The organism is Mycoplasma aquilae ATCC BAA-1896 (genome assembly GCF_048074525.1).
In the GTDB taxonomy this organism is placed as follows: Bacteria; Bacillota_I; Bacilli_A; order Mycoplasmatales; family Metamycoplasmataceae; genus Mycoplasmopsis; species Mycoplasmopsis aquilae.
This window is the reverse complement of sequence record NZ_CP182208.1, coordinates 1-57,671: the sequence shown is the minus strand read 5'-3', so window position 1 is coordinate 57,671 and position 57,671 is coordinate 1. Positions and strand designations below refer to the sequence as shown.

46 protein-coding genes, 1 tRNA gene, 2 rRNA genes and 1 pseudogene (1 of these 50 running past the window's edge) are annotated in these 57,671 nt (G+C 28.5%); 18 read left to right on the top strand and 32 right to left on the bottom strand.

What is annotated here, in order from left to right; all coding sequences use genetic code 4:
• The 4 genes from ACM0IS_RS00250 to ffh all read right to left on the bottom strand — a co-directional run.
• Positions 1-1,488, bottom strand: the beginning of a protein-coding gene (locus tag ACM0IS_RS00250) for a hypothetical protein (RefSeq protein WP_416756272.1). It extends 3,330 nt beyond the left edge of the window; the window shows 1,488 of its 4,818 coding nt (coding positions 1-1,488); its start codon is at positions 1,486-1,488; its stop codon lies off the left edge, out of view.
• Positions 1,489-1,600: 112 nt separating this feature from the next.
• Positions 1,601-1,676 (bottom strand) — tRNA-Thr (locus ACM0IS_RS00245).
• A gap of 47 nt (positions 1,677-1,723) precedes the next feature.
• A complete protein-coding gene (locus ACM0IS_RS00240) occupies positions 1,724-2,596 on the bottom strand; it encodes an exonuclease domain-containing protein (RefSeq protein ID WP_416756270.1) in 873 nt (290 codons plus the stop codon).
• Positions 2,583-3,944 (bottom strand): signal recognition particle protein, encoded by a 1,362-nt coding sequence (gene ffh / locus ACM0IS_RS00235; protein WP_416756269.1) that lies wholly within the window; start codon positions 3,942-3,944, stop codon positions 2,583-2,585. The genes ACM0IS_RS00240 and ffh overlap by 14 nt, the downstream gene beginning before the upstream one ends.
• Positions 3,945-4,009: 65 nt before the next feature.
• Here ffh and ACM0IS_RS00230 point away from each other — a divergent pair, with 65 nt between their 5' ends.
• Both ACM0IS_RS00230 and ACM0IS_RS00225 read left to right on the top strand, forming a co-directional pair.
• On the top strand, positions 4,010-4,948 hold the full coding sequence (locus tag ACM0IS_RS00230) for an RluA family pseudouridine synthase (protein ID WP_416756268.1): 939 nt from the start codon (positions 4,010-4,012) through the stop codon (positions 4,946-4,948).
• Positions 4,941-5,963 (top strand): hypothetical protein, encoded by a 1,023-nt coding sequence (locus ACM0IS_RS00225; protein WP_416756267.1) that lies wholly within the window; start codon positions 4,941-4,943, stop codon positions 5,961-5,963. The genes ACM0IS_RS00230 and ACM0IS_RS00225 overlap by 8 nt, the downstream gene beginning before the upstream one ends.
• Positions 5,964-6,055: 92 nt before the next feature.
• Here the strand turns inward: ACM0IS_RS00225 and ACM0IS_RS00220 are convergent, their stop codons facing one another.
• The 3 genes from ACM0IS_RS00220 to ACM0IS_RS00210 all read right to left on the bottom strand — a co-directional run bounded on the left by ACM0IS_RS00220 (position 6,056) and on the right by ACM0IS_RS00210 (position 7,700).
• The gene (locus ACM0IS_RS00220; protein ID WP_416756265.1) at positions 6,056-6,427 is read right to left on the bottom strand and encodes a transposase; all 372 of its coding nucleotides are present in this window, start codon (positions 6,425-6,427) and stop codon (positions 6,056-6,058) included.
• Between the two features lie 416 nt (positions 6,428-6,843).
• Entirely contained in the window at positions 6,844-7,173 is a 330-nt protein-coding gene (locus ACM0IS_RS00215; protein WP_416756263.1) for a transposase, read from the bottom strand.
• Positions 7,174-7,193: 20 nt separating this feature from the next.
• Positions 7,194-7,700, bottom strand: a complete 507-nt coding sequence (locus ACM0IS_RS00210; RefSeq protein ID WP_416756262.1) for a hypothetical protein — start codon at positions 7,698-7,700, stop codon at positions 7,194-7,196.
• 215 nt (positions 7,701-7,915) lie between these two features.
• On the opposite strand from ACM0IS_RS00210, the gene ACM0IS_RS00205 reads away from it, so the two are divergent.
• Complete coding sequence (locus ACM0IS_RS00205) at positions 7,916-8,659, top strand: M48 family metallopeptidase (protein ID WP_416756261.1); 744 nt, start codon at positions 7,916-7,918, stop codon at positions 8,657-8,659.
• 694 nt (positions 8,660-9,353) lie between these two features.
• Here ACM0IS_RS00205 and ACM0IS_RS00200 read toward each other — a convergent pair.
• The 4 genes from ACM0IS_RS00200 to ACM0IS_RS00185 form a co-directional block, all read right to left on the bottom strand.
• Positions 9,354-9,857, bottom strand: a complete 504-nt coding sequence (locus tag ACM0IS_RS00200) for a hypothetical protein (protein WP_416756259.1) — start codon at positions 9,855-9,857, stop codon at positions 9,354-9,356.
• A 1,644-nt stretch (positions 9,858-11,501) separates the two neighbouring features.
• Complete coding sequence (locus ACM0IS_RS00195) at positions 11,502-12,236, bottom strand: hypothetical protein (protein ID WP_416756258.1); 735 nt, start codon at positions 12,234-12,236, stop codon at positions 11,502-11,504.
• Positions 12,236-13,060, bottom strand: coding sequence for a hypothetical protein (locus ACM0IS_RS00190; protein ID WP_416756257.1), 825 nt, complete (start codon positions 13,058-13,060; stop codon positions 12,236-12,238). The genes ACM0IS_RS00195 and ACM0IS_RS00190 overlap by 1 nt, the downstream gene beginning before the upstream one ends.
• An 8-nt stretch (positions 13,061-13,068) precedes the next feature.
• Positions 13,069-13,971: a hypothetical protein gene (locus tag ACM0IS_RS00185; protein ID WP_416756256.1), complete on the bottom strand. Its 903-nt coding sequence runs from the start codon at positions 13,969-13,971 to the stop codon at positions 13,069-13,071.
• 876 nt (positions 13,972-14,847) lie between these two features.
• Between ACM0IS_RS00185 and ACM0IS_RS00180 the strand changes: the two genes are divergently transcribed.
• From ACM0IS_RS00180 to ACM0IS_RS00170, 3 genes are all read left to right on the top strand, one after another.
• Positions 14,848-15,567: a hypothetical protein gene (locus ACM0IS_RS00180; RefSeq protein WP_416756102.1), complete on the top strand. Its 720-nt coding sequence runs from the start codon at positions 14,848-14,850 to the stop codon at positions 15,565-15,567.
• Positions 15,462-16,052 (top strand): IS30 family transposase, encoded by a 591-nt coding sequence (locus tag ACM0IS_RS00175; RefSeq protein ID WP_416755906.1) that lies wholly within the window; start codon positions 15,462-15,464, stop codon positions 16,050-16,052. The genes ACM0IS_RS00180 and ACM0IS_RS00175 overlap by 106 nt, the downstream gene beginning before the upstream one ends.
• 183 nt (positions 16,053-16,235) lie before the next feature.
• Positions 16,236-17,246 (top strand): hypothetical protein, encoded by a 1,011-nt coding sequence (locus ACM0IS_RS00170; RefSeq protein ID WP_416756254.1) that lies wholly within the window; start codon positions 16,236-16,238, stop codon positions 17,244-17,246.
• A gap of 521 nt (positions 17,247-17,767) precedes the next feature.
• Here ACM0IS_RS00170 and ACM0IS_RS00165 read toward each other — a convergent pair.
• Positions 17,768-20,149, bottom strand: coding sequence for a phosphoketolase (locus tag ACM0IS_RS00165; protein WP_416756252.1), 2,382 nt, complete (start codon positions 20,147-20,149; stop codon positions 17,768-17,770).
• Positions 20,150-20,503: 354 nt separating this feature from the next.
• Between ACM0IS_RS00165 and ACM0IS_RS00160 the strand changes: the two genes are divergently transcribed.
• The 3 genes and pseudogenes from ACM0IS_RS00160 to ACM0IS_RS00150 all read left to right on the top strand — a co-directional run bounded on the left by ACM0IS_RS00160 (position 20,504) and on the right by ACM0IS_RS00150 (position 23,688).
• On the top strand, positions 20,504-21,331 hold the full coding sequence (locus tag ACM0IS_RS00160) for an HAD hydrolase family protein (RefSeq protein ID WP_416756251.1): 828 nt from the start codon (positions 20,504-20,506) through the stop codon (positions 21,329-21,331).
• A 132-nt stretch (positions 21,332-21,463) separates the two neighbouring features.
• Positions 21,464-21,883 (top strand): Dps family protein, encoded by a 420-nt coding sequence (locus ACM0IS_RS00155; protein ID WP_416756250.1) that lies wholly within the window; start codon positions 21,464-21,466, stop codon positions 21,881-21,883.
• Positions 21,884-22,091: 208 nt separating this feature from the next.
• Positions 22,092-23,688: pseudogene (locus tag ACM0IS_RS00150) on the top strand (IS1634 family transposase).
• Positions 23,689-24,279: 591 nt separating this feature from the next.
• Here the strand turns inward: ACM0IS_RS00150 and ACM0IS_RS00145 are convergent.
• From ACM0IS_RS00145 to ACM0IS_RS00135, 3 genes are all read right to left on the bottom strand, one after another.
• The gene (locus ACM0IS_RS00145; protein ID WP_416756248.1) at positions 24,280-24,954 is read right to left on the bottom strand and encodes a DUF402 domain-containing protein; all 675 of its coding nucleotides are present in this window, start codon (positions 24,952-24,954) and stop codon (positions 24,280-24,282) included.
• A 38-nt stretch (positions 24,955-24,992) separates the two neighbouring features.
• Positions 24,993-27,206, bottom strand: coding sequence for an MYPU_1760 family metalloprotease (locus tag ACM0IS_RS00140; protein ID WP_416756247.1), 2,214 nt, complete (start codon positions 27,204-27,206; stop codon positions 24,993-24,995).
• Positions 27,207-27,335: 129 nt separating this feature from the next.
• Positions 27,336-28,571 (bottom strand): restriction endonuclease subunit S, encoded by a 1,236-nt coding sequence (locus ACM0IS_RS00135; RefSeq protein WP_416756245.1) that lies wholly within the window; start codon positions 28,569-28,571, stop codon positions 27,336-27,338.
• Between the two features lie 2,884 nt (positions 28,572-31,455).
• On the opposite strand from ACM0IS_RS00135, the gene ACM0IS_RS00130 reads away from it, so the two are divergent.
• Complete coding sequence (locus ACM0IS_RS00130) at positions 31,456-31,671, top strand: MAG6790 family protein (protein WP_416754574.1); 216 nt, start codon at positions 31,456-31,458, stop codon at positions 31,669-31,671.
• A gap of 39 nt (positions 31,672-31,710) precedes the next feature.
• On the opposite strand, the gene ACM0IS_RS00125 is transcribed toward ACM0IS_RS00130, so the two are convergent.
• Positions 31,711-33,429 (bottom strand): lipoprotein 17-related variable surface protein, encoded by a 1,719-nt coding sequence (locus tag ACM0IS_RS00125; RefSeq protein WP_416756244.1) that lies wholly within the window; start codon positions 33,427-33,429, stop codon positions 31,711-31,713.
• Positions 33,430-33,512: 83 nt separating this feature from the next.
• Positions 33,513-35,420 carry a M13 family metallopeptidase gene (locus ACM0IS_RS00120; RefSeq protein ID WP_416756242.1) on the bottom strand — a complete coding sequence of 636 codons (1,908 nt, stop codon included), beginning with the start codon at positions 35,418-35,420 and terminating at the stop codon, positions 33,513-33,515.
• A 283-nt stretch (positions 35,421-35,703) separates the two neighbouring features.
• On the opposite strand from ACM0IS_RS00120, the gene eno reads away from it, so the two are divergent.
• Positions 35,704-37,065, top strand: a complete 1,362-nt coding sequence (eno, locus tag ACM0IS_RS00115; protein WP_416754567.1) for a phosphopyruvate hydratase — start codon at positions 35,704-35,706, stop codon at positions 37,063-37,065.
• Between the two features lie 141 nt (positions 37,066-37,206).
• Here the strand turns inward: eno and plsY are convergent, their stop codons facing one another.
• On the bottom strand, positions 37,207-38,058 hold the full coding sequence (gene plsY / locus ACM0IS_RS00110) for a glycerol-3-phosphate 1-O-acyltransferase PlsY (protein ID WP_416756240.1): 852 nt from the start codon (positions 38,056-38,058) through the stop codon (positions 37,207-37,209).
• Positions 38,059-38,121: 63 nt separating this feature from the next.
• Here plsY and def point away from each other — a divergent pair, with 63 nt between their 5' ends.
• Genes def through ACM0IS_RS00090 form a run of 4 tightly spaced genes read left to right on the top strand, consistent with a single transcriptional unit; the run spans position 38,122 to position 41,465 of the window.
• Complete coding sequence (gene def / locus ACM0IS_RS00105; RefSeq protein WP_416756238.1) at positions 38,122-38,679, top strand: peptide deformylase; 558 nt, start codon at positions 38,122-38,124, stop codon at positions 38,677-38,679.
• Positions 38,679-39,998 (top strand): hypothetical protein, encoded by a 1,320-nt coding sequence (locus ACM0IS_RS00100; RefSeq protein ID WP_416756237.1) that lies wholly within the window; start codon positions 38,679-38,681, stop codon positions 39,996-39,998. The genes def and ACM0IS_RS00100 overlap by 1 nt, the downstream gene beginning before the upstream one ends.
• A 13-nt stretch (positions 39,999-40,011) precedes the next feature.
• On the top strand, positions 40,012-40,905 hold the full coding sequence (locus tag ACM0IS_RS00095) for an MSC_0882 family membrane protein (protein ID WP_416756236.1): 894 nt from the start codon (positions 40,012-40,014) through the stop codon (positions 40,903-40,905).
• Entirely contained in the window at positions 40,905-41,465 is a 561-nt protein-coding gene (locus tag ACM0IS_RS00090) for a DJ-1/PfpI family protein (protein WP_416755425.1), read from the top strand. Before ACM0IS_RS00095 ends, ACM0IS_RS00090 begins: the two co-directional genes overlap by 1 nt.
• Before the next feature lie 93 nt (positions 41,466-41,558).
• Here the strand turns inward: ACM0IS_RS00090 and ACM0IS_RS00085 are convergent, their stop codons facing one another.
• The 5 genes from ACM0IS_RS00085 to ACM0IS_RS00065 all read right to left on the bottom strand — a co-directional run bounded on the left by ACM0IS_RS00085 (position 41,559) and on the right by ACM0IS_RS00065 (position 47,240).
• A complete protein-coding gene (locus ACM0IS_RS00085; RefSeq protein WP_416756234.1) occupies positions 41,559-42,365 on the bottom strand; it encodes a PQ-loop domain-containing transporter in 807 nt (268 codons plus the stop codon).
• A gap of 102 nt (positions 42,366-42,467) precedes the next feature.
• Positions 42,468-43,307, bottom strand: coding sequence for an HAD family hydrolase (locus tag ACM0IS_RS00080; RefSeq protein ID WP_416756233.1), 840 nt, complete (start codon positions 43,305-43,307; stop codon positions 42,468-42,470).
• A gap of 104 nt (positions 43,308-43,411) precedes the next feature.
• Entirely contained in the window at positions 43,412-43,744 is a 333-nt protein-coding gene (hinT, locus tag ACM0IS_RS00075) for a histidine triad protein HinT (RefSeq protein WP_416756231.1), read from the bottom strand.
• Positions 43,744-45,018 (bottom strand): HinT-interacting membrane complex lipoprotein P60, encoded by a 1,275-nt coding sequence (locus tag ACM0IS_RS00070; RefSeq protein ID WP_416756229.1) that lies wholly within the window; start codon positions 45,016-45,018, stop codon positions 43,744-43,746. Before ACM0IS_RS00070 ends, hinT begins: the two co-directional genes overlap by 1 nt.
• Positions 45,018-47,240 carry a HinT-interacting membrane complex protein P80 gene (locus tag ACM0IS_RS00065; protein ID WP_416756227.1) on the bottom strand — a complete coding sequence of 741 codons (2,223 nt, stop codon included), beginning with the start codon at positions 47,238-47,240 and terminating at the stop codon, positions 45,018-45,020. Before ACM0IS_RS00065 ends, ACM0IS_RS00070 begins: the two co-directional genes overlap by 1 nt.
• A gap of 72 nt (positions 47,241-47,312) precedes the next feature.
• Between ACM0IS_RS00065 and ACM0IS_RS00060 the strand changes: the two genes are divergently transcribed.
• Positions 47,313-47,864 (top strand): hypothetical protein, encoded by a 552-nt coding sequence (locus ACM0IS_RS00060; RefSeq protein WP_416756226.1) that lies wholly within the window; start codon positions 47,313-47,315, stop codon positions 47,862-47,864.
• 60 nt (positions 47,865-47,924) lie between these two features.
• Here ACM0IS_RS00060 and rrf (ACM0IS_RS00055) read toward each other — a convergent pair.
• The 6 genes from rrf (ACM0IS_RS00055) to rpmH form a co-directional block, all read right to left on the bottom strand.
• Positions 47,925-48,030 (bottom strand): 5S ribosomal RNA (gene rrf / locus ACM0IS_RS00055).
• A 103-nt stretch (positions 48,031-48,133) separates the two neighbouring features.
• Positions 48,134-48,239: ribosomal RNA gene (rrf, locus tag ACM0IS_RS00050) — 5S ribosomal RNA — on the bottom strand.
• Positions 48,240-48,359: 120 nt separating this feature from the next.
• The gene (locus ACM0IS_RS00045; protein WP_416756225.1) at positions 48,360-48,500 is read right to left on the bottom strand and encodes a hypothetical protein; all 141 of its coding nucleotides are present in this window, start codon (positions 48,498-48,500) and stop codon (positions 48,360-48,362) included.
• 537 nt (positions 48,501-49,037) lie between these two features.
• The gene (gene yidC, locus ACM0IS_RS00040) at positions 49,038-51,113 is read right to left on the bottom strand and encodes a membrane protein insertase YidC (protein ID WP_416756224.1); all 2,076 of its coding nucleotides are present in this window, start codon (positions 51,111-51,113) and stop codon (positions 49,038-49,040) included.
• Complete coding sequence (rnpA, locus tag ACM0IS_RS00035) at positions 51,094-51,438, bottom strand: ribonuclease P protein component (protein WP_416756223.1); 345 nt, start codon at positions 51,436-51,438, stop codon at positions 51,094-51,096. Before rnpA ends, yidC begins: the two co-directional genes overlap by 20 nt.
• Positions 51,439-51,446: 8 nt before the next feature.
• Positions 51,447-51,593, bottom strand: a complete 147-nt coding sequence (rpmH, locus tag ACM0IS_RS00030) for a 50S ribosomal protein L34 (protein WP_416738532.1) — start codon at positions 51,591-51,593, stop codon at positions 51,447-51,449.
• A gap of 522 nt (positions 51,594-52,115) precedes the next feature.
• Between rpmH and serS the strand changes: the two genes are divergently transcribed.
• Entirely contained in the window at positions 52,116-53,381 is a 1,266-nt protein-coding gene (serS, locus tag ACM0IS_RS00025) for a serine--tRNA ligase (protein ID WP_416756222.1), read from the top strand.
• A gap of 144 nt (positions 53,382-53,525) precedes the next feature.
• Complete coding sequence (locus ACM0IS_RS00020) at positions 53,526-54,695, top strand: HAD family acid phosphatase (protein WP_416756220.1); 1,170 nt, start codon at positions 53,526-53,528, stop codon at positions 54,693-54,695.
• Positions 54,696-54,772: 77 nt separating this feature from the next.
• Here the strand turns inward: ACM0IS_RS00020 and ACM0IS_RS00015 are convergent, their stop codons facing one another.
• The 3 genes from ACM0IS_RS00015 to ACM0IS_RS00005 all read right to left on the bottom strand — a co-directional run bounded on the left by ACM0IS_RS00015 (position 54,773) and on the right by ACM0IS_RS00005 (position 57,656).
• Complete coding sequence (locus ACM0IS_RS00015) at positions 54,773-54,997, bottom strand: RNA-binding S4 domain-containing protein (RefSeq protein ID WP_416756219.1); 225 nt, start codon at positions 54,995-54,997, stop codon at positions 54,773-54,775.
• Positions 54,997-56,124, bottom strand: coding sequence for a DNA polymerase III subunit beta (locus ACM0IS_RS00010; RefSeq protein ID WP_416756218.1), 1,128 nt, complete (start codon positions 56,122-56,124; stop codon positions 54,997-54,999). Before ACM0IS_RS00010 ends, ACM0IS_RS00015 begins: the two co-directional genes overlap by 1 nt.
• Before the next feature lie 134 nt (positions 56,125-56,258).
• Positions 56,259-57,656, bottom strand: a complete 1,398-nt coding sequence (locus ACM0IS_RS00005) for a DnaA ATPase domain-containing protein (protein ID WP_416756217.1) — start codon at positions 57,654-57,656, stop codon at positions 56,259-56,261.
• Positions 57,657-57,671 lie beyond the last annotated feature (15 nt).

The following is a 57,671-nucleotide window of genomic DNA, read 5'->3' as shown; positions in this document are numbered from 1 at the left end:
TAGTGCATTATTAGCTTCTTGCACTGTTTGTTGCATTATCTGTACTGCACTATTTTTATATTGCTCATAAACTTTATTTAAGTTATCTAATTTTGCTTTTAAATTAGCAAGTGTATCTGCTGAATTAAAATTATTAAGGCTTAGGGCAGCCTGAATAGCTTGATAAATGTTATTACTCATTGATTGAGTAATTCCAATATTATTAATTTTTGAAATAACATCATTTAAGCTCTTAATTGCATTATCCTTCGCAGTAGCATACTTTTTATTTGCACTTGCTTCTAATTCTTGAACTTTTGCAATAGCTGATTGTACTTCTGGTAATGAATAATTAGCAATAATTTCATCAGTTAAAGTTTTTAAATAATTATTTAATTCTACTGGCTCATATCCATTATTAAGTAGCACTTTAGCTTGGCCAGTTGCTGTAGCAATAGCAAGCTTTAATTCAGCAATAGCTTGTTGTTTCGCTACTTCTTGGCTATTATCAGGGTTATTGTTAATGTCTTTATATTTATTGTATAGAGCAGTTAAATTAGCAAGAAATGCTTTTAATTCATTTAGTGTGCTTGTTTTAGTTACTACATTATTTTTCAATCCTTCACTAATTGCTTGATATGCTTCAGGTTGCTTTTCATTTGAAACATTTAAAGATTCAATATTTTTAACAACAGCATTAATTTGATCTTTTATAGCATCGCAAGCTAGTGTATAGTTTTTTTGCACTTCACTCTGTGTTGTTTGCAATGTTGATAAAATTTCTTTCAACTTATCTAGTGAACATGATGGTAAATTATCTAAGTTAATATTCTTCAAACATTCTTCTAATACTTCTGGGTTATAACCATTAGTTTTTAAACTATCACACTCATTTTGAGCTTGGGCTTTTTCATTTGTTATTTGATTTATCAATTCTGCTTTTTGTGCAGCATCAGGTTCGATAACAGGCTTATTTGTTAAATCTTTATAATCATTATAAATTTTTGCAAGTTTATTGTTCCATTCATTTAAAGTCGGTAGTATTGTATCCTTATTTAAAACACTAGCTTGATTTATTGCTTCTTGCATTATAGCTTTTTCATTATTATGACTATCATCTAACTTATCAATTAGTTTCTTTAAAAATTCAATATTTGCCTTAATTTGATTTAAAACATTGGTAATAAGATTATTAAATTGTTGAGTTATAGTTGATATTAGATCTTGCCCACTAGCGAGAACTTCAGACATTTGCTTTTCACTTAATTTTTCATAATTATCATTATTTATAATAAATTCATTAATTTGTTGTGCTAAATCCGTAACTTGATTTGCAATTAATTTATTTTCTAATCCTTCTAGCTGGCTTTTAAGTTCTTGAAACTTGACAATTAAATTGTTTTGTTCTGCTTGTGTATCATTACAGCTGGTTGCAATCATAGAAACAGGAGCTGCTGTGGCACTAAGAACTAAAACGCTTTTGATTGTGATATTTTTCTTATTTCTCATATTTACCTCTTTATAAATATATTCTATTAAATTTTGAGAAATGCAGCATATTTATACAGCTTTATTTCATGCTAAAAAAAGCAAATAAAAAAAATCCAATACTGGATTCAAATGGTGCCGGCAACTGGACTCGAACCAGCGACCCCTTCCTTACCATGGAAGTGCTCTACCTGCTGAGCTATGTCGGCAAATCGTTAATAATATAATACCAAAATATTATTAACGTATGTATAAATTAATCTATAATTTCCAATTTTCTTAGTAATTCCAGAAATTCTTCTAGTTTAACAATTCTTTTTTGCAACTGTTGAGCTTTTATGTATTTTAAAGTTGTCGTCTGATCATCACAACTTATAAGCAATGTTGTAGATTTTAAAACTGAATTGTTTACTTTTCCACCATTAAGTTCAATTACTCGTTCTAGACTTTCCCTACTATACATTCCTTCACCGGTAATAGCGATATTAAAACCTTCAAGCAGATTGCTATGCAAAGCATTACTTTTTAGTTGCATTTTATTGTTTGAATATGGTTCAAAATTTCTTTTCGTTCTTGTTAAATTTCAGTTTCTTGCCTTGCTTTTTTCATTACACAATTTCTTATAAACTTTATCAGTACAAATCACATCAGCTAATGCTCTATGATTTTTTTCTGCTGAATACTCAATTGCATAATAATTACATAAGTCACCTAATGTGTTATGTGCTAAAGAAAGTTTTGTTCTAGCTAATAATAATGTATCAATAATTTCGTTTGAAATATTTCAATTTAATCTGCTATTTGAAAAATAATTTAAAAAACGATAATCAAATGATTTTATGTTGTGGCCTATTAAAGGCAAATCCTCAATGAATTCAAGAAATTGAGCAAGGACAATTTCAATAGGGTCTTCATTTCGCAACATTTCATTTGTAATATGCGTCTTTTTGACAATGAATGGAGGAATTACCCCTTGAATTTTGACTAATTTAGAAAATTGTTCAACTATTTTTCCATTTTTAACTTTTATAGCTGCAATTTCAGTTATTTCATCATTATAAGGCTGCAATCCTGTAGTTTCTATATCCAAAACTACATAATTATCTAGGTGTGTATTAGAATAATCCACCCATTCCTCCGCCAAAGCCACCAAAGCCTCCGGTTTTCTTAAAGTTTTGAGCAATTTGAGCCATTTTTTTGCTCATAGCATCAAAATCGTTTAGCAATTTATTGTATTCTTGCGCACTTCTACCACTCCCTTTAAGGATTCTTTCTTTACGAGAAGCTTGTTTAAGTAGTTTAGGATTCTTTCTTTCTTGCTTAGTCATAGAAGACATTAGAATTTGATATAACTGCATTTTTTCTTCGGCTTTATCTATTTCTGATTCATCAATTTTGCTTGCTAAATTACCTGGGAGCATTTTTAGTAATTTAGAAAATTTTCCCATTTGTTTCATTTGCTTAATTTGTTCCATTAAATCATCAAGTGTAAAATTACCTGAGAAAATTCTTTCAACCATATTTTTAGCTTTGTCTTCATCAATGTTTTCAGAGGCCTGTTCAATAAGTGTCATAACATCACCCATACCAAGAATTCTTTCAGCCATTCTATCTGGGTGGAAAAGATCTAAATTAGAAGTTTTTTCTCCTGTCCCAATAAATCTAATTGGAATGTTAAGAACTTGTCTTAAACTTAATGCAGCACCACCACGTGCATCAGAATCAAGTTTAGTAATAATAACACCTGTCAATTTAAGCTTATCATTAAAAGTGCTTGCTACATTTATGATATCTTGTCCAGATAATGCATCAGCTACAAAAAAGATTTCATCAGGGTGAGCAATCTTTTTAATGTTAACTAGTTCATTCATTAATTTTTCATCAATCGAAAGTCTTCCAGCAGTATCGATGATAATTAAATCATTTTTATTTTCATGTGCCTTTACTAGTGCATTTTCAACAATAGTTTCTGCAGGTATATTAACACCTTGTTCGTAGTAATCAACTTGGATTCCCTTTGCTAAAGTAACAAGTTGATCAACTGCTGCTGGACGATAAATATCTGCTGCCACAACCAATGGATTAGAAATATATTTTTTCTTTCTTAAGTAATAAGCTAATTTAGCAGTTGCTGTTGTTTTACCACTACCTTGTAAACCACACATCATTACGATATAAGGTTTTTTGTCAATTTTAATTTCTTTAGTTTCACTTCCCAAAACCTTTACAAGTTCATCTCTAAAGATTTTTATCATTGTTTGTGATGGATTAAGTCTCCCAATAATTTTTCCTTCTTCAAGTGCTTTTTCTTTAACATTATTTACAAATTCTTTTACAACCCGCAAGTTAACGTCAGCTTCTAGTAAAGCCATTTTAACTTCACGAGTAACTTCTAAAATATCAGCTTCATTTAAAGTTGTTTTCTTAGCCATTTTAGCTAAGCTTTTTTGTATTCTTTTTTCTAAAAAATCTAACATAAAATTATTATACAACACATAAGTAAATAGCTAATAAATTTCAAAAAACTTATATAATATCTTTTATGAAAGAAATAGAAGTAAAATATCCAGAAAGATTAGACAAATACGTTTCAAATAACAGCGATATATCACGTAATGATATTAAGCAATTAGTTGAACAACATTGTGTCTATGTTGATAACATTTTGGTTAATAAACCAAAATTTACTGTACGTGAAGGACAGATTATTAAAATTACAAAAGTAATTGATAAAGAAATTAAGATTGAACCTAAGGAAATGCCTTTGGAAATACTATACGATGATGATTACTTATGTGTTTTAAATAAGCCAAGTGGGCTTACAGTACACCCTGCTCCAGGTCATTATGATGACACCCTAGTAAATGGTTTATTACACCATTTTAAAAATAATTTATCAAATGAAAATGGATTACTTAGACCAGGAATTGTACACAGAATCGATAAAGATACTAGTGGACTACTAATTGTTGCTAAAACAAATGAGGCTCACAATTTATTAGCCGAAATGTTTGCTACTCATAGTATTAAACGTTCATATTTAGCGATTTGTGATGGGATTATCGAAAATACTAAACTTAAATTAGTTTTACCGATTGGTCGCTCAACTAAAGACAGATCAAAAATGGAAGTAACTAACCATAATTCGAAACCTGCTGTTACTTATGTAACATTACTTAAAGGTTTTTATTTAGATGGATTACCAAAATCTTTAGTTAAATGTGAACTTGAAACCGGAAGAACTCACCAAATTAGAGTTCATATGGCTCATATTAAGAATCCAGTATATGGAGATCCTGTATACAATAAAGCTATCGATGATAAAGGGCAAAGATTACATGCTTATAAATTAACCTTTATTCATCCAGTGACTAAAGAAGAAATGGTGTTTTTTGCTAAACCACCAAAAGAATTTGAAATTGCAGACTTCGATTTCGATCAATTCTTAAAAGCAGAAACTCAAGGAGGCAAAAATGAATAATCAAACTATTGAATTAGAAAAATATGAAACAGTAGAATCATTTTTTCAAGACTATAAAAATAAGTTTAATCAATGAATGTGAGTTTGACTAGCTTGAGTAGTTACTTGCTTTGCATTACTTGTTGCAGACTTTGTTATTACATTAGTCTTTCAAAAAGATTTTTTAAATGCTTATTACTTTAAGATGGGATCTTCAGCTGCAATTCAAGTCTCAAAAGAAAATCCAAACGTGATGTTAAATGTTTATATATATAGAGTTGCAAGTATTGTAGTATATATTTTAATCTTTGCTTATTTAATTTATTCAATAATTAGTTACAAGGTAACAGCAAATAAAAATCAATCATTTATTAGACAAAATATGTGATTAGGAATTCTTACATTTGTCGTTGCTATTTATGCAGTATTTAACTTAATTCAATATATGTATAATAATGCATTAAATCAATATGCACCATTTGCTATTGCAATATTTGCAATTGAACTAGTATCTTCAATCTTATATATCTTAATTTACTTTATACCAGCTGGTCAAGTTAGAAAACTTGTTAAATACAATGTATTCGTAGTTCAAAACATTCAATTCAAAATAATTCAAAAGAAATTCCAAGAAAGCCAAGCAAATGGAGGAAGTAGTCCATTTGATATCTTCAATATATTTAACAATATGGCTGCTGAATTTAACGCTAATGCACAAGATGCAAGCGAAGGAAATTCCGAAGAAGAAGACGAAATTGCTCGTCAATATCACGAAGCTAAACAAAAGGCTGCTAAAAAAGAACCTTATAATCCTGCTACTTCAATGGATGAAGAAAAAGATAAAGCAATGGAAAAATTATTATCAATGCCAAATCAACAATTGTTCGAAATGGCTGCTATCTTAAACATTTCTGGATATGAAGACATGTCTAAGGATGAACTAGCGTCTTTAATTTACAATTACACCAAACAAGCTCAAGAAAGATATGCGCAAACTCAAAAAGAAATTCATCAAGATAATAACGATAAGAAGTAATCATAGTATTGCTTCTTTTCCTGAGTTTCGGAGTTTTAAGGGTCAAAAAAACGAATAGTCCTATATTATGGGGCTATTCGTTTTTTCATACATTAAATTACTTGTACAAATTTTTTAAATATCGTTTCGATTGTTTCATAATCTGAAATATGGTCTGAGTTTTGAGTGTTTTTAATATAAATTTCTTCTTTAACTTCACCATTTACAACTTTCACTACCTTTTCAGCTGATTTTATCGCTGTGATAAGTCTATCATTAGAAAATTTATCAATAACTCCTGTGCTTGCAAGAACTGTATTGATCTTGTGAAGTAGAAATTTTATAATAACAAGAGATATGAAGCACAAAATTAAATGCGCATTAATGTGATCATCAGTTCATACATACATAGGTCTAACTTGAAGTGATGACTTCATTGTTCTAAAGTTTTCTTCTATTTGTCATTGTTTTGCATAAATATTCACCACTTCTTCTGGTGATAAGTCATGTCTTGAAGTTTCATAAATATAAAATCCATCTAATTGACTGTCTTGACTTAATTTTTGGCTATCTAATTCATAAAATGAACTTCCAATTTTCTTAAAGAATCTATATTTTTACCACTGGTTAGCTTGCTTGCTTCAACTAATCCATTTTTGTTTTTTAACTTGTTAAAGTTATCAATTAATATTTGTCTGTCTGCTTTATCTTTTGCTGCTCTTTTTTACTAAATGTAACAATTCTTCTTCTAACTATACCATTAGGTCTTTTTTATTAAAGAGTGAAACAACTTCTTGCTCTTTAAATTTGAATTCTTCATTTCCTTGATAATTACTTTCATCGAGCACGTATTCTTTAAAAGCTTTAGTTCCTGTTTTTAATCTATAAGAAATTACATAATCTATTCCTTTTGCTCTAGAAATCTAAGGTTTTTAGAAGTTGACATTCCTTTATCAGCAATAATGGTTACATTTTTAATTTCGTATGTTTTAAGCATTTCTAAAATAAATGGGATAAATGTGTTTGCGTCTGCTGTATTTCCTTTAAAGGTTTTAAAATGAATTGGAATTCCATTTCCATCTGTTGCCATTCCAACCACCACTTGGTCTTCTTTGAATTTTCCATCTTTTGAATATCCACTGTGTCTTAATCCTGAACGGGAAAAACTTTCAAAATACATTGTTGTTGAGTCATAGAAAACTAATTCAACTTTTCTTGTTGTGTTTTTCATTATTTTTTCATTAACTTTATTTAGAATTGCTTTTTATTTTGATTAACCAGATCTAGTAGTGTATAGTATCCATCTTTACTTGTTTCTGGAGCACCTTCATATTTATACTTATCTTTATGCATTAATATGTAACTTTTCGCATCAATGATTCTGCTAGCAATTGTGTATTTTAAAAGTTTTTCAAGGTCTTTATGTCTTGTTTTTGGCAGGGCATTAAAAATCTCAAATTTATCAATTACACTGTAAAGTGTATTAATACCATAATTCACATTGTATACCTCGGTTTGAGAAGAATTTAATGCAAACATTATGCTTTGCTTAATTTTTTCTTTTGAATCATCAATATTTAAAGTCTCACATACATTTTTAATTACATTTATCGGGTCCGAACATAATGTTTCGAGTTTTTCTAATCTTCCAATTCCAACTTGGTTACTATATCCTTTCCCATATCCATTTGATGTGGCAACTGAAATATATGTGTGATCTTTTCTTTTGTGTTTTATTAGTATGAACTTATCTGACATATTCATATTATAGCACTTTATACAAGTAATACAAGTAGAAAAATAATAAAATTTAGAAGAATTAAAAAAGTCCATATATCTTTGATATATGAACGTAAAACTTTTAAAATAATTGTTGTTTTTTCAGGCTCAAACTCCGAAACTCAGGAAGATAATAACGATAAGAAGTAATCATAGTATTGCTTCTTTTTTATTCAACATTGTATAATTAACTTATGAATTACAGCACACTAACAGACTTTAAATTAGCCACTATTACTATTAATAATCATCCTTTTTCTTATTACTGCTATGAAGTCAAAGATCGCTTAATATATAAATCTTTCATTAACAATGACAAGATATATATTATCTATAATCCCAGTATTCCTAAGTTACAAGATAAACTTCTCAAAACTCTTAAGTTCTATATCCCTAAATTAAAATATGAATTAAGCCCTAATTATGATACTTTTTATTTTATAGGCAAACAATATCAATATAAGTACAAAAGTATTGGTTTGATTTTACTTGTAGAAGTAAACAACCCTAGTAATGTGCTTGCTAGCATACCTTGCTCTCAAGGAAAAGAACAGGATTTTCAATACATTGTTAAATGTATTATTAAGCATCTAAATAAGTTGTTTTATGATTACATGCAAAATATAACAAATCATGTTACTCAAGCGTTTAAACGTGGCCCTATTGACATACAAATAGTTAATAACATTACTTCATATCATGGGCAATATACTTATAATAAAATCACTAATAATGAATTAATTAAATATAATTTGAAATCTTCAATTGCTGCTCCTAATTTCTTACTCTACATTGCTATTCACGAAGTTGCTCATTCCCTTAGTCATGGGAATGATAAACATAGTCAAAAATTTTGATCTGCTGTTTCTTTATTGTTACCAAACTATAAAGAATATAAAAACAAATATATTTTTGATTTTATATCAACTAAACATTAGTTTTTATGAAAGTCATATTAGTGATTTTTCTAATGAAGCAATAACTATCTTTTTTAAATTTCTGATTTTAAAACTTATACATACATATTTTTAATAGTAATGATTGATACATTTTTCGCCTGCTCATTTTTTATATTTTTTATTATTCTTCTGTCATAAACTACTTTAAAAATGCTTATTTTTGCACAAAAATTAACATAAAATGTAATAAATATAAGTGGGTTTGCTAAAAAAGTGACAAAAAATAAGACTTTTAATTTATATAATGTGGGCAATAAAAAATGTAGACGTTTTTTGTATAAACCTGCTATTTGCTAAAATATTGGTTTCATCTATATTTCTTATAGCAAAAGCTTAAGTCATAATCATAATTTGCACAAGTAATTTTATGTTCAGAAAATCAAATAAGCCTATTATGTAGGGGCTTATGGATTTTAGTATTGTGAAACTTTATAACCTTCCTAGTTTGTAAATTATCAAAAGATAAATCTTAAAATGCATTACTTATAAATGGTATTAAAATGATCTACATAATTTTATTAATAATTACAAATTAAAGAATGAGTTTTTTATACAATTCAATATACTGTTTTTTACAATTAATGATTTCTAAAAAAGCACCCCTGCACGAAAACAGAAATGCATGTATTAATAACCATCTTTAGATTTTTCTAGTATATAAATATTGTTAATATTATTTTTTTAACTTCTTTACCATAGGTATAAAGTATTTCTTGTAGTATTTTTTTCTGTTACATTCAAGATATTGAAATCAGGTTTTATCATCAATCATTTCAAGACTTAAATCATAATACTCTTGAATATTAGAAAATAATTTAGTTATTATCAGCTGTGGTGTTTTGAATGAAAAGGCAAAAAGCATTGTTAATCAAGTTAATAAAACAATAATCATCATGAAATCTGCTCGCTTGCGAATTATTAGAAGCACGAATGTTGTCAATAAGATAAGCAATAAATCATAAATTAAAAATGTTTGCCATAATGATATGATAAAAAATGCGTGTTTTATTTTTTTATTTAAGATTTCTTTTCTTTTAACAATATATTGATCTTTATATGACTTGATTAAGGTCCATTCTTTGCTTGGTTCTACTGGTTTATCTCTTAAATTTACTTTCGCTAGAATTTTTCCTTTTCACTCGCTTGGAAAAAACAAACTTCGCATATATTTTTTCATCACCATATGATAGATCCAAGTATCTTTATAAGAACTGCCTTCATTTCAGTCTTTTTTCTGATTTAAATCAAATTTTAAATATTTTTTACCAGTACGTTTTATATCTTTTATTCAGAAAATGAATCTTTTTCATATAAAAGGGTTTAACCATATCAATAGTATAAAATACTTAGTCATTATCATAAATGCTAATGATATTCCGACATGCAAAAAGAATAAGCCAAATATTTTATTCAATTTTATTATTGAATTTTTATATAAGCTTACATTCTTTTTTAAATTTATTTCTTTTCGTTGATTTTTATGCAAGCTACATATATCATGTTTTTGGTTTTTATATCATTTCATATTTTTACTCCAAAACTGAAAATTTGAACAAGAGTATCAAACATTGCGATAAGTAAGTTAACAATACTTAGCCAACATCTATGAATATCAAGGTTTTTTTATAGCCAGTTTCTTTTTCTAAAAGATGAACATTTTTATAAATTTTGGATATATATTACATAATAACGCATCTTTTACACTTGTTCCTAGAATGGTTCTTAATTTATTATATTCATCTTCTCAGAGGACACACTTAAATACTGCTCCTCTTCTTTTTTTCTTTCAATATCATTATGGGGGTGATTTTGTCTTTGTTTAAATCGGTGTATTGTGTATTTATATCTGTATTAAGCAGAACAACATTTGTTACAGTAACTAATGCAAACAATAAATTAATTTTATTTACCTTCTCATAACATCATTAATATATAAGAAAAAGTTTATATTATTTTTTAATTTTAAATTATTTTTAATATTAATAAAAATTAAAAAATATGATTTTCCATTAAAAGTCTAATTTTGTTTGTAAAACCAATGTTGTTTAAATTTTAAAGTTTTTTTCATAATTACTATCTTATATAATTTTAAATTCGCACAATTTTTGCGGGTTTTTTGCTACTTTTGTTTAAATCTCCTTAAAAATGCTTGTTTTTATCCAAAAATTGATAAAAAATAGCCTAAAACCATCAATTTCTCAGAAAAAAGTTGCAAAAAATAAAATTTTAATTTATATTATAAAATAATAAATAAACTAAAAGCAAACACACCAGAATGTTTACTATAGCTGATGATTTTTTTAATTCAATGATTTAATAGGTGTTTTATGGACTCCAAATTATTAAATATCCGAGTTAGTATCTATAATCTTGTACAAGTAATTTATCAATTTAAAATACAAAGAGTTCTATATTACAGAACTATTCGTTTTTCATAACCGCTAAACTTCTAAACTAAATATTATTTAAAAGCAAATTTATCAATAATAAATGATATAAATTATTTTATGATTTTCATATGTTTTCAATTATAGAGTACTATCAGAATAAAATTTCATTACAAAAGTGATCTTTCCCACCAGTAGCATAACGTTAAATTATAATTGCCTTTCCAAGTTAAAGATGGCTAAAATACTTTTAGTCCTATAAATTAGGAATTTTCATTTCATGCGCACATAAAATTACATAGAAAAATTCTATGTAGACCTTTCCTGGCAGTAGCATAGTAGTTTTTTACATTTATTTAACAGCCATTCATTGTTTTGTTATAAATAATTAAAAATAGTCCATGATAAATGGACTATAAAATTATATTTTTTTATTATTGATAATAGTTTTCTTTAGAATCTGGCTTAGATGGTATAAGTGATTCTATTTGTCATTTTAACATATTAAATGGATATTTGCTTCCGCATAAGTTAAATAGCATTTTAAAATAAAAGTTCTTAAAGTCTTCACCATTCATTCCATTTCATTTTACTGGCAAGTAAATACTTATTTTGGTTGAATAGATTGTTCACAATAGACCTAAGACAAATGTTGACAAATAAAGGTAAAATATTGTTATATTGAGACTGGCAACATAGATCATTAATCCAAGTATTACAATTGGTATTATAACTGTAAAAATAGGAATTATAGCAATTATTAACTTCACTAAATTACACTTTGCTTTAGATGATTTTACTCATCTTACATTATTAGCTTCATCAGTATTTAAGATATAAAAGTACCTGTAAATAAATGAAATCATTTTACTTTTGCCTTCAGGAAATCTATTTTTTAGATTTCTAGTACTCTTCTTGAATCGAATCATGAAGTTAAATGAGCTATATGTAAAATAGTAAATTACCGTAATTGATAGTGGGATAAATCAAATAGCTAGTAAGCTAACTAAAGCAATATTAAATGCATTTTGATTTGTGTCAGTTTGAAATACAAGTCATGAAGCATATCCAAAACATACACCTCAAATAGCAGCAACCAAGATAATGCTTAGTATAAAGAATGTTCACCAAAGCGTTAATATAGTTTTCTTTTGTTCTTTTGGTTTCATTAGTATCCACCTCAATATGAATTAGTAATTTCATTGTTTAAACTTGATAATTTCATAATTTCTTCACGTTCTAAGTTCTCTTCTCTATTAAAAACATGTATTATACTGTCAATATTTTCTAAGAGATTCTCATCAAAAAAACCATTATTTGTATATTTATCTTTAATAAATGTTTTTAAATTATTAAAACCACTAAGAATATCCCTAATAGCATCAAGTATCTTAGTTTTTTTATTAATATCTGTTGATGAGTCAAATTCTCTTTTATAAATGTTATATTTAGATATTGATAATGATATTTTAATATTAATATCACTAAATTTATCAATATTTCTTATTAATGGCAAATACACTTCTTTATAAAGTTGCTCAACCTTATTATTTTTATACAAATCCATTATAAATAAATATCATCCAAGTCATGAAGACAATGCTGATGATGCTATTGATCCAGAAGCAACAATTATTGGTGAAAGTGTGATTTCATTTATGAAAATATCTTCAGCAACGTCTTTTGGACTGCTGTTATAATTTCCAAGAACATTATCACTAGTACTTTTGAGTTTTACCTCATAAATTTTCAGTACATTATTCATTGCGTTTAAGAATTCTCTCAAGCTTAACTTTTCATCCTTAGATAATGTTCTGTTTGTCATCTTAACGAAACCAGGAAATTGATTCAAAAATTTATTTTTATTACTTTTTGACACCCCAAAAAATGATTCAAATGCATCATCTTCCATCTTAATAATATAATTCATAATAGCATTATATAAATTATTAGTTTCAACAGTTTTTTCTGTTTCAATATTATACACAACCATTTATGCTCCTAATAACTTGAATATTTCGTATTAATAAGATGACCTATTAAAGCATATAATCATTTTGATTCATTATCTATGCGTTTTTTAAATTCATTAATCAATGATACTGCATCATCAAAATATTTAGTATTGTTGCCAATCTCATTTTTTAAAAAATTAAGTTCTTTCACTATACCATCTAATGATTCTTTCATTTTTCACAAGTGATCAAACATACATGTTGCAGCCCAGATTCTATCCCATACATCAGAGTCAGGATCTATGTTATATTGTGCTCATGCATTATTGAATTCTGCAAGCTTTATTGACATTCTACTAATGCTATCACGAATTTTAATTGCCTTTTGAGCTTTTTTGTCCCTTTCACTAGTTAATGCAGCAGATGATGCTGTGGTAGATATTGTACCTACTATTGGCACAATAATGTTCACTATTGGAATTCAAGATAGGAATGCACTAGCTGTTACAGTGCTAGCAGTACCAACAGATGCAGCGAGAGCAATTTTTTTGTTCAATTCCTCTTTTTCTTTTTCTAGATTTTTTCCTTCTTTTTCTCCTAGAACCTTTAAGAATTCATAAATGGCATGCAATTTATTATATGCATCAACATCATCTGATGAAAATGTTCTTTCATTTCCTCTTATTCTGTTTCCATCGAGTAACTCTTCTATTTTCTTATATAATTTTGAATTCTTAAAGATATCAACATTTAATGTTGAATCTAATGTATCATATATGTATAACCAATTACTAATTTGTAGATTATCCATTTCAGATAAAATAGCAACTGTTCTATCTATATAGTTCTTTTCATTAATGATATCTGATAATTCTTTTAACTGCTCAGAGCTCAATCTTTGAATTTCTTTTTTTTCTATTTGTTCATTTATTTCATAATTAACTATCATAATAGTCTCCTTTTTTATTTTATTTCACTTTAATTATAACTTTAGATAATTAAACATATTTGAAAATAATTTATTTTGTGGAAATTTCCACATTTTTTCGGAATTTGTGAAAATTTTCACAAAATAGATTTTGATTTAAATAATTGTAGAATAAGCTCTATTTTGTCACCCCTAGACAGGCAAAATAAGCTCTATTTTTGCCATCACTACAGCTATATGATAATTATTTAATATAAATACCATATTTTATATTAGAAGACAATGCTTTTAGCCTACAGAAAAGTTATTTCATTGTCTTTTTTCTTTAATAAATACAGCATAATTAACTATCCTACATCTGTCAACACTTTTCTATATAATTCAACATCCACTCTTCATTTTTTTCTGTTTGCACCTATTTATTAAAAAATATTTTATATTTAGTACTCTTTTTAATCTTAAATTGTAATAATTTTTAAAGTCTGCTGGATGTTCTTTAAGATCGGAAAGAGTTTTTCTTATTTTATAATCTGTTAGTCCATTTATTTTATTTATGTCTATTTTGAAATTCATATAAGAATTTTAGACATCGACCATTATTTCTAAAGGGGGGTACAAAATAAATCTTATTTCACATGAAAATTTTCACAAAATAGATTTTGATTTAAATATAAAAATTAAAAAGATGACATTCCACTAAAGGTAAAGTGGAGCTGTCATCTTTTTTGGTTCCTGTTGTAAAATTAGTGTACAAAAAACAAAAGAAAGGAACCAATTTAATTATATGATAACTGCAACTAAAATGCACAAGAAAAATATAATTTGTGTTGAAACAGAAATAAGAATAGACAATTTTGATAACACAAAAAACAAATTACAAAATGCGAACATTTTATTTTGAGACCTTACAAGGATAAAACATTAAAGACTAAACTTGACAATGAACTTAACAAAGCTAGAAAGCAAAACACTAATTATTTCCAATTAAGTAACTTATCTTGTTTGTTTGATAACTTACAGAGATACAATAGCTTAATTGAAATCTCTAAAGTGATGAATATAAATATTAAAACAATCAAAAGTAACATCGAAAACGCTGCTGAAGAATACAAATATACAACAACAGCAAAATGTAAGAGATGTAAATCAAAGATGATGACTGTTACATATTTATCGCTAGAAGAATGAACTTATACAAAAATTGCATTAGCTCAGAATATTTATGAGTCAAATGTAATGAAAAGTTGTGAAAGATTAAAACCAATACAAGACTTTTTGATTGAGTGAAGTAATTTAAGAAAGAAATACAAAAAATTAAGAAAAGAAAATCCTGATATGGATCTTGGTGAAAATATTAAATATACCATGCAAGTATCAGCAGCTCGTTTATTAGATGAATATACCAAGAAATATAAAGGTCAAAATGTGTTTATCCCTACACTAAAGACATTTTATAATGCAATAGACACTAAATTAGATATCGACTTCAGTATGTTTGTGGGTAAAAAGGAATGAGCAATTCATCATTTGACAAATCTCAAAAGAAGAAAAAACGAAAATACACAAAGTCAAAAATTCAAGGCGCAACTTCTATTCATAATAGAGATGAAAGCATAAACAACCGCGAAGAAGCTGGACATTACGAAATGGATACAGTTGTGTTTAATAAGTCTAGCAAACTTATTTTAGTAACTGTTTATGAAAGAAAATCAAGATTAGGATATGCGATGCTTTCAAAAAGAGATGCTCAATCAGTTGTTAAAACTGTCCAAAAAATCATTAAACTTTATGGTCTTACAATTAAGACATTAACAATAGATAATGGCTCTGAAAACACATTATTGCACACAATTCCAGGAATAGGAAAAATCTATACTTGTGACCCTTATTCTTCGTATCAAAAAGGTGGAATTGAATGTTGACACAAAGAATTACGAAAGTTTATTCCAAAAGGAAAATATTATTCCTGAATAAATGATCAAAACATAATGAACATTTGCCATATTATCAATAGCTCAAAAGAGAATATAAAATTCCGGGTAGTTTATACACTGTGCGCATGAGTGCATATGAATTTTATTCAACATATTGTTAAAAAATAGCAAACTTTTAAAATAACCTCATCAAATTTTTATGGGTGAGGTGCCTTTTCTACTGCTTTTTTTATAAAAAACCTTTAAAATTAAAACAACATTGGTTTTACAATCAAAATTAGACCTTTAGTGGAAAATCATATTTTTAATTTATATTTGATTTAAATAATTGAACTAAGATATAATATAAATATGAAAATAGATATTATTTATTCAGAATTCTTTAATAAAAATTGAAATCCCAAATATATTATTCAAGGGAGTCTTTCATTATATTTACATAATATTATAGAACGTATACCAAGAGATATTGATATTTTGCTTGACTTCGATAATGAAGCAACTTTATTCGATCGAAATGCATATTGAAATGAAATTAAAAAACAATTTACTATTATTGATAAAAACGTCGAAAATGAGTTTTTTAACTCCCTTACTTTAAATGACAACAAAGAAAATATTGAATTAGAATGTATGATATTTAAGAAAATACCTGAAAAAATGATAGTAAAAATTGACACAGGTCAAAAAACTATTTCTCCTTTATATATGATTGGATTTAAATTTTGCCAGTTGTGTACAAATGCTATTAAAACTAAAAACAACTATTTAATATCAAAAATACAAAACTGTATTTTTGATATAGATATGCTTTTGAATAGATATGATTATCTTTCTGTATCGGAAATAATAAATATTTTTAAAGAATGTATATTAATTAATCTTCCTTATGAACTTCTAGCATATACAAAATCACCGTATAATTTTATTTGCGCTCTAGATATCATTAATTTATTTGATACTTTTAATATAAGTTTTGAAAATAATCGTCGTGCTTTTTATATCCTAACTAGAATTTCTGAATCAAGCCAATATATAGACTTTATCGCATCCTTAAATAACATTTATAACAAAAAAATGGAATTAATATTGATGGTTGAATTATTCGCATATAAAAATAATTTAAATTATAAAGATGTGGATAACTTCGGACAGTATTTTAGAATAAAAGACAATTATATGACGATGCGATGTGCAATTTATTTATATAATACATTTATTAATAATAAATTTTCTACTACACTTAATTCATTTATTGATGATAACACATATACAATTAATAATTATCTTTACATAAATATACTTAACATATTAGTTTCATTTTTTGGCAATGACTTAAATTTTAGCTACACGCCCTGCTAAAAATAAATAATATTTCATTAAACAACAAAAATTATAAAATAAGTACAAAATGATTATTTTTTAAGCCACAATATTATCGCATTTTAATTATCATCAAACCTATCAACAGTGGCTTTTTAGAAAAAGACACAGTCTCTATTATCAGAAATAGCATATTGATATATGCTTTTTTATTCATCTTTATAAAAGATAGTAGACAATTATTGAGTTAAAGTTAATTTTTTGATGTGTGCATTGCCTCCATAATAAATGACATTTGTTTTATTAGTTTGAGTCATTTATATGCTTTCAAGATTACAGAAATATTGAATCATTGTTACAACAAGATAAAAACTGTTTTTCCTTTATTATATTTTTAATGCTTAATAAGAGTTTTTTTTCTATTGTTTTGCAAAAGAATTTTCTAAGTTTCATAGGCAAATTCCGATTTTCAACACTTCTTAATATTTTTACCAGTAAAAGAAATAAAAAAATACCAGAGTATAAACTCTGATATTTAATAATTAGTTGTCTAAAGACAATTATTTGTTAAGACCTTCTCATTTTCAGTATCTAACTTCGTCAATGTCAATTCCAACTTCTTTAATGTATCTGTTGTGGTATGCAATTTTTTCATCCATTAATGCAACGAAATCTTTTGCTTTATCACCGTAAACTGCGTTAGCAGCTGTAATAGACATGTGGAATCTGTCCATTTCTGACATTAAACGAATGTCGAATGATGTTGTAATATCACCATTTTCTCTGTATCCGTGTACGAATAAGTTGTGGTTCTTACGTGAGAAGAAGATGTCACGAATTAATCCTTCGAATCCGTGGAATGCGAATAGAACTGGTTTGTCTTCTGTGAAGATTGCGTTGAATTCTTCATCGCTTAATCCACGTGGGTCAATACTTGGGTGACGTAATCTTAATAAGTCAACAACGTTAACGAATCTGATTTTTGGTTCAGGGAAGTATTTGTTTAAGATTGAGATTGTAGCTAAAGCTTCTAAGTTTGGTTCTGTACCTGATGCAACTACTACTAAGTCTGGTTCTTCGCCTTCTTTAGTTGTTGAAGCTCAGTCAATAACTTTAAGTCCTTTGTCTACTAATTCTTGTGCTTCATCCATGTTAAAGAATTGATCTCTTGGTTGTTTTGAAGCAACAATAAGGTTAATAACGTCTCTTTCAGCAAAAGCTTTATCTAAAACAGCAAGTAATGAGTTTGTGTCAGCTGGTAAGTATTCACGAATTAATTCTGGTTTCTTGTCAGCTAAGTGTCCTAAAATACCTGGATCTTGGTGTGTGTATCCGTTGTGGTCTTGTTGGAATGCTGTAGATGTAGCAATAACGTTAAGAGATGGATAGTCTTTTCTTCATGAAATTTTACGTGCTTTAGCAACTCATTTCATGTGTTGTGTTAACATTGAGTCAACAACTCTTAAGAATGATTCGTATGATGCAAAGAATCCGTGACGTCCTGTAAGAACGTATCCTTCTAAGAATCCTTCTGCTTGGTGTTCTGAAAGTTGTGAGTCAATAACTCTTCCAACTGGTCCAACAGCTTCATCTAATTCAGCATCAACTCTTTCAAGTCATTGTCTGTTTGTTAATTTAAGTACTGCATATAATCTATTTGATTTTGTTTCATCTGGTCCAAATACTCTAAAGTTATCTGGGTTTCTCTTGATTACTTCAGCAAATCAGTTACCTGCATTAACCATATCTTGGTCTTTTATTTCACCTGGTTTGTTAATTTCTAATCCGAATTCTCTTCAGTTAGGTAAGTTAAGAGCTCTTGGGTTTACACCACCATTTGTAATTGGTTGCATAGCCATTCTCTTGTCACCTTTAGGAGCGATTTCAGCATATTCTTCTTTGAATTTTCCATTTTCGTCAAATAATTCTTCTGGACGATATGAAGCTAATCAAGCTTGTAATTCATCTAATAATTTAGGATTTTCAGATGTTACAGGAAGTGGAACTTGGTGAGATCTAAAGCTTCCTTCGAATGTTTCACCGTTAATTTGGTGTGGACATGTTCATCCTTTTGGTGTACGAACAACAAGTGCAGGTCAGATTGGTCTTGTAGCAACTTCTGCTGGTAATTTTCTAGCTTCTGCTTGAATTTCTAAAATTCTTTCAACAGCCTTGTCGAAAGCTTCAGCCATAAGTTGGTGAACACCTTCTTGGTCAAATACGTTAGCTTCCACAAAGATAGCTTCTCATCCATATCCTCTTAACATTGAAGAAATTTCTTCATCTGTTTTACGAGACATAATTGTTGGGTTTGAAATTTTTCCACCATTAATGTGAATGATAGGTAATACAGCACCATCATTTACTGGGTTAATGAATGATGTTGAGAATCATCCAGCAGCAAGTGGCCCTGTTTCAGCTTCACCATCACCGATAACAGCAGCAGCAATAATGTTAGGGTTATCTAAAATAGCTCCTGTTGCATGTGAAAGTGAGTAACCTAATTCTCCCCCTTCGTGAATTGATCCAGGTGTTTCAGGAGCAGCGTGTGATGCTGTTCCACCAGGGAATGAGAATCTCTTACACATTTTCTTAATTCCAGCTTCATCTTGTGTGATTTCTGGGAATAATTCTGTGTAACTTCCATCTAAGTATGAGTTTGAAATCATAACTTGTCCACCGTGTCCTGGTCCTTCAATGTAGAACATATCTACACCGTATTTGTTAATTACCCGGTTTAAGTGTGCGTAAATTAAGTTTTGTCCTGGGATTGTTCCTCAGTGACCGATTGGGTACATTTTAACGTCTTCAGCTTTTAAACCACCTTTCATAAGAGGGTTATTTCTTAAGTAGATTTGAGCTACTGAAAGAAAGTTAGCTGCACGCCATCAAGCATGTACTTTATCTAAATATTGTTTTTCATCAAATAAAGTCTTTTTCATAAATATTCCTTTTAAATTTTTGATATTTAACACATTAAGTTTAATGTCCAAAAAATTCCAACTCAATATGTATCCATATTTTACATTTTTTTCCCATTTTATCCATATAAAAATATTTTGCTTTTTCTTACTCAAATTTTGGACTTATATATAACTTTTTTTATTTATTTTTTGGCTGATTTTATCTAAACAATTCACTTAAAAGGTCTTTCTATTAGTGCTAAGTGTATAAATGTGAATAATAAAAAAATATTTTATTTCGATGCAAAAATCTAAAAATCTGTTATTTTATTTATATTAAAGTTTAAAAAATATTCAAACTATAATAAATAAAATTTTGAATAAGGAGACAAAATGAAGAAACCAGAAATTATTTTTATTGACTTAGATGGTACAACACTTGATACTCAAGAAATTAAATTTTGACAAAGAACTGCAACACCATATACAAAACAAGTTTTAACCGAACTAAATAAAACAATTCCTGTTGTTGTTTCAACTGGTAGAGGTGTATCACCAAAGACAAGTAACCTTGTTAAAGAAATTACTGGGGTAGATACTTATATTGCTTGAAATGGTGCAAAAACTGTTGAAAATGGTGTAATTGTTAATGAAGAAATCATGTCAAAAGAAATTGCACAACAACTTTTTGATGAACTTTCAAAAAACTTTTGTTTCGTAGTTTATAACTCAAACGCTAGAGAACAAGCATATGTAAAAAACAGAGTATTTAGATGATTCATGGGTGGTTTTGGTAAAAAAACTGCTCACTCATATAAAGAATACAATAATGACTTTCCTGTTTACAAAGCACTTGTTTGATCATTATCAGGTAGAAAAATTAGAAAACTTGCTTTAAAATGACAAAAGCAATTTGAAGGTAAATTAGAAGTTTCTCTTTCAGGTTCTAAAAATAATATTTTAGAAATCACAAAAGCAAACTGTTCAAAAGGTGATGAAGAAGTTCGTTACTGTTTATCAAAAGGAATTAATCCAGCTAATGCTATGCACATTGGTGACTCTATGAATGATGCTTCTACTAAGAACCGTATCGGTACATTAGTTGCTATGCAAAATTCAGTTGATGAATTAAAAGAAATTGCCGATGTAGTTACAAAATTTAGATGTGATGAAAGTGGTTTAGCTAAATTCCTAGAACAATTTTTACCAGAAAAAAATTAAAGTTAGGCTAGCTAACTTTTTTTGTAAAAAGTTTATTTTTGAAATAAAAAAATAATAAAAATTAACTTTTTAAATTTTAAGAGGTTGATATTGTTTTTTAAAGTGGTACAATATATACGGAAAGAGGTTAACATGAATAATAAACAAGAATTAATTACATTACAAGCTTCATTATTTATTTTACAAGCTAAAATTAAAAATTTTCATTGAAATATCAAAGGAGCTGACTTTTTTGAAATTCATGAGCAATTAGATAAATTATATGAAGATACCACTGAACAACTTGACGCAGTGGCAGAAAAATTATTAATGTTAGGATACAATGCCTTAGGTAGTTATCAAGAAGCAAATAAATACTCATTAATTAAAGAAATTGAATCAAAAGATTTTGTTTCAAATGAAATTTTTGCTTTTGTAGTAAATGACTTAAACACACTTCTTGAATATATTGGAAAAATGGATAATATTTCATATAGAGTTCAACCTTTACTAGATGAAATTGTTATTTACTTAGACACATGACACTGAAAATTTTTAAAATCAACTAAATAATAACTTAGCAGTCTATTTAATAGGCTGCTTTTTTCCTACGTTTCCACTTGGGCCAAATATAGTCACTTTTAGGTGGCTATATTTTTGAAAAAAATATAAATATTATGCTACTATGCTACTAAATGTGGTATAATATATTCATGAAAAAGAAGAACCTACATGAAATAAATTGAATAATTTCAAGATCTAAAAGACAAAAGGAACTTATATATCTGTTGGATATCAAAGCACAAACAAAACAGGATATGCTGTAAGATTCGGGATAGGATATGAAGAAGATTTTGATAAATACCAAGAAAATTCAGTCGAAAAAATAAAACAAATTATAAAAACTCTTCCTCTCTCAATGACAAAAGAAGAGGTTATTAATGAAATTAATAAAAGATCAAAAATAAAAGCCCCAAAATAAATGAGACATATGAAAAATTTGTTGGATTCGACTTAATTTCTCGATTAATTGATTATTTTGATATTTTTAAGGATTGTAAAACTACAAAATCAGTAAGTTTAAATGATGTTGTAAAGCAACAAATATATCAAAGAATTAAAAATCCACTAAGTTGTTTATGCTACGTACAAAAATGCAACTAAAGAAAAACAAGATTTTTATTCTAAAAATTCGTTTTATAGATCACTAGAATATATTGCTGATAACAAAAATCAAATACTTAAGCAATATAAATGAAACCATGAAAAATGAGTACAAAAGAGATGTAAGTATAGTTTGATTTGACTCAACAACAGCTTATTTTGAAACATTTAGTCGAGATGGTTATAAGAAACCAGGTTATTCAAAAGATGGAAAATTTAAAGAAGACCAAATCGTTATTGGACTCGCCACTGATAGTAATGGTATACCAGTGCACTACAAAGTTTTCCCCGGAAATACAGCTGATTCATCCACTTTTATTCCTTTTATACTTGAACTGCAAAAATATACAACATAACCACAGTTACTGTTATTGCTGATAAAGGAATGTCTGTAAATAAAAATATAAGATTTTTAGAAGATAAAAACTAAATTACATTATTTCATACAGAATGAAAAAAGGTTCAAAAGAATTCAAAGAATATGTTCTTAGCGAAAAGGATTACATTAATGAAAATGGACTCTTATATAAGAGCAGAGAGATAATATCTCTATACCGTAATGGAAGAAAAAATGGTCACACTAGAAAACAAATAATCACTTTTAGTGAAAAAAGAGCAAAAAAGACTATGAAGATAGAAAAATTCTTATTGATAACTTCAATAAGAAAGCTAAAAATGGAAAAGTGTCATATGAAGATATGGTTGGAGGAAAGAAATATCGTTTCTTTAAACCAACAGATAAGTCAGGTTTTTATGAATTAGACTATGATAAAGTCCTAGAAGATGAAAAATTCGATGGATTTTATGTTTACGAAACTAATAGAGTTGATCTTAAAGGAACTGAAATCGTTGAGCTATATGCAAAACAATGACAGGCTGAAGAAAACTTTAGAACATTAAAAGGTGCATTATCATTAAGACCAATGTATCTTTCTACATGAAAAAATATACAAGGATATATATGTTTATGTTTTCTTTCTTTAGTAATGTTAAAATTCCTTACCTATAAAATTAATGATTTTTTAGGTCTTGCTTAGAAGGATAAAATGACTACATCTAGAATCATTACTATGATTAATGATGTTAAACAAGTTGAACACTATTTTGACAAAAAACTTATAAATACAATCGAAATCAAAAACCCAGCCTTACAACAAAGCTGGGAAGACTACCAATTAATATTAAATATTTTTAATCATTTAAATATTAAATAAAGTTTCAAACCAACTACAGCATTCACTGTGGCTGGTTTATTTTATTATGCTACTGCTGGGAAACGTAGAGCAGAAAAATTATTAATGTTAGGATACAATGCCTAGGTAGTTATCAAGAAGCAAATAAATACTCATTAATTAAAGAAATTGAATCAAAAGATTTTGTTTCAAATGAAATTTTTGCTTTTGTAGTAAATGACTTAAACACACTTCTTGAATATATTGGAAAAATGGATAATATTTCATATAGAGTTCAACCTTTACTAGATGAAATTGTTATTTACTTAGACACATGACACTGAAAATTTTTAAAATCAACTAAATAATAACTTAGCAGTCTATTTAATAGGCTGCTTTTTTATATCAAGGATAAGAAAATGCACCTATTTGCTAGGTGCATCACATATACGTTTTATGATATGGAGAAACATATCCGAATAAAAAACTAACTTTTACATCCCTTAGGATCGTATATCCGCCAAAACTATAGAACGGATATACATTAATATAGTACATCAAAAATATAAAAATAATATTAAAAAATATATAAAAAAATTACTTTTTTATTTTGTAAACAAAAAAAGTACTTTTTTAGTGACGATTTTGGAAATGTGCTTTACGGTGTTTATATTCACGATTAACTTGTCTAAACATATCCTCTTCTTCAGAATATTGTTTACGTCCAAGTCTAGTATATCTTTCTGCTGCTTTATCGCTAATTAATTTATCAGCATGTAAAATTTCAAGATAATAATTTATTATTTCGTAATTAAAGAAATATTTATATTCACTATATAGTTGCATGATAACTTTCAATTCTTCAAAAAGCAAATTCTTTAGTAATTCTGGATATTGCATTTGTCTTGCATGTAAATTGAACTCATCTCTATCTACAACTTGTAATTCTTTATCAGGATAACATTTTACATCTAAATCATAATCTATAAATTTAATAGTATTATCTTCAAATATAGGTTTTGATGCCATATTAATGTAATAATATGGGCCTGAATCTTTTAATAATACAATCGCATTATACATTGCATCTTTAGGAATAAATCAAATGGCGTTTTCATTATATCTTCAGCCATTTACATCTTTTTCATATTCAGCAACTTTCGTATTTTTGAGGAATAATACTATATGTCGTTTATTATGAAACACTACTTTTGCTGAATTTCATTGGCGATATAAATAGCCATTATGTTTATAACCTTGGACATTTATCATTGAGCCAACTTTTAATTTACTAAAATCTCATTCCATTGTTATCCTCCTTTCTTTTACATAATTTAATTATAGCATTAGCGTCGGGTTTCCCACTTGATTGTAGTTTGATTATTTTTATTTTCAACCACATAATAATAATTTGGGTTATCTGCCCTTCGGGTAGTTACTCAACGATTAGTAGGAAGCGTTATTGGATGTTCCTTTACTAATTCATTATTCTCAACAATTCCATTTTTATTTAAATCATCTCAAAAGTATACAGTTCCTAATTCTCCTGGTACAATATAGTCTTTTGTAATGTAACTAATATATCCTTTTGCATAAATCCGGTTAGCTAATTGTGCTTGTCTTAATTCTCCATTTGCTTGAGTAGCATTTTCAATTCTAGCACCTTTGTCAAATGTTTGGTGTCCAAAGAAATTAAAAGTATCTAGATAAATAATATCACTATGAGCCACCACTTGTCCAGCTGGATTAACTATTGCAATACCAGTGTGACTTTTATCTTTTAAATATCCACTAAATTTTACCTTAGTAATATTTTTTTCATCTTTTTGTACTTGGGTATAGTTCTTTCCAACTCATTTTCATCCTGTGTTATCATAGTAAATTTGAGCTATTTCACTACCATATCCCATGGTGCTTAAAAACATTTGATAAAAATCATCTGATTTATTACTTTTTATTTTATTTGCTTGGCTAGAGCTGATTCAATCAAGGGTTTTGTATGAGTCAAGTGCAAAAGGTGAAGTTGGAATCATAATAGAACTTGACCCCTTAATTATTTTGGTAACTCAAGTCTTATTATATGGATCATAATAAGTTATTGGATTATTTGGATCAATATAACCTGAATTATCATTTATGTATCAGCCACTTCTTGATATAGTGTCAAAATTATTCATAAACACTTTACCATAGTCTTCTGCTATTGAACTTGGTCTAATCTCATATGAACTAGCTTTAGCATTATAGTTAAATTTTATGTTTCCAAAGAAACCTGAAGAAAATTCTTGATGATTTTTTTCAGCCAGCATAGCAGGATTTGGTTCAGCAATATTATAGTAAGATTCAAAAGCATATTTAAGGTATTCTCTTGGCACTAATTCAGTTAATGAGTAATAGTATCTTAAATCACCATTATTCAGAGCAAATTTTTCATCAGGTGAATATCAAAATCCTGATTTACTTTCAAGTTTTCTTTGTAATGCTAATGGGTCTTTTGGCGATCCTTGTCCATTATATAGTCCATTAGAGACATCTCAAAGGTCTTTTGGTGAAAAGTTTGTATATAATGCATCCGATATATCTTCTGCACCTGGCTGACCAAATCATCTATCCCTTAACAAGGCTAAGATTTCAGGCTTGATATAAGACTTTGCAGCCACATCATAATTTAATAAGTATCTAAAATTATCTGCAAAATATCCATTTCAATATTGTTCATTAGCTGATGAGAAGATTTTATCAAGCAAACTATCTTTTTTATTTTGATTAGGTTCATAATATTTAACTGTGACCATTTCTTTGTCTTGTATGTTTGCTACTGGGCCAGTTGCAATACCTGTTGGAATAACGTTATCTAAATTAGGAAGGGCAATCTCTGCATAATTATTAGCTCAATGATGCATATATTCATGGAATAAAGTCTGCATAATAGTAGCTACTCTATCATATAATGTCGCATTTGTTTCACACATAAATGCTCCATTAATATAAATGTTTTTGGTACTTGGAATATAAAGTCCATTAGCAGTTGCTGGAATAATAGCAAAATCATTAATATTAATCGCTTCTAAATCATAAATCTCTGGGCCAAATGTTACTTTACGCTTAAATTCATTTGCTAGATATGCTAATCCTCCTGGGCCAAGTAGGTATCTATTATTAGCAGGATTTTCTTTATCGACTTTATAAGCAAAATCTCTAAATTTAACCTTAGTGTAAGGATCTATATATTCCACATAAGTTCCTTCATCATTAGTTTTAGCATCTCAATTAATATCTCCAACGCTATTTACAAGTGCTAAAGCTTCTATTTTTTCTTTGTTAGTTAAGTTATCAAAAATCTTAACTTCATTTGGGCCAATTTTTAATAATTTAGGCTCTGCTTGTCAGGAAGGAGTCTCATAATGAGGCTTAATATTAATGGTTTCTTTTGGAGTATCATCATCGTTTTGCAATAAATAGCTAGCAGCAAAATAAGCGCTAGTTGCAATAGCACCTAACCCCATTAATATTCCAACTGATAAAATACTTCAGCCTATTATCTTTCTTTTCTTACTCATAATATTTATATTCTATTCTATTTTCATTTTTATACTAGTCTTATATTCTTGAACTCAAGTTGAAAATAAAAAAATGATATTTTTATTTTAAAGTTTAAAAATATCATTAATTTTAATATTCGAAAATAACTAGCAAAACATTTTTTCTAATAAAGCTTGCTTGAGATTGTTAAGTTTTTCGAGTTTTAGTTCTTGTGAAGATATTAAAGAGTCAAGGTTCGAGAAGAAGGCACCTATTTTTTGTTGTTCTAGAATACTTGTTGTTTTAATAAATTGATTTGAAAGATCTTTTTTTACTAAAGCTGCCATCATAGTTGCGGATTTAGTTGAATCTCTCAACACATTTCTCATAATGTTTTCATTATTAATATAGTATTTTCAGAAGTACAAGTCATACTCCTTCATTACTGGCTTAAAGACTTCGAAGACATGAGAAACAATACCTGACCCAATTGTATTGACTACAAATCTTCCATATCTATAGTTAGCTGATTTATGTCCTTCATATGCAATATCCCCTAGATGGAAGATATTGTAGCTTTTAAGATATTCTGTATTACTTATTTTTTGTTCATTCTTAAAGTACATATTAGCAACAGATATTATGTTCTTTTCTGTATATCTAATATTTATATTTTTTTCGTTGTTGCAATTATATAAGTCACTAAACTTATTTAATTTTCAAGGCTCATCAAATCCTTTAAATCTTATTTCTGGGAATTTTTGATTTTCTGAAGCAAACATTTTATTTAATAGCGATTGTTTTACTTCGTTCAGTTTTTTGAGTTTTAGTTCTTGAGTTCGAATAAGAGAGCCAAGGTTTGAAAAGAATTGACCTATTTTTTGTTGTTCAGCATAAATTGGGAAAGTTAAAAATACTTCAAGGAATTTATTTTTAGATATATTAAATCTGGAAATCCCTTGAGCTAATAAAATTATTTGTTTTCTAACCGATTGACTTCTAAAAAGGTATGCTGAAAAATCTATGTTTATGTTTTCAAGATTTTTAGGTCTAAGTCCAAAGCAAAAACTATTAAGATACACATTTTCAAGATTATAATTTCAAATGGAAGTCATCCCAACTTCCTCCGGTGTCTCTGATGAGCCAGTTACTAATATATCGCCCTTTATCAAATTATTTTGCTTAGAATGAACATTTACTTTCTCTAAATCATTTAGCTTTGCCATTGGATTAGAAAAAACATTTAAATATGTTACATAGTAATTTTCACCAACAGAAAAATCTTCTTTTGCAACATTAGTTAGCCCAGAAAATGTTGTTACTATTTTTTTTAATATCTCCTTAGTCCATTCTTCTTCAAACCCTTTAAACCTAATAGCTGGTACTAATTTTTCTTTTTGCATAAATCCTTCCATCTCTAGTATTCTTAACTTTAAAATAATTTTATCATAGCTAACTAATTAGTTACCTAAATGTGCAAATTTTGTACCTACATTAATAAATGTTTATTTTAAAATGAACTTTATTTCATTTAAATAAATGTAGGCTTATTTTATTCATTAATAAGGCTATTTATGAATATTTTGAAGAAAATGCAAAAATATTTATTACACATTTTACTATTATGCTACTACTGGGAAAAGGCTGCTTTTTTGTCTATATAACATAAATTAAAACTTGAATTTTTTGCAACTTTTTTTCCGCGAATTTACTGGTTTAGTACATTTTTTGTCAATTTTTGAGCAAAAACAAGTGTTTTGGAGGTGATTTTTGCCAAAAGGAACAAAAAAACATGCAAAAATTGTATTGATTTAAAATTTGATAGTGATAAAGAAACATTACGATACTGAGAGGAAATGCCTACATAGAATTTTTCTATGTAATTTTAAGTGCTTAAAAACAAAAGTCTCTATATTTTAGGAATAAAATAATTTTACCTATATTTAACTTGGAAAGGTAATTATAATTTAACATTATGCTACTGCTGGGAAAGAGCGCTTTTTTGTCTATATAACATAAATTAAAACTTGATTTTTTGCAACTTTTTTTCCGTGAATTTGTTGGTGTATGCTATTTTTTGTCATTTTTTAGGCAAAAATAAGTGTTTTGCAGGTGATTTTTACCAAAAGTAGCTAAAAAACATGCAAAAATTGTATTGATTTAAAATTTGATAGTGATAAAGAAACATTATGATACTGAGAGGAAATGCCTACATAGAATTTTTCTATGTAATTTTAAGTGCTTAAAAACAAAAGTCTCTATATTTTAGGAATAAAATAATTTTACCTATATTTAACTTGGAAAGGTAATTATAATTTAACATTATGATACTGCTGGGAAAGGGTGCTTTTTTGTCTATATAACATAAATTAAAACTTCAATTTTTTGCAACTTTTTTTCTAAGAATTTGTTGGTTTATGCTATTTTTTGTCAATTTTTGGACAAAAACAATCGTTTTTAAGACACTTTACAATGAAATCACCAAAAAAACATGCAAAAATTGTATTGATTTAAAATTTGATAGTGATTAAGAAACATTATGCTACTGCTGGGAAAGGTATAACTTATTATTATTTCTATTCTTTTCTTTTGAAAATAATTGGTTTCGAAGTTTTATGACTATAAAAAGCAAATAGCTCTATAATATAGGATTATCCGTTTTTTGAAGTGTTAAATTACTTGTACAAAATTGTGGATACTCACTCGTATATATAATAATTTAAAGTCATAAAACACCTATTAAATCATTGAACGAAAAAATTCATCAGCTATAGTAAGCATCCTGTTCTGTGTGCATTTAGTTTATTTGTTATTACATAACATAAATTAAAACTTCAATTTTTTGCAACTTTTTTTCTAAGAATTTACTGGTTTAGTACATTTTTTGTCAATTTTTGGGCAAAAATAAGTGTTTTGCAGAGATTTTTACCAAAAGTAGCTAAAAAACATGCAAAAATTGTATTGATTTAAAATTTGATAGTAATTAATAAACATTATGCTACTGATGGGAAAGACTTACATAGAATTTTTCTATGTAATTTTAAGTGCGTAAAAACAAAAGTCTCTGTATTTTAGGAATAAAAGAATTTTACCTATATTTAACTTGGAAAGGTAATTATAATTTAACATTATGCTACTGCTGGGAAAGAGCGCTTTTTTGTCTATATAACATAAATTAAAACTTGATTTTTTGCAACTTTTTTTCCGTGAATTTATTGGTTTATGCTATTTTTGTCAATTTTTAGCCAAAAATAAGTGTTTTGAAGTTGATTTTTGCCAAAAGCAGCAAAAAAACATGCAAAAATTGTAATGATTTAAAATTTCATAGTAATTAATAAACATTATGCTACGCTGAGAAATGTCTGCATAGAATTTTTCTATGTAATTTTAAGTATGCAAAAAACAAAAGTCTCTATATTTTAGGAATAAAAGAATTTTACCTATATTTAACTTGGAAAGGTAATTATAATTTATCATTATGATACTGCTGGGAAAGGTATACCTTATCATTATTCCTGTTCGTTTCTTTTAAAAATATTAGCTTTCGGGGTTTTATGATTATGAAAAGCAAATAGTTCTATAATATAGAGCCATTCGTATTTTGAAGTGATAAATTACTTGTACAAAATTGTGGATACTCACTCGTATATATAATAATTTAAAGTCATAAAACACCTATTAAATCATTGAACGAAAAAATTCATCAGCTATAGTAAGCATCCTGTTCTGTGTGCATTTAGTTTATTTGTTATTACATAATATAAATTAAAACTTCAATTTTTTGCAACTTTTTTTCTAAGAATTTGTTGGTTTATACTATTTTTTGTCGATTTTTGTGCAAAAACAATCATTTTTAAGGCACTTTACAATGAAACCACCAAAAAACATGCAAAAATTGTATTGATTTAAAATTTGATAGTAATTAAGAAACATTATGCTACTGCTGGGAAATATCTACATAGAATTTTTCTATGTAATTTTAGGTGCATCAAAATTAAAGCACCTATATTGTAGGCCTAAAATACTCTCAATATATCTAACTTGGAAAGATTGCTACATTAATACATTATGCTGCTAACTGGGAAAAGCCTTACAAGAGCATGTATTTTTTCATCTAAACCTAGTATTTATATTTACCTTTTATAAAAATTATCTTTTATTACTAAGAAGTGATAATTTGTTCCACATTATTTCCACAAAAATGTGGAAATTTGTGGAAAGGTAGTCAAATTTAATATATCCTGTTTCAATTAGGATTATAATAAAGATGAACAAACGGAGGTATTTATGTACAAATACAAAGCAAAACTATTATCAAATGATGAAATTATTGCTCAAGCTAATACAATCGAAGAATTAGAAGGGCAAATCAAAGGATTCCGCCGTGGACAAAAACATGGTTTACACACAAAAGCTAATGAAAAAATTGAAATTATACGTGTTGAAAGAAACCATTTAGAAGGAAAAGAAGCTTCGAAAGAAGTTGTCTTAAAAGTTGTATAAAAAATAAATTTAAAAATGAGGGGTCTCCTCATTTTTATATTATTTTATTTGATTCTTTAAAGAAAAAAGCGGAGATGATAAAGGGATTTCTAACATAGTTGTTGAATCATTGAAAGAAGTTGCACTTTGTACCTCGAATTCTAAAACATAATTTCATGTAAAGCTAATTTTTGAATTGTCTGAGTTTATGTATTGAATTTCAAAATTTGAAAGGCTTGTGGTTTTTAAAACTATTCGGCTAATTTTGAATAAGTTGCCATTTAATAACCCTTCTTCAGGTTTTGTATTTCAATCTTGAAGAGGTTTGTAATCAAAATTGAGTTTAATGTAATTATTAGAATTTAGTTCTAATATTTCTTCTCCATTTTGCGTGACTTGGCGAGCTATTATATAATTATCGCCTCCAACAGGGCCTAAATATTTCATTAATTCATTTTGATCAGAAATTTTAAATGTGCTTACTTCTTTTTCTGGTAAAGAAGTAATAGTTGTTACTAAATCTCTATATCACTTTCTATCAATAAATTTGAAGCTGTCAGGTACTATATAAAAATTTTTTTTGATATACTCTGAGCTTATTTTATTAAATCCTGTAATTTTAAATTCTCTGTTTCCATATGTAATTACCTCACTACCATTATCAGCATCATATTTTAATGAAACTATAACAAATAATTCACCTGTTAAGTCATTTGGATAATATTTACATTCAAATTGAATTGGCTGTCCATTTCACATTTCAAATTTAGGATCAATTTCAAAAAAGTGTGTTCAATAATTTACACCTTGTGCATTTTTAGCTGCAAAAAAGGAAGGGTAATAATTATGATCAATGTTATCAATTAATTTAACATGATTATTTAAAACGTAAGATAAATATTCTTGTGTAGAATAATTTAATCCTGCTAAATTGTCATATGTTCTGCTATATACACTTATACTTCCAATTGGAGTTATTTCTCCATTTGACATAGATTGTGGTAAGTAAGATATTGAAATAAAGGCATTAAATTTTGTACCATTTTTGCTAATGTTAAAAGTGTTAATTTTGAAACTTGAATTTGTTAAAACATTTATTATTTTACTATTTAATAAAAGTTCTAAATTCTTTAAATAAGAAATAACTTCATCAGCTTTTTTATTTAGTAAAAAGTCAGGATTTTTTTGTTCTGACATTAATTTTTCTAAATTTCATTCAATTTTTAATGAGCCTAAATCTGTTTCACCAATCACATACAAATGACTTATATGTAATGTCACGTTGTCTAATCTTTTTCCTTTGTATGTTCCTTTTAGAGTGAAATCTAACGTTCCTTTTTTATCATTAAACTCCACAACCTTTACATTTTGTAATTTATAGTCTTCGTTTTCAAATAATTTTCCATTTATTTTTTCAAACACTTGACTAGCAGTCATATTACTATTAATATCTAATAACGGAATTATAGTTTTATAAGCATTGATACTTATTCCATTAACTGTTCCACCTAATGTATTATCATCGGTTGCAACAGGTTTTGATGGTTCTGGTTGAGTTTGAGGATCCGGATTTAGTGGAGTAGGTTGAATTGGTTCTATTGGTTGTGCAGGTGGCACGATTGGTTTGCTTGGAATATCTCCAGTCGTGCTAGGTGGTGTAGCTGGCTTAGGTTGAGGATTTTTACTCTCTTCTATTTTTGCTCCACAAGTTGCTGCCATCATAGGTAATGTTGCAGCTAAAAGTGTTCCTAGCAATGTTAATGTTTTTATTCTTTTCATTGAATCTCCTTTATTGATTTGTATATTTTATATAAAAAAGTGAATTTTCAAAATAAAAATGTCCCAAAAAGGAACATTTTACATTATCAAATTTTAATTCTCTTTTCTGGAGCTAAGTACATCTTGTCAGATTCTTGAATTTTGTATGTGTCTGCAAATAAATCAAGATTCATCATTAAGACATTACCTCTTTCCTTAGCTGGTGAGTGAACATCTGTTTCAAGTAATCTTCTTGCGTATCCTTCTCCTGCTTTTAGCCTTCAAACTCTAGCTCAGTTTTCGAAGAATTTTTCTGGTGAAAAATCAGGTTCTTTTTGAGCAGCTTCTAAGGCGCAAGCAACTCCACCTATATCAGCTATATTTTCAGATACGGTTAGTTTACCATTTACTTTACCATATGGTGTCATACGTGTATCATATAAATCAATAACAGCTTGAGTCTTTTCAGCAAATTTAGCTCTATCATGATCAGTTCATCAATTTACCATTGATCCATTTTCATCAAATTGAGCACCGTTATTGTCAAAAGCATGTGAAATTTCGTGTGCTATAACTGCTCCAATTCCACCAAAGTTTGCTGATGAAGATTGATTTATGTCATAGTATGGAGCTTGCAAGATAGCAGCTGGAAAGACAATATGATTTCCAAATGGGTTAAAGTAAGCATTAATTGTATCAGGTGACATTCCTCAGTATTTAGGATTTACATGTTCTAAATATTGAGACATTTCATATTCATACATTATTTGATCAAATGCAAGAATATTTTCAAATACATTTGAACCTTCTTCATAAGTTTTTACAATAAACTTAGCATAAATTGGTTTGATTTCTTCTGGATATCCAACCATAACACCTAGTTTAGAAAGTTTTAAAATTGCTTTGTCTTTAGTTGCTTGAGTTAATCATGTATTTTCTTCGAGACGTTTTTTATAAACATCAATCATGCTTGCAACCATACGTTCAACATCTTTTTTGGCCTTTTCTCCAAAATATTCTTTAGCATAATACATACCAAGAGGCATACCAAAGTATTTTGTAGCAACATCATAAGCGTATAATTCTAAATCACGAGGTTTTGCAATTGAGTAAAGAACATTTTTAAAGTGTGAAGCTTTAAATCTTATCTCTTCTGACATAAATCCAGCTGCATATATTAAGTTTTTAATAAATAATAAAGCTTTATATGCTTCAAAGTTAGCATCAGTATAAATTTTGTCTATATTTTCTATAAATCTTGGGTTTGAACATGAAATTTCTTTAACTTCTTTTTTAACTAATTCTTGTGCAATTTTTTCAATATCAAAAGTTTTAACTGTTTCTTTATATCAAGCAATGTCCTTTAAATTGTATAAAGAAGTATAATCAGCTTTTTCTTCATTTGAAAGAACAAATTCTACTAAAAAGTTGTCAAATTCAAGAGCTTGTGCGACTAATTTATTAGCTTCTTCAGTGGTTTTACCGTATGAAACTAATAAGTCAAATGACATTTCTTTTCAGGCTGTTAAAAGTTTTTCTTTTTGTACTGGATTTCCATAAGTTTCTTTAGAACCTAAAATTAGTCTTGGGTCATCCATTCATAAAATATATTTTTTATTATCGATAAAATCTTCACCAATACCAAATGGTAAAGGTAATGAAGAATATTGCTTATCAAATTCAAAATAATTTTTAGCTAAATCTTGAAAACTTGTTAGTTTTTCAATTTTATCCAAGTGTTTTCTAGCTGGTTCTCACCCTAATTGGGTTCTTTTATCAGTATTGATTAACATTTGATATAGTTTTACATATTCATGAATCATTTTATCAGCTGGTAAAGCTTTTTTTCCAGCAGCTCATTCTGCTGTTAATCCTTTTAATAATTTTTCAATCTTAATATCTAATTCACCGAAACAAGAAATTGAAGCACGATCTGCTGGAATTTCTGTATCTCTTAATCATTCAAAGTTGACATATTCATAAAAGTCATCTTGTAATCTAGGTTTATTCATTTTGTCTCCTTGTTTTTAATAATAATATTTAAATTATACTTTACTTTATTACTATTGGTTCTCTTTATTTTTGCTCTTCAAGAATTTATTTATTTAAAAAATAGAACATTTTTTAAATTATTATGAATATAAAATGCATAGATTAAGCCCTTTAAACTAGTAATATTTTTCTAAAAATACAAAATTACCACTTTTATAATAATGCTATAATTCTAATAATCTTTAGATAAAGATTAATTATTTGCAAATAAGACAAAATCTTAAATTTAAAAAGGAGACAAATATGTCAGCAATTACAAAAATTCATGCACGTGAAATTTTAGACTCACGTGGAAACCCAACAGTTGAAGTTGAAGTATTCACAGAATTTGGTGGATACGGAATCGCTAAAGTTCCATCAGGTGCTTCAACAGGTTCACGTGAAGCTCTTGAATTAAGAGACAAAGGATCAGAATTTGAAGGTAACTGATTCGGTGGTAAAGGTGTTATGTTAGCTGTTAACCACGTTAACAACGACATCGTTCCTCATATCTTAGGAATGGAAGTTACAGACCAACGTAAAATCGACATGAAAATGATCGAATTAGATGGTACAGAAAACAAATCTAAATTTGGTGCTAACGCTATCTTAGGAGTTTCTCTTGCTGTTGCTAGAGCTGCTGCTAATGAATTACAAATCCCTCTATACAAATACTTAGGTGGATTCAACGCACACGAATTACCAGTTCCAATGTTAAATGTTATTAACGGTGGAGAACACGCTTCAAACACAATCGACTTCCAAGAATTCATGATTATGCCAGTTGGTGCTAAATCATTCAGAGAAGCTTTACAAATGGCTAACTTTGTATTCCACAACTTAGCTAAATTACTTAAAAAACACGGACACGGTGTTCAAGTTGGTGATGAAGGTGGATTTGCTCCTAACTTCAAATCACACGAAGAAGCTTTAGACTTCTTAGTAGAAGCTATTAAAGCAGCTGGATACACACCTGCTAAAGAAGGTGAAAACGCAGTTGCTATCGCTATGGACTGTGCTTCATCAGAATTATATGCTGATGGTGTTTACACATTCAAGAAATTAAAAGCAGCTATTGAAGCTAAAAAACCAGGATTTGAACACTTAGAAGATGTTAAATTATCATACACATCAGATGAAATGGCTGAATACTTAAAATCACTTGTTGCTAAATACCCAATCATCTCAATCGAAGATGGATTTGCAGAAAGTGACTGAGCAGGATTCAAGAAATTTACAGCTGAAATGGGTGATAAATTACAAATCGTTGGTGACGACTTAACAGTTACAAACACAGCTATTCTAAAACGTGCTATTGAAGAAAAATCAATGAACTCAATCTTAATCAAAATTAACCAAATTGGTTCAATTACAGAAACATTTGACGCTATCCAAATGGCTCAAAAAGCAAACATGACAGCAGTTGTTTCACACCGTTCAGGTGAAACAGAAGATACATCAATCGCTGATATTGCTGTTGCTATGAACTCAGGACAAATTAAGACAGGTTCATTATCACGTACAGACAGAATCGCAAAATACAATCGTTTATTAGCTATTGAAGAAGAACTTGGTTCATCAGCTGAATTCAAGGGAATCAAAGCTTTCTACAACATCGTTAAATAATTTATTCAACAAATAATTACGTTCCATTATATGGAGCGTTTTTATTATCTTTTACTCTATAACATAGGAATAAAGATAATAAAAAGCTCAAGGATATATGCCTTGAACTAACTATTTTCATTTAAGCGAAAGAAAAAAGCACTATTGTGCATCCTTTTGCTCATTCTTGCTCTTGCTTCATTTTCTTTCTTCACCTTTTAATAGGCGTTGAACGTTACCTCTATGTGTAAATAGGATAAGTGCAACAGCACCTAAATATATGAATCCAGTATAAATAGAAGCATAGTTAACAACATATGTTCCAATGTAATGTATAAATCCTCTTTGATCTGGGGCAATTAGTTGTAAATCAATTGTTTTGGTTCATCCAAGTCATTGATAATTTGTCGCTCATGCTATAACACTATTGCTCATTCATGGAACAAATACAAATGGAATTAATAATACAGCTGCACTCATACTTGCAAGTGAAATATATTTCTTTCAGAATGCTACTGTAAAGAATATTACAGCTGCAATAGGTAATAATACAATGTTATAACTAATTATTAACCCAATGCTGCAAGCTACTCCTTTTCCACCCTTAAAACCAAAAAAGACTGGGAAACAGTGGCCAAGCACAACTCCTAAACCAGCTAGCATTGGTACAGCGATAATTGCTTGGTATTGTTGAAATGACATTTGATTTACCGGTCCTCTTGAAGAGACTTGAGGAGCAGCATTTACTCAATAAGCAATTCCTGTGGCTATTGCAACAGCTGCAATGGTTTTGAAAACATCTATGAGCAAGATTAAAACACCAACTTTTATTCCAAAAACTCTAGATGAATTTGTGGCTCCAGCATTTTGTGAATGTTGCTCACGCACATCTTTCTTTAAAAACTTACTAAATATGATTGAAGTATTTAGCGAACCAATTAAATATCCCATTACTAAAAAAGCTATATTTAGGACTACAGTGGTAAAAACTACAATATTATAATTTCCGTTCATATTCACCTTTCTATAATTAATATATTAATTATAGTAATTTTCTATATATATTATAATTTAAATATGAACAAAAAATATGATATTAAAATAGTACAGTTACCAGACCCTGTACTTAGAAAAAGATCTCATGATGTTCCAATTCCTCTTACAGATGAGGATATTGATTTAGCAGAGAGAATGATCTATCACATTGATGATTCTCAAACTGAAGGAACACAATTCCGTCCAGGAGTTGGTGTTGCTGCTGTTCAATACGGAATATTAAAAAATGTATTCTATGTTTTTGTCCAAGACGATAAGGGTAATGTCTTATTTAAAGATGTTTTATTTAACCCTCGTGTTGTGGCAAAAAGCAATAAAAAAATAGCCCTAGATGAAGGAGAGGGTTGTTTATCAGTTGATGAATCATGGCCAAACCAAGAAGGTTATGTACATCGCTCAGATCGTGTTGTAGTCGATGCTTACAGCTACTACAATAGAAAATGATTACGTTATGAAGTATCAGGTTACATTGCGATTGTTTTTCAACACGAATTAGACCACTTAGATGGTCACTTATTTATTGATCGCATTTCTCGTAAAGATCCTTGAAAAAAATTACCTAAGGCTAAATATCTATAATGAACTCATTACTTGAAGCTGCTGCTAGTGCCTCAGCACAATCAGCACCTAATTCAACCACAGGAATACAGCAATTAGATGATATTGTTAAAACTTTAAAAAATATCACAAACTCAGTTGGTAATGCTGGAGTTTGACTCCCAATTGTAATTATTGTTTTAATTACATTAGCATTCTTAATTGGATTTTGATTCAATTACAAATGATCTATCTTTAAAGTAGTTGCAATTGTTTTAACAATGATTATTTCTGCTGTTGTTTATAAATATGGATCAGATCTTGTACATTCACAATTAAAAGATCAAAAAGAAGTCGATCAAATTATTAGGTCAGGACTACCATTTGCCTTGACTGTTTTAGCAATGATAATTTACTTATCTCTTAGAGGATTCTTCTTTGTTATTACCTTTATTATTCACCTATGTACAATTAATAAACGCAAGAATAAGAAAAGAAAAAGAATCGAATCTGGTAAAAGAGGAAACAGAATTTGAACTAGATTTTTATTTGGTACCACCAATGCTATTTTAACTTTACCAGGAACACTTTTACTTTCAAACATTGTAACTACAGCTATGGTTAATGATACTTCAACCTCTAAAGCTACAACTTTTGGTGTTAAATTAATGACAGCTGGTAAAGGTGCTTCACTTTCAGGAATAGGAGTAGGGGCTGTTTCGCTTCTTGAACTATTCCAAAAAGGATCAAAATTATTTGAAACACTTCAAAATCCTGAAAGTAAATGAACTAAAGAACAGTTTAATGAAATTGTCGATACATTGCACTCTTCAGCTGCTTTATTAAATAATCCAGATGTTATAAAAGTTATAGCTCAAGCAGCAAAAGAAATAGCTACTGATAAAGCTTCAGCAATAGCTCATGAATCAGGTGCTCTTGATTATATTGATAAAATTAAACGTAATCTAAGAGAAGAAAATCCATTATTTGATACATTATCAGCACAAGAACAATCTAAACAAGTAACAGACTATGCTATAAAGGAAATTAAATCAATTGAGAACTATGAAAATTTAGGTGTTAATAAAGATGTTGTTGCTTATTTAAATGTTACTAAATATGTAATTTCATCAGTATCTCCTGATACTAGAAAAGCACTTGCACATATTCTTGCTGAAACACTTAATGCAGATAAAAATATTAAATCACAAATCAACACAGAAGCATTTGTTAACGCTTTATTTGACAGCTTATCAAAATTTACAATTTCTAAGAATCAAGATAAAAAAGATGTAGAACCAGAATCTCAACCAACTACAAACACAAACAATAGTAATCAACCAGCTATAACAAGCAATTAGGAGAATGTGATTTATGAATTATTCACAAAATAACAGTGATTTACAACAAATCACTACTCAAGTACCACAAACGCTTGAAACTACTGTGGAAGCACAAGTTGCTTCAGATCCACAAAGAATCATTGCAACACCTGTTTATAATGTAATTAGAAGAGAAAAACGCTTAACTATAATGCAATTTCTTTTCTGGTTTACTTTATTTCTAGTTTCAATAGCAGGTATATTAACAAACTATTTCCTAAATACTAGAGTTGATAAAAACCAAGGTATTGCTTGATACGTATTAGTTGGTATTGTCTTTTTGGTTTCTTTAAGCTTATTTGCAAAAGCTCTAACTAAGAATAAAGCTTGAAGACGCACAGAACAAATGTGTCGTGATAACTACCGCAATGGAAATTTAGCTGCTGTAACAGTTATTTCTGATACTTATCGTGCTATTCGTTTTAAATTATTACGTTTATCATGATTATTTGCTTTCTTCATGACTTATTTTGCTCTCTTTAATGGTGTTATCTTGTTACTTTTAAACCTATGAGATGGGCATTGAGTACTCAATATTGATAAAGCAAACTTAAAACTCAATCTTGATTTAGATTGAGAAAAAATTCTTAATGGTGCCTTTGGTAATGTACATGTATTACTTTATGTAGACTTAGCAGTCGCAATTGGATTTACAGTACTATTTGTACTAATGGTTATGTATGATCGCAAACGTTACATTGAAGCTTCTACCTTTCTTGGAACTGATGCCACAGCTATTAAGAATGCAGTTAACGCAGAACTTAAAAGTGAAAACAAAGCTTGAATTAAAGCTTATATCATTGTCTTTATTATAGTAGTCTTATTACCATTAGCGTTACTATGCTACTTGATTTGAAAAGGTGTCCTAAAAAGAGGTAAGAAATAATGAAACTAAAATTACTAGTTATAATAGAAGATAAATTTAACGATGTTGAATTGACATCAACTCTATCAGTGCTTAAAGCAGCTGACGTAATTGAGTCAATAACTTACTATGCTCCTGAAATTTCATCAGCTACAGGTCAATTTGACTTAGCTCATGTAGATAATATAGTTCATCAATATAATCTTGAAGACTATAATGCTATCTTTATTCCAGGTGGAAAAGGTTGTCAAACTTTAAGAAACAATCCAACTTCACTTGCTGTTATTAAAGAATTTTATCAAGCAAATAAATACTTATTTGCTATCTGTGATGCTCCAAATGTTTTAATGGAGGCTAAAATTTTACCTCCTTACATCCACTATTCTTCATATCCATCTCAATGAAGCCTTCCAACACGTGGAAGCAATCGCTCAGATGAAATGACTAGTTGTGATGGTAAAATCATTACAGGTAAAAACGCCTTTGCAGCTCCAGAATTAGGGCTTAGAATTATTCATGAACTATTTAGTGAAGAATTATCATTACGTACCTACATTAAAATTAATGGAGATCAATACTAAATATATTTCTGCCTTCGGGCAGATTTTTTTATGCCTGTAAACAAGTTATAAAAAAATCGCTATTACTAGCGACTTAATTACTATATCAAGCTACTATTTGTTAGCTTGAAGTGAACGATTTACCCCTTTACTTAATAAATGCTTATCATAAAGAGTGAATCCAAGTTGGATGCCGAAGATTGTTAATGAAATTATTTGTCAACATAATCCAGCAATCAATGAACCATAGTTTGGTTTTGCTTCATATGATTGTAATCCCATTCCAAGTCCTCATCAAATAATTCAGATAATGTTGTTTACAACATATAATACATACATTCAGTATGTAACTCCTTGTCATTCATTTGTTTTGAATGAGTGAATTAATTGTGGTGTAAATGCTAATGTTGTAGCAGCAGGGAAGATAAATCCCATTACTGTAGATGCTGTATCTGGTACTTTAAATAAGTAGTTAGTTGCTTCTCTGTCGTAATCTACAATGTAGAAAGCAATGAATAATGCACCAATTAAATATGTTGCAAGAACACCGATGTATCCTCACATTTTTTTCTTAGCTGAAAATTCTTTTTTATGTTTGTAAAGTAAAATAGTCATAATTCCATTTACATATAAACTGATTCCGTCAGCAAACATAACGTTAAGCATAGCTTTGTTTAAGTTGTTTGTTGCACCCCATATAACTCATAATAAGATTCCAACGTGGAAAATTCAGAATGAAGTGAAACTTACGTTTCCTGTTCTTTTATCTTTGATAAGTTTAATTAATTGAGGAACACTTAAGGAAATAATGAAAACAACAGTTAATCAAACAAATACATTAAATGATACATCTAAAGCTTTAGGTGCTTTAGTAACTGCTGTTTGTGCTCCTTCACTAAAAAATTTAACTATATTTTGCATACTGTTATATTTTAACCTATTTTATTTTTTGTATGAATTTATTTTAAACTTATTTCAAAGCAAAATCATCCTTAAAATAAGCTTTAAAAATAAAAAAGATGCTTAGAATAAAGCACCTTCTAATATCTGGTTTAATGTATCCCCAATTGTTCCTGTTTGGTGGTCTCCAATAACTAATTTTGCAGCTGCTTTTGCCTCTTGCGTTCCATTACCAACAGCAATTCCATATTTAGCTCCAGCAATCATATTTACATCATTTCCGCTGTCTCCAAAAGCTATTAAGTTTTCTTTGCTTAGTCCTAATATTTCTAATACCTTTTCGACACCTGAAAATTTAGAAGCATCTTTAGGGTTAACATCAGTATAAACAGAGTTAGTTAAATAAACAATACATGGTAATCCTTTAGTAGCTTGTCTAATTTCTTCTGTAATTTTTTGTGCTTTATCTGATGGGTTTCTAAGAGCTATTTGAGTAATAACGCTATCTTTTGCTAAAACAACATTTTCTAAGTGTTCTAAAGTAGCAATATTTAAAATATTCATATCCATTATTTGTTCTTGAGACATTCATTTAGGAAAATGATTATTTGGGAGATATGATCCATTATAATCTAAGGTATCTACACTTAAAATTAAGTCATTTTCTAATGCCTTTTCTTTTAAAATATAGAACACTTTATTAGGCACAGTATTAAGTACATTCACTGTTTTTTTATTAACATCATAAATTAATGCTCCATTTGAGCAAACAATATAATCTACGTATTTAATTGTGCCATCTTTTAATATAGGCAATACTTTTTGCAATCCTCTTCCTGTTGCAATTATGTTAACATGGCCTTCTTTTTGAACACGTTCTAGTGCCTTCATAGTGTCAGGGTGGATAGTATTATTTTTTCTTAATAATGTTCCATCTAAATCATATGCAAATGCTAATTTCATAAGCCTTCTTTCTATAGTATTTTACTTTATTTTTGTATTTTTAAGCTTCAGCGTAAAAAAACCAAAACAACTAGTATATAGGTATTTTGGTTAAAATTATGCAATTATTTATAATCTGATTCACGGTATGGTATTACATGAATGTGAGTATGGAAAACAACTTGACCAGCTGTTTTTCCTGTGTTGATTATTATTTTAAAACCAGGTATTCCTTTTTGAATAATTTCTTTATTAGCTAATTGGCGAGCTATTTTCATAGCATATAAGAAGTCATCTTCACTATTAGCTAGAATATTTTCTTCTTGAACTTTAGGAATAACTAGGAAATGCCCTTCTGTTTGAGGAAAAGCATCATAAATAGCTATTACCTTATCGTCTTCATAAAGAATTTTACTTGGAATTTCTCTTTTAATAATTTTTGTAAAAATTGAATCCATTATTTAGCAATAATTGCCATTCCTTCTGTTTTAGCTTTCAGTGCGTCATCAACTTTAATTACATAACCTAAGGCTACAAAAGCGCTTTGAGCTTTCTTGTATAAGTTATCATCACTAACAGCAAGTAATATTCTTAATTGATTTAGATCACTTGCAAATGGTGTTTCATCAAATGAAAGAATCTTACTTTCCACTTCTTTTTCTTTGCCTTCTTCAGTAGTCTTAGTTTTTACAGTTTTACCAATTGGAGCAATTTGACTCATGTATGCTACATTAATTGTTTTTCCATCTGTAGACGCAGCAATTGAACTAGCTAATTTTCCATTTTCATCTACTGACACAATTTTTTCATTATTAGCATCGTAGAATCCAACAAAAATCTTGTCTTTTGGTGTATTTAATAAATCATCAACTGAATATGATATTTTAAATGAGCTAGGCATAGCCATTAATCCTTTAAATCCACCCATTGTGCTTTGATATGGAGCAGTTTGATTTAGTAATAAAGCACTTGTGGCTGTATCACCTGCTGTAGTTGATTTCTTAATTAAATCTTGATATTGAGCAATAGTATCAATTTTGCAATTTCCCATAGTAAAGATGTTGTTTGTGTTACTATCTTGATATTGTCATAATTGCACTGTTTTGTTATTTACAACATAGTTAATTAAATTGAATTGATCTAGTTGGAATTTTGTCTTATATAGTGAAGCTGATGAAGAATCAACCTTTTCTAAATCAGCTAGATTACTGATTTGGAAGTATTTGTTAATTAACAATAATTTATTAACTGTATAAGCTACATTGGTTTGGGCATTATTATATAGTACATTGAATTGATCTTGGTTTAAGTTAGCCTTGTAGTATTTACTTGAAGTCCCTTGAGTATTTGATCTATCTAAAAAACTAACAAAAGCTTTTTGGTCATCATTTGAAAGAATTCCAGCAGCAGCTCAAGTGTTTAATTGAGTTAATAAATAAAATGGATTATGTTTTAAGTTTTCATTAGCTACAAAAGCTTGGTATGCTGCAAATGCATCAGCTTTATAAGCCTCATTTGAAATTAGATTTTGGCCTTGCGCTACTGAATATAAGTTTTTCAAAGTAACATCAAGTCATTTTCCTTCAATAATTTGTGTAATTGAATCTTTACTAAAATCAGCATCTTGTTTTCTTTTAGCATCAGTATCTTTATCAACCCCACAAGATACCATAGCCACAGGCATAATAGCTGCAGGAGCTAGTAATAATGCATGTTTAAATTTGAAGTTCATTATTTATCTCCTTTAGCGTTTTTTCATAGGTTTTGACTTAAGTATTGGTAAATTGTATCAAGCGCTGATTTTTCACTCATTGTTGTATTGTTTGCATATGAGTAAACTAATTTAGCAAGTCCATCTACAACTTCAAAGTTGTAACTTGTTCCTGTTGCAAATTGTGCTTTAACTCATGTATCAACATTCTTTAATAAGTCAAGTAATTGTTGTGTTTGTTTACCTACAAGTACACTAGCAACTTCTGTTTTAATGTTGTTAATATCTGTTTCAGTGTACTTCTTGTTATCATTTGATGCATTATCTTGTGCTTTAATGTAAGTTAAGAATTCTGAATTATTTACTAGTGATTCAATAACAGTTTCTGGTGAAACCTTAGTAGATAATTTATTTGTAACATTAAAGTAAGTCTTATTTCCAGCTGCATAGTTTTGAGCATCCTTAGCAATAAATGTTTTAAATTCATCTAATGAATTAATTTGATCATATCTAGCTAATAAAACATCTTTATCAGTTAATAACACATAAGCATTATCCATATCGCTAACTCTTAGAACTACAGGAACTTTTTTACTTGCTGCATTTCCGGCACTTGTTTCTACAGCAAAGTCTCAGTTATAGAATTGTTTAAAGAATGTAGTCATATCAGCAGTTTTAATGTTTGCAACTACTGTATCTACTACCTTGTTAAATTCATTAACTTTAGCTATTGCTTCTTGCATAGTTTTAGCTGTTTTTGCTTCTTCTAGTATCTTTGTATAAGCTGCAATCATAGCTGGTTGTACATTTGAAGCTGCTGTAATTTGAGTTAATTTTCCAAGTTCAATTGATGGGATATTTTTTGCATCATTATTTCCAAAGATTGCTGTAGCAAATACACCTAAACCTTGATCAATTGAGCTAGCTAATAATTCTTCTACACTTGTTAAACCACTTGTACCAAGAGTTGAAGCATCACTTTGTGTTAATGCACCTAAATATGTTTGATATTCAGAAATAGCATTATTATATGCACTTGAAGTTTGATCTTTAGTTTGTAAAGCATAACCTTGAGCTGTTTTCATCGCTAATAAAATTGACATATTAGATTTGATATTAAACTTATCACCATTTGGAATAACACTGTATTTTAATAAGTTAGCTAATGTAGCTTTTTCTTTATCATCAGCTAAAATTCATGGTTGGTAAATATCTGATTTATTTGTTTTACCAGCTAATTTATAAACTGTTGGTAAAACAACTTTGTTTTTGTTAAAGTAGCTTTCAATAAATGGAGTTGGAGTTTTTAAGTCTTTAACTACAGTTACTTTACCATCTACCATTTTTGTTTCAACAACAAATGATTTAGTTAATAAAGTTGTTACATTGTTTGAATTATTTGGATCAACAAAGTAATTAACACCTTCTTTAAAGTATGGGAATACTTTATCTCCTTTGTTAAATAAAATAATTGCATGCCCATTTGCATCTTTAACTTGGTTTCCATTTTCATCTAATTTGTAAATTGTTGTATTAGCTTTTCTATTGATGTAATCCATTGTTTGTTTTTTGTATTCTAATTGATATCTTCTTTGTGCTTCTGATTCAATTTGTTTAAATACTAAATAGTTAACAGCTTGAACTTCAGTTAAACTCTTTCCATATTCTTCTTTACCAATAATTTCGTTGAATTGTTTTTCCCAGTTTTCAAATCCATAATTTTTCTTTAAGTTAGATTTTAGATCATCAATTTTAGCTTGAACATCTTTTTTAATTTCGCTTAAAGATTTTAAAGCGATTGAATTATTAGGGTTTTCTCCATCAAGAAGTGAAGCATTTCAAATTCTTTGAAATTCTAGAGAAGCTTTGTATTCTTCTTGGTAAAGATATTCAATTGTTCTGTGGTAGAAGTCATCAATTTCTTTAGCTGCTGCAACATCTTTAGAATTTACAAGGTTTTGAAGTGCGCCTGCATTTGTAGTAGCTAATTCTTTGCCATCTGGTCCCATAAATTTAACAACAGGTGCCTTGCTATCAATAGCATCTTTGTAGTTTACTTTTGTTACATTAACTGTTAAAGGAATAGCAATAGCTGCTATAATCCCTACAAAGATTGTTGCTCCTATTGCGATAGTGGCCTTATTTCTTTTGGCTTTATTTGTACTATTCTTTTCGTGTTTTTCATCGTGTCTATCATTTAGTTCTGTTAAACGCTCAAAGAATGATTTTTGTCTCTTTGCCATTAATACCTCGTTTTCTTAATTTAAAATAATATATTTTAAATTATAGCAAATTTATTAATTTATAATTCTATTATGGAATACAGAGAAATAGTAGAAGCATTTAAGTCATTAAATGCACTAGCTAAGGAAGAAAAATTTGTTTATTCTTTAACTTCTTCTTCCTTACAGCAAGCTTTAAATGGTGAAAAGCTAACAAATCCAATTACAATAGCAATTTCATTTTCAACCTTATTAAAATTAAAGTTTTTTTATCCGGAAAAATTAAATTTACCTCCAGATAATAGTTTTGATGAATTTTTTCCAAGTTTACAATTGGGAAATGTTGTCTTTAATTTATATATTTTAACTGAGTCTAATCGAGATATTATTTCTTCTCGTTTAATTAATAAAGTACTATCTAAAGTAAATAAAGGTAAATGGTGTGATATTTTATTAATCTTGGATGAAATTTTTAGTGATGAGCCTTCAATTTGATCTTATTTATATAGAGACAATGATGAGATAATTAAACTAGATGCAATTACTCGTATGAATCCTTATTATTATAATGTTGTTAAAATCGAAGATGAAGAAGTGCCTTATTTAGACTATTTTAAAAATGAAATAAAAAATGATGTCGCTTAGACATCTAATATACCCAGAGCAACGCTCTGTTTTTTATTTCATTGTTAAAAAAGTTAATAAAAAAAGCGACGCCCTATTTTCACATCTCTGCTATCGTCGGCGCTAGAGGGCTTAACTACTGAGTTCGGAATGGTATCAGGTGATCCCCTCTGCTATAATCACTTGTATATATTGTAATATAAAAGTAAAAATAGCAAAGCATTTTTTTAAAAATTTTTTAATATTCCCGAATGATTAGTTAGTATGTTCATACCTTAAAAAAGTAATAAAAAAAGCGACGCCCTATTTTCACATCTCTGCTATCGTCGGCGCTAGAGGGCTTAACTACTGAGTTCGGAATGGTATCAGGTGATCCCCTCTGCTATAATCACTTGATAAAAGTATATATCAAAATTTAAAATTTCAAAATATATTTTTATTTTTGTTTATTAAAAAATATGAATTATTATTTATTTTGTCCACCCATTTATTTAAAAAAATAGTATCATATTAATGCTAGGTTTTTCTAGCAAATATTATTTGATTTTCTATGTTATTTAGATTGTTTTGAAATTTGTTTAAAATAACATGGATTTTAGAAAGAATTTCTTCTGGAAGTTCTTTTTTCTTTAAATCCAGTAAAGCTATTTTTTTCAAAAACCTATGAAAATCTCTTGTTTTCTTGATCTAATTAGAAATTATATGAACAAGTGGGATGTTAATATCAAGATGTTTTTGTAGAGCTCATAATTCTTGTTCTGTTAGTTGTTTTCCACTTGGTTCTTTTGCTATATATTTTTTACCTTTTATTTCAAATCAGGTCTTTTGGTTAATATCAGGATACTATATAGATTTTTGTGTAAATTCATAAATTATTAAAAATGGCAAAAGAAAAGATAAGTTACCCTATAATTTTTATAACGTCGAAAGGAATAACTTATCTATGAATAATTTTAAACTATTAAACTCAGAACAATTGCAAAATTTTATAAATTATATAAATTAAAAAGATGACATTCCACTAAAGCTAAAGTGGCATTGCCATCTTTTTAATTTTTCATTTTTTCTATAGTCAGGAGTGCTCTTATTAAACATAACTTACGCCTAAATTATCATTAGCTTATTTTATGATATTAAATGACATTTAGGCCTATGGCATGGATAAAAAAATCTAGCCAAAGCTAGATCTTTAAATTATTTCTTTAAGGTTTTGGGCATGTACTTTTGTTTGAATCATCTTGATTGGGTTAAGTAGTGAATTGCAATCGTTTGTAAGATTGTTCAGATAGAACCGAAAATTCAATATACTTGCACACCAGCTGAGAACATAACGGTAATTACAGTGAATACAATCATCATAATGCGTTGAGTTCTTTCTGATTTTTTCAAGGCTTCGGCTTCAGCAATTGTTGTTCTTCTCTTGAATTTTTTCTTGTTTAAGATTCTTGGAATCAACATAGAAAGAATTTGGAAGATAATAACAGCAGCTAGCACTCATAAGTAAGCTAATTGTCCATCAAATAGTCTCTTGTATGAGATAGAAGCGAAGTTAACACCAAGTCATGTGGTTTCCTTAATTTCTGGAATACTTTGAATAACCCTTCACATAGCGAAGAAAATTGGCATTGAAAGTATCATAGTTCCGAACTGATCGGCAGGGTTAATATTATACTTATTATATAAAGCTGAAAGTTCTTGTTGTTTTTTCATCTTCATAGCTTTGTTTTGCTCTAAGCCTTTGTATTTGGCTTCGATGGCAGCTTTTTTGTATTTTAGTTCTTCCATTACTTGTTGCATAACAGTAGCTCTAAATGTAATAGCTAGACCAATTACACGTGTTAGTATAATAGCGATTAAAATAGCGATAATTGAAGCTCATCCATCTCATCCGGGCATTGCTTGACGCAATGACTGGATTAAGACAGAAAGTGGATAAACTAATAATCCATAGAATGGACCATATTCTCAAGCTTCACCTCAAGTGGTAATAGGTTGAATTGCATAGTCCCCAGCAAATGGAACTACAGCACCATTTTGTGAATATAGAATATTATTGTTGTAATCAAATTTATTAACTTTGGCTGTTTTTTCATATTCTTTATATCAATTTGCTGCATTTTCGGGACTTCTGTTGAAGAATTGCAATTGACCTAAGTATTCAGTCATAGTTTTTTGATATTGGAGTAATAAACTATATTGTTTTGGTGTAATGGCAAATAACGCAGTTTTTCCATCTCCACCATTTTCTTGACCCTTCTTTTGTTCTTCAGATAATCCATCTACAAGATTTTTAATGAATTGTGATGGCGTGCTTCCTAATTCTTGAGCGAATTTTGAACCTTCACCAAATGAGTATTCATAAAATACTTGAAGGATATCTCTCGCAAACATTCTGTTTGCATTATATTGAGCTTCAGCAAGGTTAGTTTTTTTATCATTAACTACAATATTGTCTGGTGTATTAACTTTTTGAACACCTGAAATATTAGAAATTAAGATATTTCCGTTTGAATCCTTGATAGGAACTATTACTGATGAAGCTTTACCATCTTTATCTGTAACTTGCATAGTTTGACTTGCTTGTACAAGGAAAAGTTGGTCCATGTTTCCTAGTAATTGTCCTTTTTTATCATCAGCTGTTTCGTATTTGTAAGCAAATACATAAATATCGCTTGTTTTTGCATTTGAAACATATTGGTATTGTGGTGATGTTTGTGATCTAAATAAATATTTTGGAGTTTCATTTCCATTTGCTTTTGTTCCAAAGATACTATTTTTAGCTGTATCTAAGTTTAAATCTGTTAAAGATCTAGCATTTGGCAATTGGAAAGCAACTAAATATTTTCCTGGATCAGCATATGTCCCACCATTTGCTTCAGTTTGTTTTCTTAGTGCTTCTAAGACTTTAGAATCACGTAAAAAGAAGTTAGCTTCTGTATCATTTGTTAGCAAACTATAAGTGTAATTTGACTCTTGCTTATTGTCACCATTTTCATTAGATACATAATCAACTTTTTCTTCTTTTTCTTTTAAAGTATTAACTCTAGGGGCGATGTCGTTTGGATTTCTATAAAACTCAATCCCGTTCCCTACGTTATATGAATTTTTTAATGCAAACGCTTGAACACACCCTGTAATTGTTAATCCAAAGACAAAGACATAGAAGACGATCTTAAATCATTTTAAAAATTTCTTTCATCCTTCTTTTCTCTTTTCTTTAGGATCATTACTATTGGTAAAATATTGAAAATTATTGTTTGCTTTTTTCATTTTTCCTAAATTTCTCAAAGATTTTAGCAATTGCTTCCTTTTTGGTTGCATAATCTGCTTCTATAAAATCTTTGCGAACAATTAATACAAAATCATAATTTAGGTTATATAAATCTAATTCATGTACTATTGCTCTTAATTGTCTCTTGTATAAATTACGACCAACTGCATTAGCAAACTTTTTAGGAACTGTTATTCCAGCTCTAAAAGCCTTGCTTTTTATTGAATAAACAATTAGATATTTATTCGCCAGACAATTTTTCTTGCCTGAGTTTAATACATTGTTAAATTCTCAGTTTTTTCTAAGTCGATATTGTTTTTTCATTTTAGAAATTATTTATCAGAAACTGTTAATCTTTTTCTACCTTTAGCTCTTCTTCTAGCTAATACTTTTCTTCCGTTAGCTGTTTCCATTCTAGCTCTGAAACCATGTACTTTAGCATGTTTACGCTTGTTTGGTTGGTAAGTTCTTTTACTCATTTTTTCTCCTCCTATTGTGATGATTTTTCAATAATTATATAAGCGTGTTTATATTATACACAAAAAGCCTATTTTTAATGCACACAAAAAAGGCTAGTATTTTAGCTATTTTTTAACTCTTTTATAACTTATTTCTAGAAACAAAAATTTCTTACTCTTTTGCATGAATGAAAAATATTTTAAAACTCAAAGCTTTAGCCTCGTTACTACACCAAAAAATATTTAACCTATTTATAAAATTCTTAACTGTCATTCTTTATCTGTCTGTAGGCCATTATAATAATTTATAAAAAAATTAAAAATTGTCTTATTTCATTTCCTTTTCTTAGATTTAAATTTTTAAAATCAACAGAACAGGCTGTACTATTTTTTCACCTTTGTCCTAGATATTAAAATAAAAAACCATGTGTTTTTATTAATCTCAAGCATTTAAATACAAGTGTAAATGCAAAAGCCATTTTTGTAAGGTCTATATTCTGTTTAAATTGTTGTATAATATGCACATTAGAATAAGAGGTTTAAATGTTAAATTTAAAATATGTTTTAAACAATGAAGAAAAAGTCAGAAAAAACCTAGAAAATAGAGGTTTTGACGTAAAAATTTATGACGAATTTGTTTCACTTGCTAAACAACGTGGACAAATGATGAATCAAGCTCAAACAAAAAAAGCTGAACTTGCAAAATTATCAAAAGAATTTGGAACATTAAAAAATCAACCCGCAGCTCTTGCTCAATTGAAAGAACAAATTGCTCAAATCAAGGTTCAAGAAGCTCAACTTACAGCTGATGCTGATGCTTTAAATAACAGAATTGAAGAATTAATTTTACAAATTCCTAATGAAACTTTACCTGAAGTACCAGTGGGTGCAGATGAAAATGATAATGTTGTTTTAGCTGAACATCCAAATTTAGGACGTGGATTAGTCAAGGGTGTATTGCCTCACTATGAAATTGCTAAAAACTTAGACATTATCGACTTTGAACGTGCTGTTAAATTATCAGGTTCTCGTTCAGTTGTTTATAAAAACGCTGGTTCAAGACTTGTAAGAGCATTAATTAACTTTATGCTTAACTTACATACATCAAAAGGATATAACGAATTCAACACACCTGTAATTGTTAAAGAAAAAATGTTATATGGTACAGGGCAATTACCTAAATTTAAAGAAGACCTATATAAAATTGATGGTGCTGATGAATATTTAATTCCTACAGCTGAAGTTACATTAACTAACATCTACAACGATGAAATCGTTGACTTAAGCACACCTTTTAGAGCCACAGGATACACAGAATGCTTTAGATCAGAAGCTGGCTCATCAGGTAAAGATACTCGTGGAATCTTAAGACAACACGAATTCAAGAAAATTGAATTAGTTAAAGTTACAAATGAACAAGATGCTATTAAAGAATTTGAAGCAATGCTTGAAGATGCTAAAGATGTTTTAGAAAAACTTGAAATCCCTTACCGTGAATTATTATTATGTACAGGTGATTTAGGATTCTCATCACGTAAAACAATAGATCTTGAATTATGATTACCTTCAGAAGAAAGATACAGAGAAACTTCTTCTGTAAGTTACATGGGTGATTTCCAAGCTCGTAGAGCCATGATTAGATATAGAGATGCTGAAGGTAAAACTCAATATGCTCACACAATGAATGGTTCAGGTCTTGCTGTAGATAGAGTTATTGCTGCTATCTTAGAAATTTATCAAAATGCCGATGGAAGCATTACAGTTCCTAAAGTATTAGTGCCTTATATGGGTATGGAAGTTATTAAGTAGTGTACTAGTTACACTATTTTCTTTGTTTTTTTGCTTATTATTAAAAATGTGGAACAAAAAATTTCCACATTTTTTTATTTTGTTATACAGGCCTATAGAAGTGATAGTATTTAATTGTAATGATTTATTTACAAGGAGAAAAAAATGAATAAAATTACAAAATCATTCATGTCACTAGCTGCTGCTGGTATCGCAATTGCGCCAGTTGCTGCAGTTGTTTCATGTAATGATACAGAATCAAAAAAAGTTGAAGAATTAACAAAAGAAATCGAAAAAATCAAAGCTGATAAAGCTGCTGTTGAAGGTCAATTACAAGCTGCTGTTGATCGTTACAACACTGTTTCACTTGCATCTTCAAATGCATGAAACAGTATCTCAGCTGAAAAAGAAGCAATGGGGCGTCAAGTTTATGCTGAAGCAACAAGATTATTTGACAAAATGATTACACAATCTAATGTTGCTTTAGATAAAGTAAACAAAACAGGTGAAAAAGTAACTGTTACAGCTACAACAGATAAGCAATTTATCCCAGTTGTATTCATGGATCTAGATGAAACAGTTTTAAATAACTTTGCTTTCCAAAACTACTTAGTAACACACAACACATTCTTCTCACCAGCATTATGAGGAGACTTCGTTTCACAAGCAATTTCTACAGAAGTTGCTGGAGCTATCGACTTCATCAAACATGTTTGAGATAAAGGTGGAGTTGTTATGTTCAACTCTAACAGAGATCAAGGTCCTCAAATTAAACCATCATTAGACAACTTAGTTAAATTAGGATTAGATGCTAAATTAATGCCTGATTGAATTTGGTGAATGCAAGGAATGGATAAAGCTGATGCTAAAACATTTGATCAAGCTCACAGAAATGTAAGAGTTTCAAAAGAAGAAAGAATGCATTGAATCAACACACACAAATTAACAATCGATAATGTTCAAGCACAATTTAAAGTTGTTATGCGTGTTGGTGACGATATTTCTGACTTTAATGATAACTTTAGTAAAACACCTAACATCACAAGCAAAGAAGTTGTTGCTGCTCTAAAAGATTCTAAACTTAACTATGGTAAATTATTTGGAAATGATAGTTTAGAAGTTAAATCTGTTTACTATGATGCTGCTAAAAAAGCATGAGTAAACGAAGATTTTGCTGCAAGTTACGTTTTAATCCCAGGAAACACTTCATACGGTAGCTGAGTAAAACAAGCAGTTGGTTCAAGCAAATTTGACTTTAATAAGATTAATCAATTACTTGAAAAAGAAGGATGAGTATTCACACCTAAAGCTTCAACTACAAACACAAACAAATAACTAAATGGCTAATTTAAAAGGTACAGTTAAGGCTGTATCTTTCTTTTTTTATAAAAAAATAAGCCAATGGCGTAGGCTTATTTGTCATCTTTATCTGCTGAAGCAATAGTGTAAAGTGAATCATTAATTCAAACTATATCACCTATTTTTATTTTTGAACTTCTTCCTTTTGGCACTTGACCATTAATTTTAATTTCATTATATTTAATGAATTCTTTTGCTGCTCCACCTGTATCAATTTCATCTATCTTCTTAAGGAATTGAGATAGTTTAATACTATCACCAGTGATTTTGATTGTCATTATTTGTTATAAAACTTTCTCATAGGTGTGATTAATTGAATGTGGTTAGGATCATTTTCTGAAATAAATAGGATTTTATCTTCATTTTGAGAGATAAAGATATTTAACATTCCTGAATCTAAAGCAGAAACAGCATCTTTTACATAGGTGTAATTAAAATCAATTTGAGCACCTTTACCTTCAACTATTTCTAAAGCGTTAGAAACAGCATTTGCAGTCCCTATTTCGGGCACTTCGTAAATAATCTTAAGGTCATGATTTTCGAAGTAAAATTCCATCTTCTTATCTTTTTCAGTTTGATAAAATAAGGCTTTATTTAAGGTTCTTAAGAGCTCTTCACGTTCAATCTTAAAATTTCTAGTGTATTTTACTTGGAATAGTGATGAAACATCAATATATTGTCCTTTATTAACCGAAGTTCAAATTACTGTATTTTCGTAAGCAATTCCGATTCTATCTTTATTGAAGAAAAAGTCAACTTTTTCCGGTGCATCTTTTGTAATAAGTTTTTTAAGGTTTCTTGCATCAATTGTTAAATCAATTGTAACTGGTTTATCAACTTGGATAATTTCAGTTGATAATCTATATGAATCTGTTGCTAAAAATCTTAATTGTGCTGAGTTATTAGCAGAAATATTAATACATTTATATATCAATGAATTTAATCTATCATTTGAGGCACTAGTAGATGTAGAAACATCAGAAATAACTTTTTCAAATAAATGTGAATTAATAGATACTCTATTATCTGTATCTTCGAAATCAATTCTTGGGTATACTCCTGCATTTAATGCTGTTAAAGTAAATATAGTAGATCCTTCATAAATATTAATTAAGTTTTCATTAGCATCAAATGTGATTTCTTTATCAAACTTTTTAATAATGTTTCTTAATAGGTTAGCTGATAAATAAAACTTACCTGATCTTTCAACTGTAATTTCTCTATTATCTACTGGAATAACTTTTCTAGCAGCTAGTGTAGAAGAAGCTCCAATTAAAGTTAAGTTTTCTGAATCAATACTCATATAAATACATCTAAATGGAATAAATGTATCATTGCTATCTATATATGTAGATAAGAATTCTACTAGTTGGTCAATTTTAGGTTTAGAAATTGTGAATTTCATAAAACCTCCTTTATATAAATAATATATCTTGTGGATATGTGGATAACTCCAAAATGTTTTATTTTAGCCTTAATGACTGTTAAATATGAACTTTTTGCTCATTTTTGGCTAAATTGTATCTTGTGGATATCCTGTTAATTAATTTTATAAATCTGATTTTTAAGTTCTTGTATTGTACGCTTTAAAGATTCATCATCTGACTCTTTAAACTTACGTAAAGCGTTTAAAACAGTTGAATGATCCTTTTTAAACACTTTTCCAAGTTCAGTTGAAGAATAATCTAACTGAATTGAGATCATATACATAGCGATATGACGAGCTACTACTATTTCAGCTTTTCTTGAGTTAGATAAAATATCTTTGGCTGGTATTTTATAATACTTAGAAACAGCTTTAATAATAATATCTGGTGTAATATTTTCTTGTTGTTGAATAACATCTTCGAAAATATTAGTAATTGTTTTATAAACATACTCTTGTGGTGTGTTTAATATATCTTGTTTGTAGTGTGAGATCCGTTTAACAGCACCAAGTAGCGTTCTAATCGAAGCTGTATGATTACGGATAATAAAGTCTTTGGCTTCTTCTGAAATTAAGTCATTACTTAGGTCGATATCATCTAAGAAAAAATCAAGTAATTTTGATAAATCGTCAATATCAGGTTGCTTAATCTTAGTAATAAATCCTGATTGAAAACGAGTAATTAAACGATTATCAAACATTGAAGAAATTTGATTAATGTCTTTATCACTACAAAAAACAGTAATCTTATTACGTTCCATCCGACCATCTAAAATTTGAAAAATAAAGTCTTTTGTAGATTTTTTATTCCCTTCTCCAAAGAGCTGAAAATCATCAAATAACACTAGGTCATAGTTATAAACTAAATTTTTGTGGATTGAAAGTAACTTCTTTTGATCATTTTCTTTTAGTAAGCTTGTTAATGAATTAGTAAAGGTATTAGGATTAACTAAAAATACCTTTTTGCCTTGTTCAATAAAGCTATTTTCCAAAGCTTTGAGTAAGTGCGTTTTACCTAAACCAGAATTACCAGAAATAAACAAGACATTAAATGTGTATTCTCCATCAGCAATAGTTTTACATATATTTAAAGCTTCACGATTGAATTTACTTTCAACGTAATTGTCAAAAGTATATTGCGGGTTTGTTTGATTTGATTTCTTAATTAAGTTATCAGCTTTCTTGATTACTTTTTCAGCAGTCTTGGCAGCTTCTAAATGTTCTTTATCAACAATCTTGAAAGAAACTCCTTCTCCAAACACCTCATTAACAGCTTTAACAAATGTGTTATTATAATATTTTTTAAAGTTATGCAGATCTGGATAAACTTTTGGGAAAAATATTATAACCTCGTTGTTTTCAAATGACATAATTTTTAAGTTTTTAAAAAATGTTCTAAAGAGCATATTATCTTGAACTTCGTTTTTCATATACTCAACAAAAACATCGTTATAAACATTCAGTTTAACTGTGTCATTATCGATTTCGTCGTTTTTTTCTAATATATTCATGCTTAAATTTTATAA